Here is a 54,760-nt window from a genome sequence, read left to right on the forward strand (position 1 = left end):
TCGCTCATATTTCTGTCTCAAAAAAGATATCTGATGTTCTTTTACCACAAAATGTTACTATTTTGGAGATGTCTATTTAATATTAAGGGAAATCTATATCGGCTGATTGTTGATTTGGTTTATGTTTCTCAAAGAATCTACATCAAATATGTTCTGAATCACGCTGAGTATGATAAGGATGAGTGGAAAAATGATCCGTACTTTTGATGCAAAATCTTATACAGATTTACTTGTTCGCTATCAACCAAAACCGATCGCAAATGAAGCAGAAAACGAGGCCGCGATCGCGATCGCTTGCGAACTGGAACACCGCCCTATGCGATCGCTGGAGGAAGAGTTATTTCTGGAGCTTCTGATAACGCTGATTGAAAAATTTGAGGCTGAAAATTATCCAATTCCCGCAGGAAATGCTGCTTTAATGTTGCAACATTTAATGGATGCGAGAAATTTGGACAAATCCGATCTGATTCCTGTTTTGGGAACGGAAACAGAGGTTGAGAAAGTTTTTGTTAGCGGGAGGGCGATCGAAATAGATGAAGCCAGGAAGTTAGCCGATTTTTTCCACGTCGATATTAGTTTGTTTCTTTAAGGGCGATCGGCCTTATTTTAGCATTCAAGAGTGGACGATCGCAGATATTGAATCGGATTTATACGGTAATGACTGCACACAATCATACTGACTCAATATCAGAAACTAGGGTGCCGAAGATAGATTTCACAAAAGTTAAAGCTTCTTTGTTATCTATTAATAGTTTCCGTACAGCACCCTCATACTGTTTACAATCTTGGAATCCAAGTTCTTTCGTTATTTTATCTAAAGCAGGTGTTTCACGAACTGGATATCGTGAAAAAATTTCTGTCAAATTACCAAGATTAAGTGCATTTTCTAGCCGCTCCGACTCTTCTTTAACAAACTTATCCACCTCGATATAAACAGCTATTGGTTTGCCAGCAGCAATGTCTTGTTTTTTAGGTAAATTCCGAAAAAATTCTTCACGAATTGCCTTTTCAGCAGTTCGTCTACTTAGACGTTGAATATGTGGCCTGATTTCCTTAATCGCAGCATTCTTTGCTTTATCAACGTATGTATAAGGATCTCCTCCGAGAAGACTGGCTTGGCGTTGTGCAATAAGGCTTTGAATATATGGATGGTAATATATCGACTCAACTGAGAAGACCGAAAGGGCATATATGCCCTTCTCCTTAAGGAGATCAATGTCAGTTTCTGGTCGCCGATCGTTATCAATAATGCCAAAAGCACGAACCCAGTGAAGGTTGGCAGAGTCCCGGATGCTAGAAACGGTATGTTCGACATCTCGACAGCTTGATTTGGCAATAATGGATACGTTGGGAAATACTAGACTGTAAAGTGGCTTATCAAGACTTCTTTCAGTGCCTTCGATAAATAGCATTTTTCTACGCGCACCAAGGATATCTTTCTTGATGTCATCATCAATCTCAGTTTCGGGGGGAACAATATTTGCATCCCAACCACTTACAGAAGATCCCGCGTAGGTGCAGCCCCGAATGAGCAATGTACGCGCACTCGGATTGTCGAGGGGCAGCATCACATCATGTGTAGATACGATGAATGCACAATCATCTCGCTTAGAGAACAAATGTGTCAGGAGTGGTGAAATGATGGAGCGATGAAGGTGGCGCTCCGGCTCATCAATTAGCACTAAAGTACCACTCTTAACGGTTAACACGTTCGCTGCGATTAGCAAGGCATTACGTTCGCCGTCTGAAAGCTCCGCAACGCTGTAAGCAGTACCTCCACATTTGCTTGCAACTACCTGATCGTTTTCACTGACAGATATCTCAATAGGAATATTTGAAAGACGTAGAAGCTCGTTGATAATCTTTATAGGACCATCTTTTTTGGAAAGAGTTTCTGCATACTCCATCTTGTGGCTATCGACTGCGCCAGCAATTGCTCGATTACGTACGTTGTCAGCGTCAATGAGGTCATAAATCGAAATACTTGCACGTTGGCTAGCATAATCGTCTTTCCAGCAGCGTGCATATAGATTGGTGTCTCCACTTCGCATACCGTTTTCATAGTCTCGCTTTTGCTGAGACGATAAATCCATTGTGTTGGAAGAAAACCAAGTTTGGCGATGCGCCGATATCCACCGCGCATTATTATTATTATGAGAATAATGAAACATATATAAATGTTGCATCAGACTGGACTTTCCGGTGCCGTTAGCACCCATAATAAAAACTTTGTCTCCCACGTTGATAGGGAGATTGAGTGGTTGACCTGTAGTTCGAGGGATATCCCAATCGAAGGACATGATGGCGTTACCATTTAGACTCTTGTCATTTTACACAATACTTCTACTATAACAAGCTCGTCAAGCAGAGTTAATTCTTTAAATCTTCGAGAGGTTCATCAAAATCATCTGATCTCCAGATTTTATCTTTCCAAATTCCAAGTCCGCCTCGCTTTGTCGGCTTTTCTTGAGTTGAGTTTTTAGCCTGCTTTTCAATCAAAAACTCAATATAATGAAGCACTTCTGTCTGCCGAGACTCAGGGAGTTCTGCTAATTTTTCTAAAATGACTGGCTGTATCATGGTTTCTACTTGCGATCGCCCTATCTATTCCATTAAAGCACCAACACCCAATGTCAGCAACAGAATACCCCATGATCTAGCCCGATCGCCCTCACTCTACCCAAATCCCGATCGCACTAACACCATCATAATTGTGCAACTTGCCTAAAATCGCCCGATCGACTATTCTTCCTAGTAGATATCATCTTGATATAACAACAAACAAAAACATGACAGCAATATTACCGCCTTGGATAGTTTTAGACTCGCTGTTGCACAACTGGCTACTAGAAGATATCGGTAGGGGCGATCGCACGACATCGGCGTTATTTCCCGCAAACAGCATCCAGGGTAATGCTAAATGGATTGTCAAAGAAGCTGGTGTCATTGCCGGATTGCCAATTGCCGATCGCAGTAGTCCGCTGCACCAAAGTTGTTAGCTTGCACTCAATACTTGTTTGCTAAGACGAGATAGCTACCATACACAGCCATCAGTGGGAAATACCAACCCAAATACCGTGATACTTTGCCTGAGCCATAAATTTTAACTCCTGAGTACCCGTGCGTTTGTAGCCTAAAGCGTAAAACTTTCGGAAAATGCTGGGTCAGATGACTGATACCATAAACCGATGCTCCAGTAATTTTACTTTTGATGTAATTAGGATTCGGAGTTGTAAGCAGTAGTCTTCCACCAATCTTTAAAACTCTTTGAAACTCGCATAATGTTTTGTCTACGTCAGCAGGGTACAGGTGTTCAAGGAACTCACCAGCGACAATAACATCAACAACTTGATCCTCAATAGGTATATCTGTTGATAGACCATATACTTTTTGCGAATAGCATTCGGGAAGAGCATCCAATCTTTCCTGTACACAGTCAAGACCCAATAGCGTAAGGTTTGGGTTTAGCTCCTTGAGGCGTAATCCACCTCTACCAGTGTTGCACCCTACATCAAGGACTTTTATGGCTTCTTTCGGGAATAAATTGAAAAACTGCTCATATCTTTCAATGGTGAAAGGATCGTGTTCAGAAACATCTTGTTGGATATTCTGAACTTCATACTTCTCGTGCCGATTTACCATGTTTTATTTCTCCAAAATGAATAGAAAAACTACCTAGGTTCTCGAAATAGATATATAAGCCTGATTACTTCACCAAAAGCCAAAAACACCGCTCTATAATGACCTCGCACCAACTTAAGCATGAACACTCAAATATCAGTTTCAGGTGCACCCCCACCCACATCTCAGCAGGCTAACTATTCGTTGTGTCGCTGTTGTGGCATCACACCCAATTACAGGCTATAAAACTGCAAACATTGCTAGTTTACCACCGCAAAGCATCCGCCTGCTTTGGAGTCAGATGAACTGCTTTCTCCGGCACAAACTCTTTTTGCGATCAAAGGAAACCTGTCCATCCAATTAAAGCACCGACACCCAACTTTGTCAACTGATGGACTACCAAACTGCGCCGTTTGAGCAAACTGTTAGGGGTGGATATGGTGTTGCATAAAAGAGGTGGCGAGACTCAAACGCGATCGCGGCAAGATTGTTTTGGAAGTTGCATAAAATTACTCTATCGACTATTGTTCCTAGTAGATATCATCCCAAATCTGGCTTATGACTTACGCGAAATACCACAGAAACCGGGTTTTTTACCAGTGTTAAAGGCTAAAATCCAGTATTTTCGTAAAAAACCCGGTTTCTGCGTCCCGCCGATCGCCCTAACACCGATCGCTCTCTTCCTTAAGATAAAAACAAAGAAAACATGACAGCAATATTGCCGCCTTGGATAGTTTTAGACTCCTTATTGCACAACTGGCTGCTAGAAGATATCGGTAGGGGCGATCGCACTACATCGGCTTTATTTCCCGCAAACAGCATCGAGGGTACTGCTAAATGGATTGTCAAAGAAGCTGGTGTCATTGCCGGATTGCCAATTGCCGATCGCACATTTAAACTTTTAGACAGCAACCTCAGTTTCATCCCCCAAGTACCGGAAGGGAAACTGTGCCAAAAAGGAGAAGTAATTGCCGAGATTTCCGGAAATTTCGATGCGCTGCTAACCGGAGAAAGAGTAGCTTTAAACTTGGCAATGCGTTTGAGCGGCATCGCTACTTTAACTAAAAAATATGTTGACAAAATTGCCGATTTGCCCGTGCAATTGGTGGATACGCGCAAGACAACGCCGGGGTTGAGATTGTTGGAAAAATACGCAACTCAAGTCGGCGGTGCTTGCAATCACAGGATGGGATTAGATGACGCGGTGATGGTGAAAGACAATCACATTGCGGCGGCTGGGGGAATTGCCGAGGCGATCGCCCTAATTCGCAATTCTATCCCGTATCCGCTGACGATCGAAGTCGAAACCGAAACTCTTGCTGAAGTAGAAACAGCTTTGCAGCACAAAGCCGATATTATTATGTTAGATAATATGTCCTTGGATTTGATGCGGCAGGCTGTGGCAATAATTCGCCAAAAGAGCGATCGGGTAAAAATTGAAGCTTCCGGCAATGTTACTTTAGAAACAATTAGGAGTGTTGCAGAAACCGGAGTTGACTATATTTCTACCAGTGCTCCGATTACGCGATCGACTTGGCTGGATTTGAGCATGAAAATTAATAGTAATACCCGCAGTCCGGCAGGGGTTTAAACCCCTGCCTCAAAGCTGAAGTCCTCTAAAAGAGGACTAAGAGACATCTCCAAAAAAGAACTTGAAACCCAAGTCAAGCCTAAGCTAAAATCTAATTTCTGGAGAAGTCTAATGAATTATTCAGTCCTCTTTTAGAGGACTTTCGCTATGAGCCAGGGGTTTAAACCCCTGGCGGTATTTGGGGCCCGATCGATATTTCGGCTGAATTTGATATCAATGGGCAATTCCGTGTCCGACCTTGCTGAGAGTCAACTGTCAACTATTGGTTAGTTATTACCAATAACCAATAACCAATAACCACTAACTACTAACAAATTACTACTTCGAGATAAAATGAACCCAAAAATTCCCGTCAGGTATACAGAGACTGCGGATTAAGCGGTAAGTATAGTGCAAGTAAGCACCGCTGACACTTGTATCGTAGCCAGTTCGGAACCACTCGCCATAGGGATCGTGGACGAAGAATCCCTCGCTGTCGTAGCCTGATGCAACTATAATGTGACCGAAAGACGTGAAGTATCCGTGGATGACAGCAGGATTTCCGCTGGCTAGCCAATCTTGAACGTCATCAATAGTTGCATTCTCGGTAAAGAAATCTTGAGCGCCGTAATCTCTAACAATCTTTGCTAAATCGTAGGGGTCCCAGCGACTGTAACCTTTGGCGATCGCATATTCGTAAAGTTCGTCTTCATATTGCCCGGTTTCTTTGCGCCGTGGCACCTTCAAAAAGTCCAGACACATCGCTAATGAAGTTACATTGCAAGAACCTGTAGGATTGTTCAAGTTATCCATTTGCGATAGATAAGGAATGCCAAGCCTGACAGTTGGGGGATTCGGTTTGGGATAAAATAGAACGCCATCTTGAGTAATTTGAGCGTGTGCTCCGAAAACATACCAAATCCCTGAACCTTTGAAAGACTCGTTGCGGAGAGCAACTCTGATGTGACCGCGAGCCGGAGCATAAGCCAGGATCTCAAACTCTTTTCCGGCTGGTATTACTTGTTTTTCCAAGTCCTGAAGTTGAGAAGACGCCAGCGGTTTTGATTTAAAAATCGTGTCTCTGAGCGTTTTCAGGATTAGGGGATGTGTGGGAATCTCCTCTGGTTTGGTTTCGATCAGCTTTTTGGCTGTGACTGCTCCCAAAAAACCCGGTTCGCCGCACTTCATCAGAGTTTGAAATCGGTGGAGAGTGGCGGTAGAGAGAGGGCCAAAAATTCCGTCTACGGGAGGCTTTAGTAAACCGAGGTCAATGAGACGGCTTTGAATTTGGCCACTGAGTTCGTCGTCTGCAGCGATTGCTTTGGCATCGTACCTAATTTTTGAGTTGAGAAAGTTTTGTAATTTCATGCTTGCCTGCCCCTGTCAATCGATTTTAGATTTTAGATTTTAGATTTTAGATTTTAGAATTACGATCGCCGATCGATCTGGTTTCCCTAGACTAAATTGCTTGCTCGTCAATAATTCCCCGTTTATCCTCTCATAAAATTACGGTAATCTTGCCATCGATTTTAGATTTTAGATTTTAGAATTACGATCGCCGATCGATCTGGTTTCCCTAGACTAAATTGCTTGCTCGTCAATAATTCCCCGTTTATCCTCTCATAAAATTACGGTAATTTGCCCGACCGTCCGTACCTTAAAGACTTCATATTAATTATTGGAGACACGCTGAGATCTGGCACCATTCTCAATAAGCTGCTTGCGGGCGGGCTAGAAGATCCCAATCCACAAGACTCTTTGTGGAAAATGCCCGAAAGCCGGTTAAGCGAGAATGGTGCCAGATGTGAGTACAAACCTTTAAGGCGAAGGTCGATCGAATTTCACGCACTATTGACTAAAAATCCCTGATGCTCATTGACATTGTTTCTGCCCAATGCCCAATGCCGTTGGATGCCTCAAAAGCACAGCGATGGTGAATTGCCCTGTTGAGGCGATGTCGGATTTATGCTTCGTTCGGGCGAATTACCACAACACCCATCGCGTCGGGAGACAGATATTTGACGGCGGCTTCTCGGAGATTCTCGGCAGTCTGAGCTTGGATGCAGGCGGCATAGTTGAGGGCGGGAGCGATATCTCCTACCATCGACTGATAGTAACCGTACAAACTTGCTCGATCGCTCGGAGTTTCGTTACCAAAGATAAACCGATTTGCTACTTGCGTGCGGATGCGGGAAATTTCGGCATCTGTCACCAATTCGGTTTGGAGAGTGCGGATGTGTTGGACGATCGCAGCTTCCACTGCTGCCAAGTTTTCTGTCGGTAGTTGAGCGGAAATCGAGAACACGCCGCCTAGTCGCTGAGTCATGTTGCTGACCGAAATTGACGAAACTAGCCCTTTTTCTTCGCGCAAATCATGAACCAAGCGAGTTGTGCGGCCGTGACCCAATATTGTCGCCAAAACGTCGAGGGCATAAGTTTCGGACATTTCCGCGAAACCTGGCACGCGCCACATCACGATCAGTCGCGCTTGCTGAAGGGCAGGGTCTACAAATTCGCGGCGGACTGTTTCTGTAAACGGGGATTCTTGCCCGTAGTTGAGGGTTTGGGATTCTGGGTGAAAGTTGCCGACAGCAGGCACATTTATTTTGTTGTTTCGTGCTGTGCTTTTTGCGGCAAAACTGTCTGCGACAATTTCTATTAGTCGATCGACTGGCAAATTGCCGACAGCTACGGCTGTCATCGCCCCTGGGTGATATCTGCTGCTGTGGAAATCCCGCATTTGTTGCGCTGTCAACTGTTCGATTACCGCAGTCGGGCCGAGTACCGGTCGCTTGTAGGGCAGGACTTCAAAGGCTAATTCCATCGATCGCTGATAGGTGCGGCGGCGGGGATTGTCTTCCGATCGTCTAATTTCTTCTAAGACTACCAGCCGTTCTCGATCGAAGGCGTCGTCGGGAATGCTGGCGTTGAGCAAGACATCGACTTGCAGGGGAGCTAGTTCGGCAAAATCTTTAGGGGCTGTGGTGATGTAATAGTTAGTGTAATCTTGGCTGGTGGCTGCATTGGTGACAGCGCCGCGCTGCTCGATCGCGCGCTCAAATTCTCCGCTTTTGATGCTCGGAGTTCCCTTAAAAATCATGTGTTCTAAAAAGTGAGCCATGCCGTTGATGTCGTCGGGTTCGACGGCTGAGCCTAAATTGAGCCACACGCTGAGGTTAACAGCATCGACCGGCAAGTGTTCGGCTATAACTGTCAGACCGTTGGGGAAATGGCGGACTGTTGGGGCGTTTAGGGGCGATCGGGGGAAGGTTTTGAGCAGGGTTGATGTCATTTGGCTTTTAAATTTATCTTGTTCTCTCTATCTTAAAGGGTCATCCGATTTTAGATTTTAGATTTGAGATTTTAGATTGAGCCCACGGCTGATGGTTGGTGGGGATGTTGTCGGGGGCGATTCCCTACCCTTCGGGAACGCTTCGCGAACGGGATAGCTTCGCTTCACGCGAAATACGAGAGCGGTGAGGGCGTGAGGGTTATGAGAAATCACTGCGATCGACAAAACAAAAGTTGATTTCTTAAAACTTGCAAGTTATAGTCTTGTTTGAATTTAGCCTTTAATCCCTTCTTTTCGCATTCAAGTTTCGGAGTTGCCAATGCAATTTGAGTTTCTGATTCCAAAACGCCCTGTATCTTTGCAAACGAGGCAGAGAAGCAAGCTACAGGATTGGCAAGCATTTGTGCGTACAGAAGCGTCAAAAACTTGGGTAGGAACTCCTTATTCAGGAAACGTTCATTTAACTTTAGTATACCTCTATGATACTGACCCTGTTGACACAGAAAATATAATAAAGCCCATACAGGACGCACTAATTGGGTTAGTTTATGAGGATGATTCACTTGTCACAGATGTGGAGTCGCATCGTCGCTCGCTTAGCGGCACATTTGACGTTGCTCTATGTCCGTTATTGTTGCTGCATGGCATAATATCTGGCCGTGAGTGCGTTTACGTTAGAATATGTCAAGCGAAAGCACTGGAGAGCTATCTATGACCGCTAAATTAATACACGACACATCTGTGTCTAAAATTGCTGAAAAATATCGGCAAGCAGGCTATAGAGTATTTGTTGAGCCTGAACCTGAAGACATCCCTTTCGATTTAGGGACATATCGCCCAAATTTGATTGCAAAAAGGAACGAAGCCGAAGGTTATATCATCGAATTCAATGGTTCTGGTAGGCAAACATCCATAGAAAGGTTGAGAGAAATTGCTGAAATAGTTTCTCAACATACCGGCTGGCGTTTCTTGTTAATTACTGAAGAAGATGCTTTACTGAAAGACAACTCCCCTGAAGTAAATCTATTATCTTGGCAACAGATTTTTAGTATAAAATCGCAGAGTGAACGTCTAATCTCATTAGGAGAAAATGAAGGCGCGTTTTTGTTACTTTGGGTAATAATTGAAGCACTCCTTCGTAGGCGAGCTGAGGATGTTAGTATTCCAATTGAAAGATTTCCAACTGTATCTCTGATCAAACATATGTATTCGCAAGGAGAATTTTCAATAGAAGAGTACGATCGAGCAATGCTACTTAAAAGCCTAAGAAATCGATTTATTCATGGATTTCAGACACCAGAAATCAATGAGTCTGTATCTGAATTGCTCGCCCTTGTCAATGAATTAATAAGTTTATGGGCGCCACAAGCATCTGGGTCCTGAGAGGAGGTTCCGCAAAAGGAGCGTGCTAACTGCGCTTCACAAAGTCCGCGCGATCGCACTTATCCCGAGCAAGAATCGCCCTAGCCAACAAGTGAGATAGAAGCGTGAACCCTTAACTTTGTTGATCTGCTATTTCTCAACAGGCATTTGCCACTTAGAAATATTTGCCCAAGTCCTCTGTTTTTTGGTGACAGCATTCGATGGAAAATCGAAGATTGAATAAAAACTTAGTATTTCCACAACCAGCTTTTCAACGATTTTGGCGATCGACTTCGGGGAAAATCGGCTTAATTTTGACTGTAGCGCTGACGAGCTCGGCACTGTTGGCCCCCCTACTTTCCCCTTACGATTCGGCGGTCGATCGAGATTATTTGTTGCGCTTAGTGGCTCCTAGCGCTAAACATTGGTTTGGCACCGACGGTTTGGGGCGAGATTTGTTGGTGCGGGTGTGGCACGGATTGGGGATATCTTTAGTCGTCAGCTTGGTTTCTGTGGGTGCGGGTTTAATTTTAGGAGCGCTTTTGGGGCTGGTGGCGGGGTATTTTCGCGGGTTGCTGGAAATTGCGATCGGCACTTTGGCGGATATTTTGCTAGCTTTTCCTTCGATTTTACTGGCGATCGCGGTTGTTACCGTCACCGGGCCGAGCCTGCAAAGCGTAATTATCGCCGTCAGCCTCGTGCAAATTCCGATTTACATCCGCTTAACTCGCAGTATGGTGCTGTCTCTGCGGGAACAAGAATTTGTTTTGGCTGTCAAGGCCTTGGGCGCCAGCGATTTACGGATTATTTTTCGCCACATTTTGCCGGGAAGTCTGGCGCCTCTAGTTGTACAAGCAACTCTTTCGACTGGTACGGCAACACTAGAAGCTGCTGGTTTGGGTTTTTTGGGTTTGGGCGCACAGCCGCCCGCCCCGGAGTTGGGAACTATGCTTTCTGATGCTTTTAAGGGCGGATACGCTCTTTCGTCTCCTTGGACGATCGTGTTTCCGGGTTTGCTGATTACCTTGACTGTTCTGGGTTTCAATCTTTTGGGCGACGGGCTGCGAGACGCTTTAGACCCCAGATCCAATGCTGCGGCAAGGAAATAGCAATATTCAGGACTTACGCAGCAAGCACAGTATTTGAGCCATACTCTGCCTCCTCTAAAAAATTGTTCATGTATGCTCAAATTTTTAGTAACATTTGTAAGTCATATCCTTTCCGATTGCATCGGTTAACCTGTTCGTCTGGAACGCCTTCGAGAGCGATACCGGGAATATCTGAACCATGGTGCAGCTTTTTTCAGTTATACTTTTGCATAATAATCAATAGTAACTTTTCAGCAACGCATCAGTTTACGACAAGTGTTAACCAGAGATTGTTAGATTGGATACTATCAACAAATAGGCCAGCTTGAACAGCGACTTACAAAAGTTATCAAAAGCGATCGCACAGCATGAATTTATTAAAAGCGATCGCACAGCATGAATTATGTCCAATCCGGCTATATCTGAAAGCATGAATTATATCAAATCCGGTTATATCTGAATGATATAGAAGTGCGAGCCTCCCGCTCGCTATCGAAAGCAAGGCGCGAGAGTGGGAGGATTTCTCTTCTGCCCTCTTCCCCTTTCCCTCTTCCTTCGATATTCTGGGATTATTTCAAGGAAGAAATCCGCACTCTGACCATCGTGCCACTGCTATTCAAAGCGCACAGAAATCAGCTTCTTTGTAAAACTCCACAGTTCATTTTTAAAACAGCAGTCTATTTCTTTTGCCCGCTTTCGTTTTAATAAAGCCTTGATTTGTTACCTTCCACTGAAAAATTCGGCACGGTTGCGCCACTGTGAATCTTCGGTGTAAGCTAAGGCTACTCGTTTTGGATCGCGGGTATTCCAGGCATCTTCTGCGGCTTGAACTTGAGTTTTAGCAGTTTCCCGCGTAAAAGGCGACATTGGTGGTTTAGTTTCCATCGGGTTGAATGATTTTGCTCCTTTTTAACGAGTCATCGAACTTAGCCTCATAATGAACACAGCACAAGACCACTATAACCAGCAACTTGCTGCTGTTTACAGTTGGATGTCAGGAAATCCTGAAGCAGCGATCGAACGAAATCACGCTCTTTTTTGTCAATTGGCGATCGACTCCGCACCGCGAGGATTAGCCATTGATTTAGGTGCAGGCTCAGGATTTCAATCTATTCCTTTAGCGAAATTAGGCTTTTCGGTAGTAGCTATAGATTTCTGTGATGCCCTACTTTCAGAGTTACGCGATCGCGCTAAACATCTTTCCATCCGTACCATTCACGACGATCTGCTTAATTTCTCGCAACATATTCAGGAACAGGCGCAGATCATTGTTTGCATGGGCGACACACTTACACATCTAGAATCATTGAGTGCTGTCGATTCATTACTTTTGGACATTGAGCGCTGGCTGATTGAGGATGGGATGTTGATTTTAACTTTCCGCGATTATGTTTCAGCAGAGCTTCATGGAACTCAGCGTTTTATTCCTGTGCAAAGTGATGAATTTACCATCCTTACTTGTTTCTTGGAGTATCAGGAAAACAGCGTAGCAGTCCATGACTTACTCTATCAAAAACAGGGCGATCGGTGGTCATTCAGTGCCAGTTCTTACCAAAAACTGCGGCTGAATAAAAATTGGTTGTGCGATCGGCTATCTGAAATAGGTTTACAGGTACTTCAGAACGAGATGATTAATGGAATGGTTTGTATCGCTGCCAAGAAATTTTAACCTGAAGTTCCCTCCTGCGGGGAACTTCAGGTTAAAAAGTCAACAGAGGATGCTTCACCGTGACCAGAAGTTACTGAAGGCGCTTCTGATAAACTTCAGATGTTAGGGCGATCGCAACCCTTCTGTCAAAGACTTGATTTGAGTCGCATTTGCCTCTCGCTTTTGGGCGATCCCCACAATCTAGCAGACAAATGTCAATCACCTTAGCTTATGTAAGTTAAGTAGGTCTGTTCCCATCGCACTTAACTTAGATACCGACTCTCCCCGATCCCTCTTCCCTTCCGATCCCTCCCAAATAGCCCTTGCGAATATTCACCACTCATGTATGACTTGACTGATGTCACGATGTACGCGAAACTTTACATACAACTGATGTATTGCTTCTAAATATTAATAAGTTCTGTTAAGTTGTGACTCAAAACCTATCAATTCGTCAAAATTGATATAGCACTTTGTCAGTCAGCCAACTCTCAAGAAGCGACTTCAGGAGGCATCGTCCCTGGCTTGCTGGTGTCGGTGTCTGATCTCACTATTCCTATTCAGTCAGCCCGAACTATGGAAACACTAGAGTTTGTGATCTATCCAGATGGCCGCGTACAGGAAACAGTCACCGGCATTGTCGGTGCTTCCTGTGCTGAGGTAACGGCTGCAATTGAAGCTCAGCTCGGCGTGGTGCTTCATCAAGAGTCAACATCTGAGTATTTCACGCAAGCGCTGCATCAGTCAGCCGAAGCGACGGCCCAAGTGGCTTTTAGCGATTGGTAATTTTTTTTGTTGAGTTCACTTAAATTTTTTTGGAATCACCATGTCACACTTTAGCCAAATTAAGACCCAGATCCGCAATTTGAATTCTTTGGAAGCTGCTTTAACTGACTTGGGTATCGACTGGAAGTCGGGCCCGACTGAGGTGCGCGGCTATCGCGGCCTAACCAGCACCGCTGAGGTGGTGATTGAGCAAGAAAACGGCTACGACGTAGGTTTTAGCTGGAACGGGACTGAGTATGAATTGGTGGCTGACTTGCAGTTTTGGCAGCAAGCTTGGTCTGTAGACCGTTTTCTGAATAAGGTGACTCAGCGCTACGCTTACCATACTGTGGTGAATGAAAGCGCTAAGCAGGGTTTCCAAATTTCTGAGCAAAAGCAAAATCAAGACGGTTCGCTCCGCTTGGTGGTGCAGCGCTGGTGCGCTTAATAGTTTTGCAAGATTTTTGCAATCTTGTCTCATCAAAGTCCGCCTCTGCGGACTTATTTACTCTTGTGGGGGTCTAAATGTCTGAGCTTTCTGAACTCGGAATAGATACAGCAAGCGATCGCTCTGGTTTAGAGCCGGAGTTGGGAGGTTTTTTGCGGGATGCGCCCGATCGCTCTGGTTTGGAACCGGAGTTGGGCGGCGTGTTGCGCCAAAAAGGTGTCTATGTTGATGAGATTACCTGCATTGGCTGCAAGCACTGCGCTCACGTTGCTCGCAATACTTTTTATATTGAACCGGATTACGGTCGATCGCGCGTAGTTCGACAAGACGGGGATTCTGAAGAGTTGATTGCTGAGGCGATCGATACTTGTCCGGTGAATTGCATTCACTGGGTTGATTACACCGAACTCAAGAATCTGGAAGAAGAACGCAAGGATCAGGTGATTCCTGTCGTTGGCTTTCCCCTTGAGTATGCGACGATTCGGTCTCGTGGTCGCCAGCGGAAAAAAGCTAAATTGGGCGATCGCAAGTTCAAAGGTAGCCCTTGAAATCCCCAATTTCCATCTGCTGCTTGAAACCTGCGGCTCAAACAACAAAAACAGCCCGCCGGGGCTGTTTTTTGTATACATTGTATAGTCAAATTTATTTGAGAGGATGGTGCTCAGCGAGAATCTTCTCAACTCTAGCTTCGTCGATTCTGGCAGTTAAGGTTGATGCCTCGTTGTTATCCCGAATGGTTTTTGCTAAAGTAAAAGACGAGCCGATTGAAAAAGTTAAACCCATACCCATAAAAGCTTTCTGCCAGGGGTCTACCTGTAAATAAATGATACCTACAGTAGTTGCGGAAATGGCAAGAATAAAAGAAACCCAGCACTGAAGTATCCAAGCATTAGTATCTTTTTGGCGTATGATTTGTTTCTGCATAGTGCCTCTAAGTCAAATATATCTTTTGGTTCCTTAACTTAAAGAATAGATAGCGTGAGTGAAGCGGTCAGGAGAGGAAGGGACAGTTTTGATAAGTGAACAGTGCGATCGAACTTTTTACTAAAAATTAGAACGCTGTAGATAGGGTTTAAGGCTCAAGGAAGACTCGGAGCGAGTAGACAGTTGAAAAACTGGACTAAGGGAGATTGATTTGGGATGATTTACTCACTGGTTTTAGGGAGCATTTTCAAAAGTTCTTTTCGCTTCTTGCAGGACTTTACCATACCCGACTGGTGCACCTTAGCGATGAAAGGAGCTGGATTCCCCCGCATACATCCTCGCATATTTTCTAAGGCATTTACAAAAGCTTGTGCCACTACAACTCCAGAAACATCGCCGTCCACAAATGCAAAAAGCCGTACATTGCCTTCAGCCACGGCTTCTAACTCCAAAGTACGGCTAGCGATTTTCTGGTCCTTTGTTAATACCACCCAATTGCCCTCTCCAACTATCCTCAGCCAATCCTTATCCTCGATATCTTGCTTAAAATGATCGTCGTGAATTTCTACTGTAGCCCCCTTCTTTCGTAGTGAATCTGCCAGTTTCTTTCCTAAACATCTGTCTATGAAAAATATCTCATTCATGCTGCTACTAGCGGAAGTTCGCAGCGAATACCTTCCTCTATTTGGAGCCGATTGCAATTGTAGTCTTCGGCAAGTTCATCGATGGAATCTCCAGCTTTGTAACGTTCCGCCAGTATAGCTGTGGGAATGCCAGTTTCAGCTAAAACTGGTCGGCCAAAGGAGATTCTGGGGTCAATCATCACTGTTTTAGGTTCGTCGGCACCTGGTAGCTTCGTGAAAGGGTAGAGTTTGATAGGTAATCCAGCTTCATCTCGTACAATGCGATCGAAATAAGTTTTTAGAATCTGCCTTGCTTCCTGTTCCCTATCGGATGCTGCAAGCTGCTGTCCGAGTCTCTCAAACAAAAGAGCTATTCCCTCGATTTGAAATTCAATTCCACCGTATAATTGAGGAGTCGAAAGATGACGGTTGATGTAGTCGAGTTCAGTGCTAAGTTGTTTTCGGGAGAAGCCAGTAGCCTTAAAAATGGCAATCAAGACATGAGCCTCTACCAAATTTGTGAAAGAAAGTAGTGTAGTTTTGGACTGGGGAAGCAGTTCAAAATTGTTGGGGTTAGGTAACTTAATCAGTGGCTCAAAGAAGCGCTTGTCCGCTTTTGTTTTCGAGGACCAGCCACCAACCCAATCTCGCAACCTATCCTTCCGCACCCTGAGATATTGCGCTGCTTGAGGGATAGAATATATAGGAATCTCGCGCGGATCGAAGTTGTTAGTATCAAGCATAGCAGTTGTCCTAATCCTAAATACTTATATGTTTGCACAGTTCGCGGGCGATCGCAAAAATCTCTCCCTTCCATACCCAGATATCCGACTTCTTACGGATTATATCAAATCTGTTAGCATCGGAATTATTCCTATATCTCTTCTCTTAATCTGCGTGAATCTGCGTCAATCCATTTTCATCTGCGTTTAAGCAATTCTCTTTTTTTTACCGCAGATACAGGCAGATTAACACAGATTAACGCAGATGAATTAGATCGAGTCCGGTTGCACCATCCATCGGAAATTGTTGACTGTTGACTGGATTTAACTATTGCGATGCAACCGGAATTGATATTACTTATTTTTTTGCTGAGTCTTCGCTTGTTCGATCGCAATTTCCCTCACTGCTTGCAAAGAACTCAAATTCGATGCACCTTCAATTGCCTTCACCGCCAAATCTTGAACCTGTTTCAAAGCAGAATCCAGTTGTTTCGACAAGCTAGCAAGGCGCGCATCTTGATTTTGAATTGTCTGCAACATCCCTTGAATTTGCAGTTCATAATTTTGCTTTTGCCCTTCGATATCTTTAGCAGACAAATCAGCCTTAACTTTAGCTTGATAATTGCCAATATTGCGGCCGTTATCTTTCCCGTTCTTGATATTAGCTTCCAGTTCTTTCGGAAAAGCTTCTACCTTAGCTTTCACCTCAGCATAAAGTTTTTCCCGTTCCGCAATAGATTTTTCGCGTTCCGCCCACTGTTTCTCCTGTTCTTGCTGAAACTCTTCGATTTCTTGATACAGCCTTTTCTGGCGCTGTTGGTATTCTTCGATGTCCAGATTTCGCTGAAGATTCAAATCGTAATTATACAATTCTTCATCCCGCTGGCGAGCTTTTTGTTGATTCTCATTGCGTTCTTTAACGGTCAACTTTTGCAGTTCCTGCTCTTTTTCCCAAGCTTGCCGGCGTTCCAACAATTCCTGTTCAACGGTTTCGCGCTGTTCGCTGAGTTCGCCAGCAAAACTTTTCGCGCTTTCTTCGTACTGTTGAATTAAATTGTCCAGCGTATCTTCTGCAACATCTTCTAAACTGTGCAACTCTTGCAGTTGTTGAATTTCCTCGCCCACGGTGCGCCGCAATTCTTCGACTTTAGCAGCTTCCGAAGTTAATTTCTCAGACAACTCGCTGACAGCGCCGCCAAAGCCAAATTGCAGCAAAATCAAATTATCGATTGTGGACTGCATTTTTTGTGGATTTTGAGTTAAAGCCATTGGTTTTGATGCCTCCACAATAGGTTTTTCTGGGACTGCTGTTTGCTTTTGGGAAGCTTTTAGCTGTTGGATTTGCGATTCTAACTGCGCTTTTTCTTGCGCTGCTTCCTTGTACGCTTCTAAGATTTCAGCCTTGGTGCTTTTGTCGCTAACTTTTTTGTTCATGACTTTTCATTTCTTAATAGCGTGGAAAATTTCTGTCATTTTTTCGTAAGGTGTGTGTTGCACACCCTACTAAGTTTTAAGCTTTGCTGGCAAAAGCTTTCATTGCCAAATCTTGCGCTTGCTTCATCGTGGCTTGCAGTTGCGCGGAAATTTCGGCAATTTGTTCGGTTTGTCGCTCAATAGTCTGCTGTAAAGATTGCACTTTCAATTCATATCCTTGCTTAGTGCTTTCCCATTCTTTATCCACTAAATCTGCCTTGACTTTAGCTTCGCGGGAAACTTCTTGAATTGCTTCTTCTTTGGCTTTGACATAAGCCTGTTTGAGTTCTTCTTCAAAGCCGGCGGCTTTTCTTTGATTCTCTTCAAACTCGGCTTGATTGTCGCTGAGGATTTTTTCCCGTTCTACCCAATTTTTTTCTTTTTCGCGGGTAGATTCTTGCAAATGCCGTTCTAGTTTGCGCTTCGTTTCTTCGTATTCGTCGGTTTCGATTTTGCGGGTGCGCTGTAATTCGTATTGATAATCGGCTGTTTCTTCCTGACGCTTTTTAGTTGTGAGTGCAGTCTCTTCTTGAACTGCTGCATCAAATTCTTGCTGTTCTTTTTCCCACAGCTTGCGTTTTTGGGTCGTGTCTTTTTCGATTATTTCGCGCTGGTTTGCTGCGTTTTGTTCGAGCAGGGTCAATTTTTCTCGGTGCTCTTGAGTTAAAATGTGGAGGGCGTCTGCTACAACTCTGATTTGCTGCAACTCTTGCAATTGTGCCGCTTCAATTTCGATCGCGCGTTTTAATTCGTCTAATTTTGAAGATTCCGCCTTCAGTTTTTCCGAAAGTCCGCTGATGATGCTGCCGAAATCTAATTGCAAGTCAGCCAAGCCTTTGACGATGCTGTCAATTGTGTAGGTGGAAGCGACTTCGAGGAGTTGTTTGTTTTTGGCTTTTTCGGCTGACTGTTCTTTGGTTTCGACTTTAGATTCGATCTTTTTTTTGTCTGCTAAAATCTGCTGAAAGTTTTGCAAAATTTGGGCTTTGCTATCCTTGGCAGTTGCTATTGTCATAATGTTTGCTTCTCCTGATTCTATTTTTTCGATGCTTGTGAGTGACAAATTTTCAGTTATTCTAAGTTGCGGAGTTGGCTGAGAATGGCTCGGTATTTTCTGGCTGCGTCGGGTTTTTCTTCGGGATTGGCGCTGGCTAGAGTTCTGAGAATTTTCCAGCAGCGATCGCACCGATTTCCTTCCAAGCAACCGCACTCATCAATTATACTCAAAAGTGTACCTTTTAGCAATTGATTTTCGGCTAACAAAGCTCGGTAATTCCGCTGGACGGATTCGGCAACTAAAGTCATGTGTTGGAAGTCTTCGCTGAGACTTTCGATGTCGTTAACTGCGTCTGCCCGAATTTGGTCTAGCAGCTCAAGATTCTCATTCAAACGGCTTTCTTGCAGGTTTGGTTTGGTTTTCAGCTTGGTTAATTTCTTCATTTCAGTCTGTGGTAACAGTTATGGTAAAGGCGCAATTAAATCGCGCCTTTACAACAAAATTAGAACAAGTCAGCAGTTAATTGTTCTTCGGCTGGCGGTAGCGACATACCGCCGTTGGAATTCAAAGCCATAGCATCGCTTTCACCGCTAGCGTGAGCAGCCATCAAGCAGGCAACTTGCTGCGCTGGCAGGTTATCTAAACACACCATAGCTTTTGTTCCTTCTAAGTCAATCATCCGCGATTGATTGCTAGAATCAGACAAAACTGCTGCCGCTTGGTCGATAACCGCCCAATCTTTCCGCTCGTTCCAAGACCATTTTAAGCTGTAGTAGTTGATCGGTTTTACTACTCCGCTGTCGTCAGGTTTCTGACCGGAATGTTTGACAAATTCGGGAATAAAAATTCCAGTTGCAGGCTCTACGCCGCGAGATTGAACTGATGCTACCAATCGGTTAAAATCGTTCAAGCTGCGGTTTTTGATGTATGTTACCATGACAACTCCTTGCGGCAGTTCGCCGGTTTCTGCGACAAACCACAGTTGACCCCACAGTGTGTGGGAAGTTTGACCGAGGGAACCGAAAAATTTGGAGAATTTGAGGATTGTCATGGAACACTTGGAACCGTAGTCTGTATCGCCGATCGCCCACTGGCCGCTTTGGCAATTGTTACGTACTGCGATCGGGATTTCTGGTACTAACAAAGCATTGCTCGGTTTGGCACCAAATACTGAAAATGTAGGTCTTTCTTGTGTTTTAGTCATTGTTCGTTTTTCCTTATTTCTTTATTGCTGCTTTACGGGGAATTGGTAATTGGTAATCCGTTAAATCTCGTACATTGCTCGTGGCCGAACTTCGATTACCTAATCAGATGTGTTGTCGCTTTTGGTTCTGGATAGGTGTACTCAAGCATCGCCTCTTGTTGAGCTTTGATAATCCGCAGCGCGGCGAGCAAATGCTCTAATGTTTCTAGGTGCGCTGGGGTGAAGTGGATGCTGAAGCCTTCGCCATCCCGCGCGTAGCCGGGACAAACCAGTGAGGCTGAGCTTTGTTCTTCGTGGGTGGCGATGTATAGCCAGTCATCGTCTTCGAGCTTGTAATGCGTGTCTGTCCAGGTTCTCAGCATTTGCGATCTGCTCCTCCTTATTTGCTGCGTACAAGCGTTTTGACGCCCAGCGCTTCTCACTCCTCTGAAGTTGACGACGCTATATGTAGCGTGTGAGCTAGGCTAATTTGCACCCTTAACCCTACCAGTCGGGGTTAAAAGGTTGATTAAACCGTCAACTAATCTCATGGTAGCCTGGGTTGATTTTCCCGTCAAGTATTTTGTTGAACTTTTCATCAAAACAGGCTAGAATGCTTGTCAGGAGGCAAAAAACCGTGGAACAAACATTTGGAAGACTGATCCGTCAAGCTCGCAAGGACAAAGCTTACTCACAACGTGAGCTAGCTGCTATGCTAAGTGTGGACTTTACTTATTTGTCGAAGTTGGAGAACGATCGAGCGGATTATGCGCCAAAAGAGGACGTAATCCGAGCATTAGCGCGGAATCTAGACATAAACGAAGAGGAATTGATTTTCTTGGCGGGGAGGCTGCCGCAGCAGTACGAAGCGCTGCTGAAGCAGAATCCGAAGGAAATGCAGGCTCTTTTCCGCCGGATGCAAGAAAATCCAGATTGGCTCAAACAGTCTTTTGAAGCGTAAGAGAGGCCCCTCATAGTGAGTATTTTTAAGCCGTATTGCTTCTATCCCAAAGAAACGATCGAGCGTTTTGCAAATGACATCTTGATGCAGATGCAGAAAACGCAAAATTTTGCTCCGAGATGGCCTTTTGATGCGACAACGGTTGCTGATTTTCTGGATTTGGGCGTAGTTTGGGAGTGCATTGAACCGGATGAAGAAGGTGCGATCGCCGCGAGGATTTTGCCGCAGCAGCGGTTAATCGAAATCAACGAACAGATTCTCGAAAAACCGCCGGGGTTCATCGAATCGACGATCGCCCACGAAATCGGCCACTGGGTGCTGCACGTCAATCAAGACGAAGCAGACGGCACTGTGGAACAGTTGGAATTAAACTTGGGCGATCGAGGAAAAACCGCCCAGGATGTCGGGGAACCGTTTGTTTGTCGGGGTGCGAGTGCTGATAATAAGGTTTTGTCGATCGAATGGCAAGCGCAATATTTTGCAAGCTGTTTGTTGATGCCTCGGTGTATTTTGGAGGAAAAAAGACAGGGACGCGATTTAACAAAGTGGTCGCATTTATACAAAATTAGAGATGAATTGGGAGTGAGCATTTCCAATTTGACAAACCGCTTGCAAGAATTCGATTGGATTTACATTCCCAAGGGAACGCGCGAGATTTATGCCGGGAAAGATGCGGCCAACGGGCAGCAGCGGTTGTTTGGATAGAATTTGATGAAATTTGAGATGAGAGAATTGCGATCGGTTCTCCAATCTCAGATATTTAAAATTAGATTGAAATAATGAGGCTGCCAAATGGAAACCAAACGAGTAGCAGACTTGACAGTTGAAGAACTGCAAGCGATAATTCTCCCAACCAAACGAGTATCGGACTTAACCGTTGAAGAACTGAAAGCGATAATTACGGAAGTAGTAGATCGGCGGTTAACTTGTTGGCTAAATTTAGTCAATAAAAATCCCTCACCTGTGCTTCCTTCCCGAACCAAAGAAGAACAAATGGAGATAAATCTAGCTGCAATTGAGTGGTTAGATAAATGGGCAGAAGAAGGAGACGCTGAGGAACAGACAGAGACATTTGAATACTTGCAAAAAGTATTAGATGAAGACCGCCTGTCATCCCAGCGACTTTTATTTCAAAAACAATGATTGTATTATTAGATGCTGGTCCTTTAGGAACATTAACAAATCCCAAAGGGTCGGCTGTGACAGTGGAATGTCGGATGTGGATGCGCTCTTTGCTGCTCAAAGGTTACAGGGTGATTTTACCTGAAATAGCAGATTACGAAGTGCGACGAGAGTTGCTGCGTGCAAATAAACTGGCAGGACTTAGACGGCTTGATGACTGGAAAGAAAGGCTTGAATACTTGCCAATCACAACGCCAGTAATGCTCAAGGCGGCTCAGTTGTGGGCCCAATCCCGTCAAGCAGGAATCCCGACAGCAGACCCCAAAGAACTTGATGGAGATGTGATTTTAGCGGCTGAATGTTTGCTGATTGTTGAAGGTGGAGAAGAGGTTGTTATTGCTACAACAAACGTGGGGCATTTGTCGAGATTTGTGGATGCTCGCGAGTGGCGGGATATTGAGTAATGGTGGATACTAAAGTTAAAAGTTACACTTGAAATTACATTTTATGCTAACCAATATTGAAATCCTGCTGGCAGCTTGTCAAGAGTTAAATATCCCTTACGAAATCCTGCATCCTTCCCAAAACTTGATTAGACTCAAACAGGGTGGCGAAGAATATTATTTTGTCAATTACATGACGCCATTTAACAGCGCCTCAGTAGCAGATATTTTTAAAGACAAAGAATATACCTATCAACTATTAAACGGCAAAATAAATACTCCCAGAACTCTCGGTTTTGTCTCGCCTCACTGCGAGGAGAAGTATAAAAAGTATTTGAGTTTCCCAGATATTGAATCAATAGTTTTAGAAGTAAACAAAAAATTCGCTTTCCCGGTGATTCTCAAAAGAAATCGCGGTGCTGGTGGCAACAATGTTTTTTTGTGTGAAACTAGAGAGCAAATTAAAGCAGCCCTAGAAATTATATTTAACGTCAACAGCAAAGATTATGACTATGTGGCGCTAGCTCAAGAATACATCGAAATTGCACACGAATATCGGGCTGTTTTCTGCAAAGAAAAGCTAGTTTTGCTGTACGAGAAAGACAAATCTCAGGCTGAATTTGCGGGCAATTTAAGCCCGCTGCACTGGGAAGGTGCAAAAGCCAAACATATAATTAACCCAAATCTCATGTCTGAGATTGAAGATTTTGTGAAACCTGTTTTTGCAGAAATTGCGATTAATTATGCTGGGCTTGACATCGCGCTAGATAAAAACGGAGCATATTGGTTGATTGAAATTAACTCAAGTCCCAATTACGATATTTTTGTCAGAGATAACGATCGCCAAATTGTGGTAACAATGTTTAAAGGCATCCTAGAGAGCTTGATTGTTTACAAAAAGCCGTGAATGATCGATTTGAGAAATGCGTTTTACTTTACTAAATCTAACTCTTAAAAAAAGTAAAAGCAATGACAGCACAAGTGTTAGAACTAGAGGGAACGTGGGAAGAAATTGTAGCGCAATCAGCCAAATTTGCCGATCGCAGAGTTCGCGTTATTGTTCTTGCGGATGAGGAACCGCTGAAGTCAGCCGAAGACTGTTTTCGTCAAGGATGGCACGAAGCAATGACAGGAGAGACTGTACCGCTTTCTGAACTTTGGGAAGGTATTGATGCAGCGATCGAGATGATGCAGTCTCTGCCAGAAACTTTACAGCAGCAAGTAGCAGAATACTTGAAAGACTATATCGCAGACTTAAAAGATGAGCTTCAATGGGACGAATCTTTCCAGAAAACGCAACCGCAACTTGTGGCTGCTGCCCAACGCGCAAAACAAGAAATTGCTGAAGGAAAGGCACAGGAAATGAGACTCAATGAGTTATGAAATCTGCCACCCTTCCTTCCTTCCTTTTGGGAAAAATACAATTCTCTTGACAGTAGAGTAAAAGAGCAAGCTAGAAAAGCTTATCGTTTCTGGCTGGAAAATCCCTTTCATCGATCTTTGCACTTCAAGTGCATCAACCAGGAAGAAAATATCTGGTCTGCGAGAATCACGCGCGGCTATCGACCAGTGGGGATTTTACAAGGAGATACCGTGACATGGTTTTGGATTGGAAACCACGATGATTATGAACGTTTTTTCTAGTAATCAGGCCGGGGCGGGTTTTCGAGATGGTTGGTTTCAGGCAATTATTGTTAGCGAACCCGCCCCTACATCGCCTGGAATCTTGCCTGTTTCACAAGAGTTAAAAACTTACATCCTTTCCAATACCTTAATCCCCAACAACTCCAAACCCAATTTCAAAGTCCTCGCCGTCAAATCGCACAAAATCAACCGCGAAGTCCGCAACGGTTCCTCAGCTTTCAAAACCGGACATTGCTCAAAAAATTGATTGAACTTTTGACTCAATTCAAACAAATACTGACAAATCCTATTCGGCAACAAATCGCCGCCAACAGCATTCACAACTTCACTCAACTGCAATAAATGTTTGGCTAAAACCAATTCGGCATCTGATTGCAAAATCACTTTCGCACCAGCATCTAAATTATCGAAATCAATCTCACCTTTGCGGCGAATTCCCTGCACGCGCACGTAAGCATACAGCATATATGGAGCAGTATTTCCTTGCAATGCGAGCATTTTGTCGTAACTGAAAATATAGTTGCTGGCGCGATTTTGACTTAAATCGGCATACTTAACCGCACTCAAACCAACTGTTCGAGATACGTTAGCAATGAATTCCTCGGTTTCTTGTCTTTCTTCTGCTTTTAATCTGTCTTCTAAATCTTGGCGCGTGCGGACGATCGCCTCATCGAGCAAATCTTGCAACCGCACTGTTTCCCCAGAACGAGTTTTGAGTTTTTTGCCGTCTTCTCCCAGTACCAAACCGAAGGGAACGTGGACAATCTCGACATCTTCCGGAATCCAACCGGCTTTTCTGGCTACTGCAAATACTTGGGCAAAGTGGTTTGCTTGTCCCGAATCTGTGACGTAAATTAAGCGCTTTGCATTGTCTTTTTGGATGCGGTAGCGCACGGCGGCTAAGTCGGTGGTGGCGTAATTGTAGCCGCCGTCGGTTTTTTGGACGATTAGCGGCAGGGGTTCGCCTTCTTTGTTGGTGAAACCGTCTACAAAAACGCATTTCGCGCCGTCACTTTCTACTAGCAAACCTAGATTGGTTAAATCTTCGACTACAGCGGGCAATAATGGATTGTAAAAAGATTCGCCGCGTTCGGTTAATTTGATATCTAGCAAGTCGTAGATTACTTGGAATTCGCGGCGCGATTGATCGCACAGCAATTTCCAAGCGCGGCGGGTGTCTTCGGCGCCTGCTTGCAGTTTTACTACTTCTTGGCGGGCGGTTTCTTTGAAGGTTTCGTCTGTGTCAAAGCGCTGTTTTGCTTGGCGGTAAAATGCGACTAAATCTCCTAAGTCTAGGGCGTCAGCGGTTGTGAGGGCTTCGGGGTGAACTTCGCGCAAATATGCGATCAGCATTCCGAATTGGGTGCCCCAGTCGCCGATGTGGTTGATTCTGAGTACGTCGTGGCCTTGAAATTCGAGGATGCGGGCGATCGCATCTCCGATGATTGTCGATCGCAAGTGTCCGACGTGCATTTCTTTGGCTATATTCGGACTCGAAAAGTCGATCGCAATTGTCTGAGGCGTTTTCGCGGGTTCAATCCCCAAACGCGAGTCGCCGGCGATCTCACTAATTTGCGCTTCCAAATAAGCCGGTTTCAGCTTCAAATTGATAAAACCGGGCCCGGCGATTTCTGGGGTTTCGCAGATGTCGGCGATGTCGAGATTTTCGATGATTGTCGAGGCGATCGCCCGCGGCGGCTTTCCTAACTTTTTCCCCAAACTCATCGCCGCGTTGCACTGAAAGTCCCCAAAGTTGGGATTGCTGGCGGCGGCTAGCATCGGATCTGCGCCTGCATAACTTTCGCCGAATGCTGCGGTGAATGCTTTTTCAAATTTTGCTTTTAACTGTTGAGCGATCGAGTCCATGTTTAATATTTTGATTGGATGTTTATTTTAAACTCTAGATTCAGCACTTTTTGCCAATAATACTCTTACTACTTAGGTAATTTCCCTCTGGTTCTCTCCCTCTGGCCCTCTGGCCCTCTCCCCAGCTACTAGGAAATTTTGTACTTAGCTTTGAGCTGCTGATGCGATCGAAAGCACTGGCAGTGCTAACACACAGTACATTTTATCACAGTTGCGATCGCTACACAAATTTAAAAATGTCACATCAAGTCCATGATCTCGATCGCTAGATCATTTTGTTAAATCGCTTACATTAAGGTATGTTAAAATTTTTTTTAGGCTCCCAAAAATCTTACGAAAGGAAGTAGTTATGTTACCTCAACCTATTTTTGGCGATCGTTCTCTGACTCAAGCCTTTTATCAAGCAGTAATCGATCGCTTCTACGACGGTTTCAGTCTCTCGACCCAAGCACTATTAGGAGAGTGCACCCTCGGCTTCGCCCCTTGTCCCGATGGAGTCAAAACCTTTTTCATCATCGCGCCAAGTCTGGATGCAGCAGAGCAACTAATTGAAAAAATCGACAGTATTTTGGAGCGAGTTGGCGAACTCATGGCTGGAGTCGGACAAGTTGCCCTGTGCATAGTTCCCGCCGGCAGCGAAGCAGAGAAATCGGTCGATCTGCAAGACTTAGAAAAAGTTCCCCCGGATTGTCTGGCTTGCAAATTCTTTACAATTATATGGGCCGATGCTGCGGCCGATCGATAAAATTGACAGTTAGCAACCAGCAACTGTTTACGGCTGGGCTGAACCTGTCCCTGTGTCGGCGCGGGGTAGATTGTCTATTAGTTACATTCCCTAGAATTCTCGGGCAAAGGGTGCAGGTAATTCGCTCGTTTGCAAGGCAGCACTCGCTATCGAAGGTAAGTGTTAAACGGGAGCATCTCAATGAAAGCAGCAAAGCTAGAAATCTCAGTTTTGAGGCCCGAGGCTGCAAGGAAAGAGAAAGAAGGAAGGAGCCCGAAGAAGTGTTTTGACAAGTATGAGATGTTCCCGTGTTAAACAAGCAGGCAATATATATATCAAATACCTGCTTGTCAGTCGATGCGATCGGTCGCTCTGATTTTTACCTGCCGGCTCAAACAGCGGTGCATCTACATTTGTACCCCCAAAGTCGGTAGCCAAAAAGTCGCAGCAACCCTTCTGGGCATCTCGCTTCAAAAGACAGCAGCAGGAATTGGGCGTTATCGCTGGAAAATAGAGTTTTGCGAAATATCTGCTCGTGTTCGTAATAAGCAGAAATATTCTCCAAAATAGATAAGACTTGCACACCTTTACCTCAGAAACCCGGTTTATTGGTATATTTCTCGTTGCTAACGCAAAGTTTTTGTATAAACCGGGTTTCTAGCGCCGTACTTCATATTCACGGTTCGCTGGGTACCTGACAGAAAATAAGTTGTTTGTGGGCGACTCACAAGCCATACACCGAGCAATTAACTAAAAAAAGAGGATGACTTTTGCAGTGGCACGCTGGAACAGCAGTGCGATCGCATCCAGCAGCAAACAGAGTTTGTGAAAAATTTAACTTGAAAATTTTAATAATGAAAATTTATAGATAAAATGAGCGATTCAATCTAAAATCTAAATTCAGAAATCTTCAATCTCAAATCAAGGCATCATGGTAAAACTGACACCGAATCCCAGCTTTAGTTTAACAATTCGCGTTGCTCTGCCCAACAAGCCTGGAATGCTAGCCAGAGTCACCAGCGCGATCGCATCTGTCGGCGGCAACTTCGGTCAAATCGACTTGATCGAGCAAACCCGCGCCACTACCGTTCGCGATATCACCGTCGATGCCTCCAGCACCGAACACAGCGAAGAAATAGTCCAAGCAGTGAAAGGATTGTCAGATATCAAAGTGATGGACGTGTACGATCGCACTTTCAACTTGCACCGCGGCGGAAAAATCAGCGTAGTTAGCAAAATTTCCCTCAAACGCCAGTCAGATTTGGCAATGGCATACACCCCTGGAGTAGGCCGCATCTGCACGGCGATCGCCAACGACCCCGAACAAGTTTACAACCTCACAATCAAAAACAATACTGTTGCCATTGTTACCGACGGTAGTGCCGTTTTGGGACTGGGAAACCTCGGCGCTGCCGCCGCACTGCCAGTCATGGAAGGCAAAGCCATGCTATTTAAAGAATTTGCAGGTATTGACGCCTTTCCTATCTGTTTGAACACCCAAGATACTGAGGAAATTATTCGCACAGTGCAGAATATCGCCCCGGTTTTTGGCGGCGTTAACCTCGAAGATATTTCTTCTCCTCGCTGCTTTGAAATCGAAGCAAGATTGCGGGAAACCTTAGATATTCCGATTTTTCACGACGACCAGCACGGCACTGCGATTGTTAGTTTAGCAGCATTAATTAATGCCTTGAAACTCGTCAAAAAAACCATCGCAGAAGTGTGTATCGTGATTAACGGAGCCGGTGCGGCCGGAGTCGCGATCGCCCGCTTGCTGCGTAAAGCAGGTTCCGAAAACATCATCATGTGCGACTCCAAAGGAGTCCTGTCCCAAGACCGCACGGACATGAACCCAGAAAAACTAGAATTTGCTGTGCCTTCGAGTGGTACTTTGGAAGATGCGATCGCCGGTGCCGATGTATTTTTAGGCGTCAGCGCCCCCGGCGTGCTCACCCGCTCGATGGTGCGTTCGATGGCCGAGAATCCCATTGTTTTTGCAATGGCAAATCCCATTCCCGAAATTCAGCCAGAATTAATTGTGGAAGATGCGGCGATCGTAGCAACCGGACGCAGCGATTACCCAAATCAAATTAACAATGTTTTGGCATTTCCGGGAATATTTCGAGGTGCTTTGGACTGCAAAGCTGCCACGATTACGACCACTATGTATTTGGAAGCAGCTTATGCGATCGCCTCTTTAGTCAGCCCTTCCCAGCTTGACAAAGAGCACATTATACCATCTGTTTTTGACGAAAGAGTTGCCATTGCTGTCGCCGGTGCAGTGCAGTTGGCAGCCCGATCCGAAGGTATCGCCCGCGATTAATTGAAGGAAGAAGGAAGAAGGAAGAAGGAAGAAGGAAGAAGGAAGATACCATGTATAAATTAATGGTCTTTGTACCAGTTTTGTACTTTTTATTTTGTGATTTTTCTGGTTTCTTCTCATTCCCTCTTTCCTCCTCCCCGTTGATTATTACTCATTTTTGTTTCCCCATCTTGTTTTTTTACTCAACATCCATCCGTTAAATCCCGTACAGGGATCGTTGCCAAACTTCCCTCGAACCTCCAACCTCCAACCTCTTCCTTCTTTCCTCCAACATCAGCATCCATTCGTTACATCAGCATCCATCCGTTACATCCGTTGCCGAACTTCCTTCTTACCTCTTCCTTCATCAAGGATAAAACTCACAGCAATAAACAAGATATAAAGATATAATTAAATAAACCAAGTCCAGCTAGGTCAGATGCAAAGCCAGTTAGGAAAAGCCAAGCGCAATCGCTCCCGCCGCCAATTGTTAGAACTCAGCCCCATCGGGCTAGCATTGTGCCGGACAGACGGGACTTTTCTCGATGTAAATCCAGCTTTTGCAAGTATGATCGGCCTCACAGTGGCAGAAACTCTCCACCTCAACTATTGGGAAATTCAGCAAACACAGTGCGCTGGCAGAGAAAAATATCTAGAAAGTCAAGTAAAAAATAGCTGTACGGACTCGTGTGAAGCAGCATACAAACATAAAAACAACCATCTCGTACCGGTGCTAGTTTCGGAACGGGCAATTGAAACAGAGGGAGAATGGGCGATTTGGGTGAGTGCTGAACAAATTTTTAATCCTCAGCATGAAAATAGCGAGCCGCTCGAATCAGCACCGCGCTGCAATTCTTCACGTCTAGAAAAATTGCTCGCAAAGCAGACAGCAGAACTGGCAAAAACAAAGAAACTACTCCAAGAAAAAATCGCCGAACTGGAACAGACCAAAGAAAAATTGCGTCTCCAAAGTCAAATTATCGACCAAATTCACGAGTCGGTGATTTCTACAGATATGGCCGGCTCGATCGGCATTGGGAATCAAGCCTCCCAAAAGTTATACGGCTATCAAAAAACTGAGGCTATCGGACAGCACATTCCTCTAATTTATTCGCCAGAACAGCACGAATTTTTGTTAGAACAAGTCATCAAGCCGGTACAAAAAAAAGGCGAGCCTGAAAGAGAAGTTATCACACACCGTAAATCTGGAGAAAATTTTTACTGGCACCTGATGCTTTCGCTATTGCAAGACAACACGGGAGAAGTTGTCGGGATGATTTGCTATTTAACAGCTCTCAGCGTTCGCAAAGCTTTAGAACAAGAATTAGCACAGAGACAAGCACTATTTGATGCCTTTTTTAAGGAGGCACCGACAGGACTTTGCATTTGGGACTCCCAACTGCGGTACGTGCAAATCAATCAATTTCTAGCAGAAATAAATTGCCTGAGTCCAGCAGAACACATCGGCAAAACTGTACGCGAAATATTGCCAAATATCGCTCCAATAATAGAGCCTTTGTACGAAGAAATTTTGAGAACGAAACAACCCTTAATTAACATCGAGATGAGCGGTGACAATCCCAGAAAGCCAGGGTTTGTCCGACACCTGACAGGCTCTTATTTTCCCCTGCTCGACAAAGACGGCGAGGTTCTCGGCATCGGTGCAGTTGTAGTTGATATTAGCGATCGCAAACAAGCAGAAGCTGCGCTGCAAAAAAGCGAACAGCTTTACCGCACTATGGCAAGCAACTTTCCTAACGGTGCGGTGATTTTGTTCGATCCAGAAATGCGCTACACGCTGGTAGAAGGTACAGAATTAGCAGCAGTGGGGCTTTCTAAAGAATTGATGGAAGGCAAAACAATGTGGGAAGTATTCAACCCAGAGGTTTGCGCTGATATCGAGCCAACTTATCGGGCAGCACTGGCAGGAGAAACAGTTGTTACAGAATTTTTTTACAGCGATCGCGTTTACCTCGGTTATGCTTTGCCAGTGAGAAACGAACGGCAAGAAATTATCGGCGGATTGCTAATGACTCAAAACATTACCGCTCGCCAATTAGCAGAAGAAGCGCTGCAAAAAAGCGAGGAAAAATACAGGTGCATTGTCGAGACAGCAGATGAAGGAATTTGGATAATAGATACGGAGGGTAAAACTACTTTTGTCAACCAAAAAATGGCCGATCTGCTCGGCTGCACTCCAGAGGAAATGATCGGGACATCGCTATTTAATTTCATGGATGCAGAAGGCATCGCGCTCGCACAAGTCAGTCTCGAACGCCGCCGTGAAGGAATTCGCGAACAGCTCGATTTTAAGTTCCGTCGCCGAGACGGCAGCGACTTGTGGGCGATGGTTTCTACTAATTCCTTGGCAGACAAACAGGGACGCTATGTGGGCACTTTGGCAATGGTTGCTGACATTACCGATCGCAAGCAAACAGAAGCGGCATTGCAGCAGTCGGAAGCCAAATTTCGATCGCTCTACGAATTAACCAGTTTGCCTGTTTTGATGTTATGTGACAATGCCATCACCGATGCCAACACAGCCACCCTCAAACTATTCGGCTGCACCGCCCCGCAACAGTTGTACGGACAAAACCCTGGCAAACTCTCACCTCCTTTCCAACCCAACGGCAGAGATTCTTTGAGCTTGGTTAACGAAATGATGGATCTCGCCTTTGAACGGGGAAACCACCGCTTTGATTGGGTTCACCGGCGTTTAGACGGTACTGATTTTCCCGCAGAAGTCGTGCTGACAATCATCGAAGTTGGAAATCAAAAAATTATCCAAGCAGTGATCCAAGATTTAACGGATCGCAAACTTGCAGAAGAAACTTTAGTGCGATCGGAACAAGCGCTCAGACAGCAAGCTCAGCGAGAACTGCTGCTGAATCAAATTGCCAATCAAATCCGCACTTCTTTAGATTTAGACACAATTGTAGAAACCGCAGTTCAAGAAATTCGCAATCTGATGTACCTAGATTGGTGCATCTTCAGTTGGTATCGCCCCAACAGCAATCCTCCGGTTTGGGAAATAGTTTGCGAAGCGAAGAATGCAGCTTTGCCAAGTTTACTCGGTACTTATTCTGTAGACGACCAATCTAGTCTCCCCAGGCGGCAGATTTTGCGGCGACAAATTATGCGAATTGATGATGTCAGCACTTTTGAAGATGCAGAAGTGCGCGAAAATTTCCAAGCATTAAAAATTAACTCAGTACTGTCGCTGCCAGTTCAAACTGCTTCAGGCGATCTTGGGGCGATCGCCTGCTATCAGGCTATGTCCGTGCGAAATTGGAGCGACTCTGAAGTCGAACTGATGCAAGCGGTGGTCGCTCAAATTGCGATCGCGATCGACCACGCCGAACTCTACACCCAAACTCGCACAGCGGCCCGATTAGCTCAAGCTCAAACTCAACAGCTAGAACAAACTTTACACGAGCTCCAACGCACCCAAACTCAATTAATTCAAAGTGAAAAAATGTCGAGTTTGGGACAGTTAGTAGCAGGTGTCGCCCATGAAATTAATAACCCGGTTAATTTTATTTACGGCAATCTCAGCTACACTAGCGAATACACTGAAAACTTGCTAAAAATGCTGCAAATTTACCAGCAGGAATACCCCCATCCTAGCGCCAGAATTGTAGATGCAAGAGACGACTTTGAAATTGATTATCTTGTTGAAGATTTACCGAAAATTTTAGCATCTATGAAAGTCGGAGCAGATCGCATCCGCGATATAGTTTTGAGCCTGCGGACTTTCTCAAGACTTGACGAAGCTGACATGAAACAAGTTGACATTCACGCAGGCATTGAAAGCACGTTGCTGCTTTTGCAAAACCGCCTGAAAAATCAACCCGATCGCTCCACAATTAATCTTATTAAAGAATACGGGAATTTGCCTTTAGTTGAATGTTATCCCGGTCAGTTAAATCAAGTATTTATGAATTTGTTGAGCAATGCGATTGACGCCTTAGAAATGGAGATGAACATATCCAATCCCACGGCCAAAAATCTGGCAATTAAGATTCGCACCGAAGTCACCGAAAATAACTGTGTTTCGATTCGGATAGCTGACAACGGTTGTGGGATGAGCGAAGATGTACAAAAGCGATTGTTTGACCCGTTTTTTACTACTAAACCTATTGGCAAAGGAACTGGTTTAGGATTGGCAATTTCGCACTCTATTATAGTAGAAAAGCACGGCGGCAAGCTTTCCTGCCATTCTGTATTGGGAGAAGGTTCCGAATTTGCGATCGAGATTCCTCGGCGGCAAAAAAGAAATTAAACTTAGCGTGTAAATTTTAGTAGTTATAGCTTTTTTATACCTAGATATTTTACGTAAACCCGATCGCATCTTGGCGTCTCCACACCAGTTGTCTGTAGATATCCGCTATTTTCGTACATCTGAACAGCTTCCTTGAGAATGCTCGCAGTTTCTATCCAGATTTCATTAAATCCACGATCGATAATTTTACTTTCCAATTCTTTCAGTAAAAATTTACCCAAACCCTGTCCCCTTGCTGCTGGCAAAATATACATTTTGCGAATTTCCACAGCATTATTCCCGCGCTCAATCGGATAGTAAGCGGCTGTACCAACTATTTTATCCTGCCGTTCAACTACCCAAAATTCGCCACCTTGATTATGATAATGTAGTTCTACATCATAAACATCTCGATCTGCCCCGTGAGGTTCGCATTTTAAACCGTACTCTGCTAAAACATCCCGAATTAAATAGAAAGCCTCAGCGCGATCGCGCGTTTCCCAGGAACGAATTAAAAAATCCAGATGTTGGGTTTTCATGGGTGGTTGCAACCTATATTTATTTTTTGACTTTAGTAACTGTAAAATTAGCGATCTTTTGTATTTTACAGTCTTTAAATGCACCTAGATTTTAACTGTGAATTCTCGGTTCTGGATGAAGAATTGCCAGCAACTCGCTCTCAACTAAGGATAATTCCTCCAACCTCTGCATCACAATATCCCGAGCGAAATAAGTTGTTGCCAAAATCCAATATACACCGTAATGGCGCGCTTCCGAAGCCATCAAACTGCGGTAAAATTTAGCTAATTCCGCGTCGGGACAGCGATCGCCCAGCAACCCCAACCGTTCGTGACTGCGCGCTTCTATCAAACCAGAAACCAGCAAAGAATCCAAAAGTCTCTCCGGTTCCTGCTTGCGAATTTGGCAGGACAAACCAGCACCGTAGGGAGGTGCAGCCAAAGGGCCCAAAGCGATACTGCGCTGTTCTAAGCGCTGGTTGACTTGCTCGAAATGCTCTAATTCTTCGCGGGCGATCGCCGTTAGCATCCTCACCAATTTTTCCCTTGCTGGGTAGCGAAACATTAAATTTAACGCTACTCCCGCCGCTTTCCGCTCGCAGTGAGAATGGTCTAATAAGATTGTATCTAAATTGGCGATCGCCTGTTGCACCCAAGCTTCCGAAGTCGGCTGTTTCAAAAACTTAATAGTTGGCAGTGTTGAAGTCATACCATTTTAGATTTTAGATTTTAGATTTTAGATTAGGAATGACTGCTTCGATATGGGTTGAGAGTCTTTATATTGCAGGTTTGCAAAGCGCACCTTACCGCTTAATTATTTTGATCTAAACTCTTTTGGGGTGGGTACGCGAGCCCGCACTCAAAGTTAAAACTCAATGCACAACAGCTTAACAACCTAATTAGGTAAGGCTCCATGCACACCGTACCTTACCCCTATAAGTAGCGCATCAAACCATTCTACACAATTTTTCAAAGACCGCATACATATCACCAGCAAACTTTTTCGGATTCCACAGCGGCGACAAATTGGCTGCATCTTTAGATTTCACCAACTGTACTTTAATTGCGTTTCTCAATTCAGGCTCTTTACCGAATTTTATACCCAAATCCACATATTCCGACCAAGACCAAGCCACACCAGCTTCAATTCCCAAAGCCTGCAAAAATGAATAACCCATTCTCGACAAAAACTGCTCTCCTGTGCGAGTCACCACCGGCAAATTAAACCACAAAGCCTCTAAAGTGTGAGTCCCTCCGTTGTAAGGATAAGAATCTAACAAAACATCGGCCAACAAATAGATAATTCTGTGTTCTTCCTCAGTAGCAAACCTCGGCAAAAACTTAATTCGGTGCTTGCCGACTCCTTCAGCTTCGCAAGCTTGGTGATAGGCACCCTCAAACACAGCAGCATCGCCTAAAGCTTTGTGAATTAAAATACTGTTCGGCACTTGTTTGAGAATTGCAACTTGTGCTTTTACCAACTCGCGATTGAATTTTCTGCCGGGAGCGACGCACAGGTAAACTATCTGATCCAAACCGATCCGATTCGACTTTCTCAATGCAACCGGATCGACTCCATATCTATGAAACCCTGACACGGCTACAAAGGAATCAGGCATCCTAATTAGCTGCTCGTCATAATATTTTTCCCGCCCGGCTGGGTGCGAGTGCCAGTCTGTAAGAAAGTAATTTTCTGGTGATATGTAAGGGGCGTCAAATCCGAGCCAAGAAACACAAACTGGTGCGGGTTTTTGGTACAGAATCTCAGCGTGAACTGGTACGCTGAGAGAATCTAAATCGACTAAAACGTCCAATTCATCTTGCTGAATTTGGTCGATAATTTCTGCCGAATTGGCAAGTCCGTTCGGGTAATTTTTCGGAAAAGTCAGTTTGCCCAAACTTTCAAATTGCTCAGTGCGATCGTCAGGAACAATTCTTTCGGAAGCGTACAAATACAAATTGGGTGTGATGTCTGACAATTCGCGAATGATGTCAGCGCTGCACCAACCTACAGAATGGCGGCTGAAGTGATTGGACAAAAAGCCGATTTTTAACTTGCTGGATGGGGCATTTGGTTTGAAAGTGTAATTTGCGGGTTGAGAGAAATTAGGTTTGATACATTGGTCGATATACTTTTGGGCAATTAATCTGTAAAGTTTTGAGTTCGCCGCCAAGTCATCTCGCAAATAGGGCGTGCTGAATAAGAAGTTTGCATAAAGCGATTTAATTTCTACCGAACTAGCGGTTTCTAAGTTTTGCTGCAAGTACGACTCTAGCTCTAAAAATCGATCGCCCGCAATTTGATTCAATCCCGACACTTGATAGGTGCTGACGAAGTAAATAGCGGTCATAATTGGATCTGTTTCGGCACACATTTGGCTGTATTTGTGAACGGCTTGCCGCGCTGCCGCTAAATCGCTAGTATCTCTGAGGATGCCGCATAAATGTTGGTGAGCAGAAATAAAATCGGGTTTAATTTCTAGGGCTTTTTGAAGGTTGGGTATTGCGTCTTTAAATTTGCCTTGGTGGCGCAAAACTATGCCAATTTGACAGTATGCTTCGGCTAAATCGGGTTTGAATGCGATCGCCTGCTGCCATGCAGCCACCGCCTCATCTAACTTCCCTTGCCGCGCTAATTTATCTCCTAAATTTAAGTGAAAATCTACTTGAGCTAGATGGGGATTGAGTTCGAGAGCTTTTTGCTCGTATGCTACCGCTGCATCCGGCTGCCCCTGCTGTTTCAGTGCCCCGGCCAAATTCCAGTAAGCAGCAGCCAAATTCGGTTTAAGTTCGATCGCCTTTTGGTAATTGACAATCGCCTCCACCAAACGCCCTTGTTTGTACAGCATACTGCCCAAATTAGCATAAGCCTCAGCAAAATCGGGATTCAGGGCGATCGCCTCTGAATAAAACCGCATCGCTTCCTCAATTTGCCCGCTTGCTTGCTGCACATTGCCCATTGTCACGTAAGCCGCCGCCCAATCCGGTTGCAATTCCAGAGCTCGGCGACAAGCAGCGACGGCTGCTGCTAAATTGCCTTGAGAGTAATAGGTTTCTGCAACGACTGTCAGCGATGCAGCATCTTCTAATTCGGGTGTTTCGGATTGGTTGCGAAAATCGGAATTCATTTGGCGGCCTATCTGTGCTATCAAGTTAAAGGTTGAATCTATATTATTTTGCAGAGTAGCAGTTTTAGCGGAACTACGGGCGATCGTCACAGAGAATTTATGAGCGACAAGCAAGCGACACAGCGCCAACATAACATCAAGTGGAAACCAAACCTCCTGCTGGGGATACTCTTGTTAACCTTAGCAATTCCCTTACCCTTTGCCCAAAAGACGTTCGCACAGCAGCAGCAGACAGCCAGCTTTCGGCAGAAATTATTTCAAACGGCTCTTTATTTCACCCTATATTTTGAGGGCGGATTCAGCAATCACCCAGCCGATAAGGGGGGCAGAACTTATCGGGGTGTCTTGCAAACGGAATACAACGCTTACCGCTACAGTCGCGGGCTTCCGCCTCTCGACGTGACGCAGATGTCGGAAGCAGAGCTCCTAGAAATTTATAAACATTACTGGGATTCGAGCCTCTCGGGCACGATGCAGCCGGCTTTGGCGATCGTCATGTTTGACACCGCCGTTAATTTCGGTATTAATAACTCTATTACCTTTCTCCAGCAAGCGTTAGGATTGCCGCAAACCGGCGTTTTTGACTCGCGCACCAAGGAAGCATTGAAAGCCGCTAACAACAAAAATACGGCGCTGCAAATGATTAACGAACGGATTATTTACCGCTACAAACGGGTGCAAGAAGATCCGACTCAGATGGCTTTTTTCCGGGGTTGGCTGAGCCGAGATTACAGTTTGTGGGGCTACGTGAACAAGCTTAAAAATTAAGCCGATTCATTTGTAAATAGGCCTTTGAGTGCGGGCTAGCAGGGCCCATCCCACAAGAAAATTTAATATTTGTGGAACAGGCATCTTGCCTGTTGCTGATATTGGTGCGACAGACCGGAAAGCCTATTTTTTAGAAATTATCGGTTGCGAAACTCTACTTCGTTGCGATCGCACATGGCGATCGCATTAGAGTAATCTTTAAAAGCATTGTCCAAATTTCCCACCAAACAGAGCCGCGGCCTCGGTGCAAAAACAGGCTAGTGGGATGGATCTAGCTGTAGGGGCGGGTTCACCAAGAATATATAACTATGACCAACAATCTACATAAACCCGCCCTCGCCCATCAAGTGAATTTGAATCTAAAGCAACACAAAATCCGATTCAGTAATCGAACTATTCAATCCCGTAAATGTTGCCAAAACTCGATTAGTTGATATAACTTTCAGCAGCGTTCCTCCAGCAGTTTGACTAATTTCTAACTGCTGGAAAGTCAAACCGTTATCGATCGCAAATTTATCCATACCTAACTCAAAATCAACGATTGTATCTGAACCGCTACCTGAATTTAACAAAAAGCGATCGCTCCCGCTACCTCCAATCAGAAAATCGTTGCCATTTTCGCCGCTGAGGAAATCATCTCCCAAACCACCAACCAAAGTATCGTCTCCCTTCCCACCGTACAAACTGTCATTGCCGATATCGCCGTCCAAAATGTCAGCACCGCGGCCTCCAAATAAGATGTCATCGCCATCGCCACCTGTCAGCGTATCGAGTCCCCGCCCACCGTAAATGCTGTCATTGCCAGCGCCACCATCGAGGGAATCGCTAGCTTTTCTAGAACTGATAAAATCGTTACCGCTGCCGCCGATTAAAGTATCGCTATCATCAGTACCGACAAGATTTTTGCCCTCATCACCGAGAATTTCAATATCGGTATTGCCAACTTCAATAACATCGACTTCGACAACCGGAGTAGGGGCTGGAGTAGGGGTTGGAGTCGGTAGTGGATTTCCTTGAATTTTGGCAGTTAAAAATTCGCCAGTATTTTCGGAAACTACCTCGGCGATGGGTTTTGTGCCGGCGGCGGCTGCTTCGAGGGCGATCGAACTTTCACCTAATGCTACTTTTTGGACTTTGGCAATTTCCGAGGGAATAAACTCAGGCAAAAAGTTAGATTTAACTTGATCCGTGCTTTGATTTGCCTCAGCCGTTACCTTCGCTGCTTCTGGCGCAAGTTCGGAAAGTTTTTGAGTGTCGAGATTAGTGTCAGCTTGTTTGATATTGATAACAGATTGCTGGATAATGCTTTCTACTTGTGCCGCATCATTCAAATCCAGGGAACCGCCGGATTTGATTTTATTGTTAATTGCCCCGACAACAGCTTTGGTAATTGCATCATTATCCGCCGCAGATGCACCGTCGATTAAACTGCTGGTTTGGATAATGACATTTTGAACTTTGGTCATGCCGACTAAAGTTTCAGCGCTGCCTGGTTCATTTTTGGCTGTAGATGCGATCGGATCTAAGTCTAGTAAATCGACTTCCCCAGGAATAAACAAAGCAGATTTAACTTGTGACTCCGCTTCAGTTTGCGACATTCCCCCAGCCATCAAATCAGTTATTAAACTGGTTAATGGATTAACAACTGCGGCATCAGCAGGTGCAGAAAGAGAATTTTCTAGAGGCAAACCAGTAGCAGTATCCGTCCCACCGAAAGCAACTAAATTGCCTTCTTCTGGATCTATTTTTCCATTTTTATTCTTGTCGAAATTATCCAAGGAAACCTCAAGCTTATATCCACCATTAGAGTCAGTAGTAGTTGAGGGTTCATTTGTATCTTTAATGCCATTTTTGTTGGCATCTAAAAATACAGTCGCGCCGGAAATGTAACCGTCAAAAACTGAACCCACGAGAGCTGGACCTACGGCACCTAAGGTAAAATCATCGCCACTCAAGGTTAAATTGGTAAATAATATATTTTGGAGAAACGATTGGGACGCTATATATGATACGATGGCCTCGTTTACGATCTCTTCCTCCGTTTTGACCGAAGAGTTCGTAGCAGATCCGCTATTAGAGTTAGTAGTAGTTGATGGATCGTTATCGCTATTGGTAGCAGTGACATCGGCTGCGTTTAATCCGGAGTAATCGCGATCGGCGCTAACAGCAGGTTCGGTAATAATGGTGTAAGTTTTATTTCCATCATCTACGCTATCGTCAACACCTGTTACCGTCACCGTCTGCGCTAGATCCCAATTAGTAGAAGTGAAAGTAACAGTTTCCGAGGAAATTACTCCCTCTGTCGCATTATTGCTACTCAAATCAATTCTGACATCGGCAGTCGGTTGGCTGTCGAGTTTGATGGTGAATTTGTCTGTGCCGCCTGTTTCTGTAGTTACTAATCCTGATGTTGGATTAATAATAATCCCTGGACTTTCAGATATCGGTGTTGGCGTCGGTGTCGGTGTCGGTGTTGGTGTTGGTGTTGGTGTTGGTGTTGGTGTTGGTGTTGGTGCAGTATCATTATCTTCGATCGCCGGTTTCAGTGTTGGCGTCGGTGTCGGTGTCGGTGTCGGTGTCGGTGTCGGCGTCGGTGTTGGCGTTGGCGTCGGTGTCGGCGTCGGTGTTGGCGTTGGCGTCGGTGTCGGTGTCGGTGTCGGTATAGTATCGTTATCCTCGATCGCCACTGTCACTCCTGGCACCACAATCTGGTTATACTTAGCATCAGTGCCGGTTGCGGTGTGAGTAATATTAGCGCTGTGCGTACCTTCCGCAATTGTATCGTCAACAGCTTTTACCGTAACGGTTTGAGCGATATTCCAATTATTGGGAGTGAAAGTGAGAGGGGCGGTCGGCTGAATTTGATTATCTGTTGTGAGATTGATGGTAACGGGGGCTGTTGGCTGCGACGTTAATTCGATCTCGTAACTGCCCTTCGCCCCACCTTCTGTAACTTCCATTTTGGCAAGACTAATAGAAACACCAGCCGTATCATTGTCTTCATTGCCAATATCACCATCCGCTACATCATCGTTTTTGTTGAGCAAAACCGAGACACTGTTAGATCCGTAGTTTGTCGTAACTAAGTCTGTCTTACCGTCAGCATTAAAATCACCAACAGCAACGAGATAGGGATCTGTCTGCGTGTTGGCGGCCACCCCAAAGCTGGTGGCAGCACCAAAACTGCCCGTACCATTTCCCAACAAAATGGAGACATGATTACGACCATTGTTCGTCACAGCTAAGTCTGACTTGTTATCGTTGTTAAAGTCTCCAACAGCAACTGTACCGGCACGTGTCCCCGCATTAAAGTTAGTAGCAGCCCCAAAGCTGCCTGTGCCTGTCCCCAACAGGATCGATACGTTGTCAGATCCGAGGTTTGCTACAGCTATATCTGACTTGTTATCCCCATTGAAGTCCCCTGTTGCGAGCCCGTACGGATAACTCCCCGCATTAAATTTAGTAGGAGTCCCAAAGTTGCCTGTACCAGTCCCCAACAAGACCCATACATTGTCAGTGTCAGAATAATAGTCTGTGACAGCTAAGTCGAGCTTGCCGTCAGCATTAAAGTCTTCCAGGACGACAGACCTTGGAAAAAGGTCTCCCCCATTAACTTTAATAGGAGCCCCAAAGCTTCCTGTACCAGTCCCCAACAGACTCGATATATTGCCAGAATCGTGTATCGTAACTAAATCTAGCTTGCCGTCGCTGTTAAGGTAGCCCACACCAATAGCATAAACACGATCGGAGCTACCATCATCTGCCCCCGTATCAAAGCTCGTGGGAGTGCCAAAGCCACCTGTGCCATTTCCCAACAGGATGGCTACCCGGCTTTCTTTTCCACTAATCCACATTGAAGCTATGTCCAGGTTGCCGTCGCTGTTAAAGTCTCCTAATGCCAAAGATATGGGAGAAAGTCCGATGTTAAAGTTGGTGGCAGTGCCAAAGCTGCCTGTGCCTGTTCCCAAAAGAATGGAGATGTTGTTAGATCCGTTATTAGATGTGGCGATATCTGGATTACCGTCTTTGTTAAAGTCTCCTACAACAACGGAATTAGGATTTTTACCGACAGGGAAGTTGGTTGCGGTACTGAATAGAGACATGATTATACCTCTTAATTGACAGGAGTAATTTCTTATTTTTGGAGCTTTGAAGTCGAATCTGCTATGCCTAATTCGGCAACGTATTCTCTAGTTAAAAATTGTAAGGGATATAATTAAACAAATCGCCGATCAAGACAAGTCATAAAGTTCATAACTTAAAGTCATAAAAGTCATATTTGTAAAAATATATTGCAATTTACAGACAAATTTGACAGTTTATAGATTTGCCCGTCTGCTGCCAAATCTCTTTTAGCTGGTCGCAATCTCAGTCCTCTTTGAGAGGACTTGCGCTATGAGACAGGGTTTCTAACCCCTGGCGGACTTGCGGATTCACCAACAATTTTCGCCTGCAATAGTTTGTGCCATCACCCATAAACCCGCCGGGGAATCAATTCCCCGTCTCATAGGGAAAGTCGGTTAAAAACCGACTGCCAAACCTAATATTAGATCGTTGCAATCCCAGTCCTCTTTGAGAGGAATTGCGCTATGAGACAGGGGTTTCTAACCCCTGGCGGACTTGCGGATTCACCAACAATTTTCGCCTGCAATAGTTTGTGCCATCACCCATAAACCCGCCGGGGAATCAATTCCCCGTCTCATAGGGAAAGTCGGTTAAAAACCGACTGCCAAATCTCTTTTAGCTGGTCGCAATCTCAGTCCTCTTGAGCGAGGACTTAAGCTACTCGCTGTGGGAATTAATTCCCACAGCGAGCTTTCGGTTGAAGCGATCGCGCCTCGATCGCCCATTCGATCGCCCTTTACTCTCTAAATCAAAGTGAGATTAGCATTCACAAAACTTCCAAAAAGTTGGTCTGGTTTCACCGAATTAACCACAGCCAAAACTTGACCGGAATCCGCAACTCGAATGACAGTGCTGCAATCAACCTCGTCCAGTCGCAAGTTATTAAAGGTCAAATTTCCTGTAAGTCCGATCGCATCAATTCCCACCTGAAAATCGGCAATTAAATCAGCAAAATTTGCATCCGCTGGCGCTCCATTTTGGCGCACCACAAACAAATCACTTCCCGGCCCGCCAACTAAGGTATCTTGAGCCAAATCGCCGCTCAGCGTATCATTTCCTTCCCCGCCAAACTGCACATCCAACCCTTTGCCGCCGAACAGAAGATCGTCGCCATTGTCACCGATAACAGTATCATTACCTCGATCGCCCCTGAGTCGATCGTTCCCATCGCGCCCGACAATTAAATCGTTATCCTTGCCACCAAAAATAACATCATCGCCAGCAGCACCATCGATCGTATCGCTGCCGGGATTGCCAAAAATGCGATCGTCCCCATCACTTCCAAACAAACTATCGGCAGCATCCAAACCCAACATCGTGTCATTGCCCCTGCCGCCATTGATACTATCTTCACCGCTAGTACCAAACAGCAAATCATCTCCTGAATTTTCCAAAATCACGATCGGGCCGGGCTCCAATACAGGCATCGGTATCGATATCGGTGCCGGACATGATTCCGTTGGAGTTGGAGTCGGAGTCGGCTCGGGCGTTGGCGTCGGCGCAGGCGTTGGTGTTGGAGTCGGCGTCGGCTCGGGCCCTGGAGTCGGAGTCGGCTCGGGCGTTGGCGTCGGGGCAGGCGTTGGTGTTGGAGTCGGAGTCGGCTCGGGCGTTGGTGTTGGAGTCGGCGTCGGCTCGGGCGTTGGTGTTGGAGTCGGAGTCGGCTCGGGCGTTGGTGTTGGCGCAGGCGTTGGTGTTGGAGTCGGAGTCGGCTCGGGCGTCGGCGTTGGAGTCGGAGTCGGCTCGGGCGTCGGCGTCGGCGCAGGCGTTGGTGTTGGAGTCGGCTCGGGCGTTGGAGTCGGCGTCGGCTCGGGCGTTGGGGCGGGCGTTGGAGTTGGTGCAGGTGTTGGTACTGTCAGTACAGGTGTAGGAGTAGGTGGAGGTGGAGTTGGAGGCGTTGGCGGAGGCGTTGGCGTCGGTGGAGTTGGAGGTGTCGGTGTGGGAGGTAGCGGTTGCGGCGGTGGCGGTGGAGGCGAGACAGCAAAACTACTGAAAATTTGCGTGCTGCTAAAATTTCCCACTGTTTGGATGACGCCAGCACCAGGAGTAGTCCCTGTTTCCGTCGCAAAGAAGTCAACAATCTCTATATCTCGACCGTCGATCGTACCATCTTGATTTAAGTCAATTACTAAACTCGTGCCATCTCGTCCCAATCCCGTCGCGCCAGGAGCTAAAGTAAGCGATAGCGTGACTCCCGGAATACTGAGGGAATTTGTGCCGCCAATGTCTGAAATGATGCTACCTTGAGCCGTCGTGCCATCCAACTGATAAAAATCATTGCCCGCCCCTCCTAGCAAGAAGTCAGCACCACCACCACCAACCAGAGTATTGTTACCCTCATCCCCAAACAAAAAATCATTGCCCAACCCCCCATTTAAAGAATCATCGCCAGCATCCCCGCCCATAAAATCATTGCCCGCCCCGCCATTGAGCAAGTCTTTACCATCACCGCCAAACAGCAAGTCATTCCCATCGCCACCAGACAGGAAGTCATCGCCAGCCAAACCATCTAAATAATTAACGCTTGTATTTCCCGTCAGAGAATCATTACCGCTGCCGCCGAAAAGATCTTCAATGTTAATCAGACTGTCCGTTCCCTGTCCCGTTGCCGTCCCGGTTGCCAGATTAGCAACTATCAGTCCAGTTGCTGTTGCGTAAGAAACAAGGTCAACACCTTCTCCACCATCAACCGTGTCATCGCCAGCCCCTCCACTCAGAACATCATTGCCAGCCCCCGCATTCAGGATGTCGTTACCCTCATCACCTAACAAGAAGTCAATACCTTCTCCACCATCAACCGTGTCATTGCCAGCTTCTCCAAGCAGGAAATCGTCTCCCAATCCACCGCCGAGAAAGTCATTGCCATCACCGCCAAAGAGGAAGTCAGCACCATCCAATCCCAACAGAGAGTCATCCCCAGCGAAACCATCTATAACATTGGTGCTAGTATTTCCCGTCAGAGAATCTTTGCCGCTGCCACCTTGAATGTATTCAATACCGATGAGAGTATCGGTTCCCTCTCCTGTTGCTATCCCTGTTGCGAGATTTACCAGCACGGCAGTTGTTGTTCCCGCATAGGAAACAAAGTCAAAACCATCTCCGCCGTCAATCACATCGCTGCCAGAACCTCCAGTCAGAAAATCGCTGCCATCTCCTCCAGAAATTGAATCATCGGCATCGAAACCCGCGAGAAAGTCAGTACCATCCCCGCCATCTAGGGAATCTTTGCCAGCACCGCCAAGTATTACATCGTCGCCCAATCCGCCTAGAAGCGTAGCAGATTTGTTCGCACCGGCGAGAGTTTCAAGGCTGATGAGACTGTCATCTCCCGCGTCACCAAAAATTAGGTCATTACCGCCAGTGCTGCCGAGAAAATCATTGCCTTCACCGCCGCCGAGAGTCGAATTACCGAGTCCGTCAATTAGGGAATCATCGCCCAGTCCGCCAACGATCGAGTTATTGCCTTCATCGCCGAACAGAAAGTCTCTACCTCCTAGCCCGACGAGGCTATCGTTTCCTGCTGCTCCGAATATGTCGTCATTGTTCGCAGTTCCTGTTAGTAGAGTGTCACTGTCATTGGGTGCAAAAATAAATGCCATGACTGAATTTCCTGATGTGATGTTGTTAGTTTTGAATTGTTTGCTACTTAAATACGAGTTCGAGCTGATATCTTGCACCTGTTGCAGAAACCGGGTTTCTGGTCAAAACTCTGCCACAAACTCAATATTTTTATTCAGAAACCAGGTTTCTATATCGGTTATTGAAAATGGCACAATATCTCAGTTCGATCGCACCTATAAACTCGTGCACAGACATAATTAAATAAACTATTTCCTAAGTCAATTCATAAAGTTCATAACTTAAAGTCATAAAAGTCATATTTGTAAAAATATATTGCGATAGTTAGACAAGTTAGCAATATTCAGCTAAATCCTATATAACAGTAATTACACCACAGCCCATTAAAAATCTGTTTGTAGTTGCGCTTAATCGCCGGCCCAATATCGCAACTAGAAAAATCGGAATTAGGAGCAAAAAAATGGTCAGCTTGAGTACAATTAGCTTAAAGCATGAAATTATGACAGTAGAAGAAGCAATAATTATTTTGGACAATCTGGTATACGAACACACGGAAAAACACCTGAGTCGGTTGCAACAGTCGATAATTCGAGGCGTTGTAGGGGGTTTGACGTACCAAGAAATTCAGGAAAACGATCCGATCGCCCGCGGGTACACAGTCGGCTATCTGGGGCGTTATGTCGGCTACAACTTGTGGAAAGACCTCACCAAGGTACTGAAGCAAGCAGAAATTATTGGGCAAGAAGAAAGAGTCGTCGGAGCAAATCTTTGGGACTGCATCATGAGATCTGTACAAAAAGGCACACAACCAGCTAATTCTCTCGATCCGATATTGCAAAAGCTGCTGCGGATGCGCTACCGAATCAGAGAACATTTGGTGAACACGGAGTACAGCGACACCTATCTCGCTGAAGATGAAAATTTGCCCGATCGACCTTTGTGCCTTGTCAAGCGCCTGAAAAGCCAGTCGGAAAGAACCAGCCAGTTATTCGATCGAGAAACGCGGGTTTTATATCGATTGGGCCAACACGATCGGATACCAGAATTGTTAGCTCGCTTTGAAGAAGATGGATATTTTTATTTAGTCTATCAATTCATCGAAGGGCAACCCTTGTATCAAGAACTAATCGAAGGTCAACCGTGGGAAGAACATCAGGTTATCGGTTTGTTGAAAGATATCTTGGAAGTGCTTGTTTTTGTTCACAAACAAGATGTAATTCACCGCGACGTTCACCCTCAAAACTTAATTAGGCGGACATCAGATGGCAAGATTGTATTAATTGACTTTGGGGCCGTTAAAGAAATCAACACTTCACAAAACAGCATCGGTCAAACGAAATCGCGCGGCGGTACTCAGCAAGACTACATTCCCCCCGAACAAGCCATCGGTTCACCGAAATTTTGCAGCGACATCTATGCTGTCGGGATTATCGGGATTCAAGCCTTGACAGGAATGCGCCCGAAACAACTCAGAGTTGATAATTTAGGCAATCTCATTTGGCAAAAAAATGCAACTGTCACTCCGGAGTTGGCTCGCGTTTTAGACCAGATGGTGCTGTACGCTTTCCCCCAGCGTTACCCGTCAGCAGCCGAAGCTTTGGAAGCACTTCAAAACTTGGAAGTTAGCAGTTAGTAGTTAGTAGTTAGTAGTCAGTTGACTGTTGACTGTTGTCATTAGTTGAAGAACTAAACCCAACACCATTGTAAGCGAGCATCTTTAGGGACACGGCATTGCCGTGTCCTTAACAAGTTCTGGTTAATAATTGGTATAAGATTCAGGAATACAGCAAAATTTTTTAACAAATAATCATAAGTTATTTAGTGCATATTGTCAAGTTTTCAAAAGAACAGTTGAGCGTAACTTTTTTGCCGATCGCATTTCCCACAGCCGCATCAGCCGATTTACAATGCGATCGATCTTAGACCTCTTGCAAAAATAGCTGGGACAGGCCGGAGAGCCCGTCCCACAAAAAGTTTTTTCTCTTGTGGGATGGACTCTGGAGCCGGTCCGAAAATTTGATCGAAAGGACTTTTGCAAGAAGTCTCTTGTTGCCGATAGATTCATCCGCCACCTTTATCCATCAATGGGCTGAGTAAAAACACTCGGTCTCGCCAATGAATCGGGCGCTAATTTCCGAGCTCGAAGGGACACGGAACAAGGAACAAGGAATTTTTTGTTTTAACTTACAAGAAAGAAAAATTGTTGCACCCTGCCGAATGCTTTCTACGTAAGAGCCTTAAACCTTCTGTTGACTATATCTCTTAAGTTAGATAAAATAATTCATATTTTATGCTTAACAGTTTTAAGAAAATCTTAAGCAGCTTTGTATAGCCGAAAACAATCTACCTACAGTGTTGATTGTTACCGTGGATACGTAAGAACCCAAATAATTTGAGGGATCGAGAAATTGGAACTTTTTGAACGAGAAAAACAAGTGCAAAGGTCTTCAACTGCCATTACGAAAGTCCAGTCTTTTTCCAAAAAAGCTAGTGTTGCAGTAATCGCGATCGGCTGTGCAGTCATTTTGGGTTGGATCTTCGATGTGCAACTATTAAAGAGCATTCTTCCCGGACTCGTGACAATGAAAGCCAATACTGCGATCTGCTTTATTTTGGGGGGGTGTTCTCTGTTCATCCAACAGATCCGGCGCGCAGAATTAATAGCAAGAAAGCATCAAAAAATTATTAATTTTTTAATTTACATCTGCTCATTTTTAATTATATTAATTAGCTTTTTAACCCTACTTCAATATAGCTTTAATTTAGACTTGGGCATCGACCAACTGCTATTTAAAGAAAGTTACACATTGACAAGCCACGGAACACCAGGGCGGATGGCACCAAATACTGCTACTGCTTTTTTATTGCTGGGAATATCCCTGCTGCTGCTGTCAGAAAGTCGCCCTAAATATCTGCGGATTCAAATCTTAAGCTGTTGTGCATTTTTAATTGCATTTATGGGTTTGATAGGCTACCTCTACGACAAAGCTTTATTCTACAGGATTGGCGATAATACAGGCATGGCTTTGCACACGTCCGCAGCATTTATGTTGCTGAGCTTTGGCATTTTATTTACTAATCCAGAGCGAGGATTGATAGCAGTAATTGCGAGCGATCGCGCTGGCGGCATCATGGCGAGGCGCTTGTTGCCGCAGGCAATCATTATCCCGCCTTCAGTCGGTTATTTCATCCTATCGGGAGAGCGGTTACAAGCATACACCCCGGAGGTAGGAATATCGCTGTTGAGCGTATTGAACGTGATGATTTTTACAGTTCTGATTTGGCAGAATGCCAAAACTCTCTGTACCGCAGACCGGAAGCGCTATCGAGCGGAACTGGAACTGAGGAAAGCTAAATCAGACTTAGAAACTCAAGTTGAGAAACGGACTCTCCAACTGCAACTCGCCAACGAGCAATTGCAGCAGCAAATTCTCGACAGTCAAACAACTAAGCAGGCGCTGCAAAACAACTACAACCTATTGCTGACAGTCATAAACAGTACGCCAACAGCGCTATTTGTCAAGGATCTTCGGGGCCGTTACATGATGCTAAATGCTGCGGGAGCCAGTATTATTGGCAAGTCGGTAGACGAAATTATCGGCAAAGACGACAGCCAGTTATTTCCGGCGGAAATTGCGGACAATATTAGGAAAACCGATCGCCCAATCATGATAGCGGGAAAAACCCAAGCGATCGAAGAAGAACTGCCAGTTAAAGGCCATTTGCGGACATTTCTTTCAACAAAAAGCGCTTACCGGGACGGGCAAGGAAATATCAGCGGTATAGTTAGCATCGCTCGGGATATTACTGAGCGCAAACAAGCTGAACTCACCAACAGAAGTCTGGCAGCAATTCTGGAAGCAACGCCGGATTTTGTAGGTATCTGCGACCTCGAAGGACGCGCCATTTACATCAACAAAGCAGGCAGAAAAATGGTGGGTATAGAAGAAAACGAAGATATATCCAACCGACAAGTTGCAGAATTCAGCGCAGTGTCAGCCCGCAGCACTTTGAAGCAAGCGATCGCCACCGCTGTTTCCGGAGGCTTTTGGAGCGGAGAAACCGCCTTCGTGTCAGCATCGGGACTCGAAATTCCCGTCAGCCAAGTCATCATCTCCCACTCCGCACCGGGCGGCAAACTCCCATACATTTCGACGATCGCCCGCGACATCAGCGATCGCTTCCAAGCTGAAAAAGCGCTGCAACTGTCTCAAGCTCGTTTCGCCGGCATTGTAGAAATTGCCGACGACGCGATTATTTCCGTGGATGCGGAGCAAAAAATTATCCTGTTCAACCAAGGTGCAGAACGGATTTTTGGGTGGACGGCTGCAGAGGCGATCGGGCAATCCCTGAACCTGCTGTTGCCCGAAGCTTTTGCCGCCTCTCACTGCCACCTGGTCAGCAATTTCGGCGGCTGCGCTAAACAAGCCCGAAAAATGGGCAACCGCAAAGAAATTTTCGGCCGCCGCCGAGACGGTACTGAATTTCCAGCCGAAGCTTCTATTTCCCAACTCGAAGTTGCAGGCGAAATCATATTCACAGCCATTTTGCGCGACGTGACAGCCAGTCGGCAAGCCGAAGAATTTGTGCGTTTGAGCGAGGAAAGATACCGATCGCTGGCAATGGCCACGGCACAGATGGTTTGGACGACAAACGCTAGCGGAATCTTCGACAAGCCTCAGCCTGATTGGATAGCTTATACGGGCATGAGCTTGGAAGAGAAGGACAACTGGATAGAAGCAGTGCACCCAGAAGACCGCGATCGCACCATACAAGCTTGGAAGCGCGCCATAGAAACACAAAGTCTCTACGAAGTCGAGCACCGCTTGCGGGCTGCAGACGGCAGCTACAGACACTTCTGGGTGCGGGGCGTCCCACTTTTGGACGCGGACGGCAGCGTTCGCGAGTGGGTGGGCACTCACACCGATATCAGCGATCGAGTCCAAGTTTTGGAAGCACTCAAGCAGTCCGAGGGACAGTATCGAGCGCAAGCAGCCGAGCTCGAAAAAGCTGTCCGCGAGTTGCACCAAGCTCAAACTCAACTAATCCAAACCGAAAAAATCTCTTCTCTCGGGCAGCTAGTCGCCGGCGTCGCCCACGAAATTAACAATCCGATTAACTTTATCTACGGCAACATCACCCACGCCAGCCAATACGCCGCAGACTTGCTCGGTTTGCTCCACCTTTACCAGGAAAAATACCCAAATCCCGTCCCAGAAATTGTAGAAGCAGCCGAAGATATTGAAGTTGATTACTTAATGGAAGACTTTACGAAGATTTTGGAATCAATGAAAGTAGGAGCCGATCGCATCCGCGACTTAGTTGTATCCTTACGCAACTTTTCCAGACTCGACGAATCGCAGATGAAGCTAGTAGACATTCATGAAGGAATCGAAAGCACTTTGCTAATTTTGCAGCACCGGATCAAAGCTAATGTAGTTCGTCCGGCTATTGAAATTATCAAAGAATACGGCAATTTTCCACCAGTCGAGTGCTATGTAGGTCAGCTCAACCAAGTATTTATGAATCTTTTAGTAAATGCGATCGACGCCATCGAAGAGTACAACAATCATGATTCAAACGAAATAGAAATCTCTTTTCGACCCAAGATAATTCGGATTAGCACGAGTGCGAATTCAGACACAGTAACAATTCGGATTGCCGACAACGGCAAGGGAATCAATCAAGAAGTTATTCACAAGTTATTCGACCCATTTTTTACTACTAAACCAGTCGGCAAAGGCACAGGCTTGGGACTGTCAATCAGCTATCAGATTATAGTTGAAAAACACCGAGGCAAATTGCAGTGTATTTCCGTGCCCGGGGAAGGTGCAGAGTTTGTTATAGAAATTCCCATTTCCCAGAAAGTATCAGCGCTGGCTGCCGAAAACACAAAGGAAACGGTCAATCTATTTTAGATTTTAGATTTTAGATTTTAGATTTTAGAATTGACTTGCGCGAGATAAATTCGGGGGCTCCTTTATCGGATACAGGTTTTTTATTTCTGGGTCCTGAGTGTGCGAAGGAATGAATCCGGGGGCTTGTATCCTGGATGCTTTCGGTCATTAATCATTAATTTCAAGGCTGACCCATCGGGGGGGCTAAAAGCCTGGTTTCTACGAGTTTTGCGTTGAGTGACGAGAAATATAGCAAGAAACCGGGTTTCTGAGGTAGCGAGTGCATCCAGGACTTGCATTTGGATCTCGCAGTCTAAAAACCTTGACTTTCAGGGATGCCGATAGTCTCCTCTTGTCGATCGCCCTAAATCGAAATAATTCTTTACAATAAAAAAGTAACATTCCAATTAACTTTGACAAATTCCCTTGAAAATGCCTGTAAACCAACTTTCTCCCACAACAGCCTCCACCGAGACACAGACACTCGACTTTGACATAGCCATCGTCGGAGGCGGCATAGTTGGGGCAACCTTAGCCAGCGCCTTAAAAGATTCCGGCTTAAAAATCGCCATAATTGAAACCCAACTCCCCGCAGTCGCAGCAGCCAAAAAACAAGCCTATGCAATCACCCTGCTATCAGGAATGATTTTAGAAGGCATCGGCGTATGGCAACAAATCTTGCCGCAAATCACCACCTTCGAGCAAATTAGCCTCTGCGACGGCGACTATCCCGGTGTTGTCGAATTCCACCGCCCAGACTTGGGAAATACTGGCAAATTGCCCGTACCAAAAACAGCTTTAGGTTACGTTGGCGAGCACCGAGTCATGCTGTCAGCTTTGCACGAATGTTTGGCAGAAAACCCGAATTTCAGTTGGGTTTGTCCGGCGGAAGTAGTCGAAGTAAAATATTTAACTAATTGCGCCGAAATAGTAGTCAAACAACACGGCGAAACTCGCACAATTCGCACTAAATTATTAGTCGCCGCCGACGGTTCGCGATCGCGCATCCGCACCGAAGCCAACATCAGCACTCGCGGCTGGAAATACTGGCAATCCTGCGTTGCTATCACTATTAAAGCAGAAAAACCGCACAATGATATCGCTTTTGAGCGCTTTTGGCCGAGCGGCCCGATGGGAGTATTACCATTACCGGGGAACCGCTGTCAAGTAGTTTGGACAGCACCCCACGCGGAAGCGAAAGCTTTGCAACAAATGGATGAAAAAGAGTTTTTAGGTTTGTTAGAACATCGCACGGGCGGGCTTTTAGGGCGTTTGGAATTGGAGAGCGATCGCTTTTTGTTTCCGGTGCAGTTAATGCAGAGCGATCGCTACGTTTTGCCCAGATTAGCGCTAATTGGGGATGCGGCCCACTGCTGCCATCCCGTGGGCGGCCAGGGATTAAATATGGGCATTCGAGACGCTGGGGCGATCGCCCAAATCTTGCAGCAAGCGCACCAAAAAGGCGAAGACATCGGCGACTTGCGAGTATTGAAACGGTATCACAACTGGCGCAAAAAAGAGAATTTAATCGTGTTAGGATTTACCGATTTTCTAGACAGATTATTTTCCAATACTTGGCTGCCAATTGTAGCATTTCGCCGCTTCGGATTGTGGTGTTTGCGGACAATTCCGCCTGTGAGGTTTTTAGCCTTGCGCTTGATGACTGGTTTGATGGGGCGGCCGCCAGAATTAGCGCAAAATTAGAAGAAACCTGGTTTTTTCCTATGTTGCTTGCACTCTAGCGGTGTTGCCACATCCGCCAGGGGTTGAAACCCCTGGCTAATAGCGAAAGTCGGTTGAAACCGACTGAAAAGCTGAGATAAAAATCAAAAAATCTTTAGTCCTCTTTAAGAGGACTTTTGCTATGAGACAGGGGTTTCAACCCCTGGCGGACTATCGGGCTAACCGAGGTTTCTCGCCACTCGCACGATCGAAGAAACCGGGTTTTTTCCCATCTCTTCGCCTGTAACCAAATATTCTCGAAAAAATCCGGTTTCTGGCCACCCATCGATGAATCATGGTAAATAAACATCCGTGTTACTGACAACTCCCCACAATGGAAGAAACCCGCGCCCAAGCTTATGTGCAATTGATTGTGACACTCCTGAATTGCCCCAACGGTGAGAAACTGCAGATTTTACAGGCTAACTTAGAATTGGTAGATTCGGGGTTTCTGCAAGTTTGCGAGGTAGTAGCAGAAAACTTGGCAGAGGAAGGATAGAAAAATGGGAGTAATTAATTTTTTACGAAATCTTGCCAGTCAGATAGGGCAATTCTTGGGGATGAACGATGACGGAGATCTGGAAGAAACCCGCGCCCAAGCTTATCTGCAATTGATTCAGACACTGCTGACTTGTCCCAACGGTGAGGAACCGCAGATTTTACAGGCTAACTTAGAATTGGTAGATTCGGGGTTTCTGCAAGTTTGCGAGGTAGTAGCAGAAAACCTGGCAGAGGAAGGACAGGAAAATCAGGCTAATTTTTTACGAAATCTTGCCAGTCAGATAGGGCAGTTCTTGGGGAGGAACGATGACGGAGATAGCGATCGCTCTGAAGGTGAAAATCCTCAAGAATATGCAAACTTTATCCTAGAATTATTGCAAGCAGAAGAAAGCTATAGCGGTATTCAAGTAATTTACCCGATACTAAAACAACGGCAACATCTCCTCAATTCGCATTTTGCCGAGACATTACAGCAAGGAACCCAGAATTTAATAGCTGGCGAAAATCCCGAAACAATTGAGTTCATTGTCGCCCTCATTGAAAATTTGAGTAGTCATATTTATCAATTTCCCCTTGGCAGTAGATTGGATAATCTTGAAATTGCCATTACTGGTTATCAAATAGTTTTAAATAATCGGGAACCGGGCAGCGAAAAATATGCTCAAACTCAAAATAACCTAGCCGTTGCCTACAGTGACAGAATCAACGGTTCGCGGGCTGATAATATCGAAAGGGCGATCGAGTTTTATCAAGCTGCTTTAAAAGTTCGTACCCTTGAGGATTTCCCCCAAGATTGGGCAATGACTCAAAATAACCTAGCCCTTGCATACAGTAACAGAATCAACGGTTCGCGGGCGGATAATCTCGAAAGGGCGATCGAGTTTTATCGGGCTGCTTTAACTGTTTATACCCTTGAGGATTTCCCCGAAAAATGGGCAGGGACTCAAAATAACCTAGCTGCTGCCTACAGTGACAGAATCAACGGTTCGCGGGCTGATAATCTCGAAAGGGCGATCGAGTTTTATCAGGCTGCTTTAACTGTTTATAAGCTTGAGGATTTCCCCGAAGATTGGGCAATGACTCAAAATAACCTAGCTAATGCCTACTTATACAGAATCAACGGTTCGCGGGCGGATAATCTCGAAAGGGCGATCGAGTTTTATCAGGCTGCTTTAACTGTTCGTACCCTTGAGGATTTCCCCGAAAAATGGGCAATGACTCAAAATAACCTAGGGGAAGCGTACAGAAACAGGATAAACGGTTCGCGGGCTGATAATCTGGAAAGGGCGATCGAGTTTTTTCAAGCTGCTTTAACAGTTCGTACCCTTGAGGATTTCCCCCAAGAATGGGCAGGGACTCAAAATAACCTAGCCGTTGCCTACAGTCACAGAATCAACGGTTCGCGGGCTGATAATCTCGAAAGGGCGATCGAGTTTTATCGGGCTGCTTTAACTGTTTATACCCTTGAGGATTTCCCCGAAAAATG

Annotated in this window: 45 protein-coding genes and 3 pseudogenes; 27 read left to right on the plus strand and 21 right to left on the minus strand. The window is 45.4% G+C overall.

Annotated elements, in window-relative coordinates; all coding sequences use genetic code 11:
• The first annotated feature begins 51 nt into the window (after window positions 1–51).
• Together QUA80_RS06340 and QUA80_RS06345 are read left to right on the plus strand one after the other, a co-directional pair.
• The gene (locus QUA80_RS06340) at window positions 52–207 is read left to right on the plus strand and encodes a type II toxin-antitoxin system HigB family toxin (RefSeq protein WP_333422676.1); all 156 of its coding nucleotides are present in this window, start codon (window positions 52–54) and stop codon (window positions 205–207) included.
• Window positions 191–589, plus strand: coding sequence for a transcriptional regulator (locus tag QUA80_RS06345; RefSeq protein WP_333422459.1), 399 nt, complete (start codon window positions 191–193; stop codon window positions 587–589). Before QUA80_RS06340 ends, QUA80_RS06345 begins: the two co-directional genes overlap by 17 nt.
• An 82-nt stretch (window positions 590–671) precedes the next feature.
• On the opposite strand, the gene QUA80_RS06350 is transcribed toward QUA80_RS06345, so the two are convergent.
• Window positions 672–2,300 (minus strand): AAA family ATPase, encoded by a 1,629-nt coding sequence (locus tag QUA80_RS06350; protein ID WP_333422461.1) that lies wholly within the window; start codon window positions 2,298–2,300, stop codon window positions 672–674.
• Between the two features lie 70 nt (window positions 2,301–2,370).
• The gene (gene vapB, locus QUA80_RS06355; RefSeq protein WP_333422463.1) at window positions 2,371–2,580 is read right to left on the minus strand and encodes a type II toxin-antitoxin system VapB family antitoxin; all 210 of its coding nucleotides are present in this window, start codon (window positions 2,578–2,580) and stop codon (window positions 2,371–2,373) included.
• A 209-nt stretch (window positions 2,581–2,789) separates the two neighbouring features.
• Between vapB and QUA80_RS06360 the strand changes: the two are divergent.
• A pseudogene (locus QUA80_RS06360) lies at window positions 2,790–2,972 on the plus strand (carboxylating nicotinate-nucleotide diphosphorylase); the annotation flags it as partial.
• 34 nt (window positions 2,973–3,006) lie between these two features.
• Here QUA80_RS06360 and QUA80_RS06365 read toward each other — a convergent pair.
• Window positions 3,007–3,642, minus strand: a complete 636-nt coding sequence (locus QUA80_RS06365; protein WP_333422465.1) for a class I SAM-dependent methyltransferase — start codon at window positions 3,640–3,642, stop codon at window positions 3,007–3,009.
• A 685-nt stretch (window positions 3,643–4,327) separates the two neighbouring features.
• Between QUA80_RS06365 and nadC the strand changes: the two genes are divergently transcribed.
• Entirely contained in the window at window positions 4,328–5,212 is an 885-nt protein-coding gene (gene nadC / locus QUA80_RS06370) for a carboxylating nicotinate-nucleotide diphosphorylase (RefSeq protein ID WP_333422467.1), read from the plus strand.
• Between the two features lie 318 nt (window positions 5,213–5,530).
• Here nadC and QUA80_RS06375 read toward each other — a convergent pair whose 3' ends face one another.
• Window positions 5,531–6,559: a C39 family peptidase gene (locus QUA80_RS06375; RefSeq protein WP_333422469.1), complete on the minus strand. Its 1,029-nt coding sequence runs from the start codon at window positions 6,557–6,559 to the stop codon at window positions 5,531–5,533.
• Window positions 6,560–7,154: 595 nt separating this feature from the next.
• Window positions 7,155–8,483 (minus strand): pitrilysin family protein, encoded by a 1,329-nt coding sequence (locus tag QUA80_RS06380; protein WP_333422471.1) that lies wholly within the window; start codon window positions 8,481–8,483, stop codon window positions 7,155–7,157.
• Between the two features lie 319 nt (window positions 8,484–8,802).
• Between QUA80_RS06380 and QUA80_RS06385 the strand changes: the two genes are divergently transcribed.
• From QUA80_RS06385 to QUA80_RS06395, 3 genes are all read left to right on the plus strand, one after another.
• Complete coding sequence (locus QUA80_RS06385; protein ID WP_333422473.1) at window positions 8,803–9,198, plus strand: RusA family crossover junction endodeoxyribonuclease; 396 nt, start codon at window positions 8,803–8,805, stop codon at window positions 9,196–9,198.
• Window positions 9,195–9,866: a hypothetical protein gene (locus tag QUA80_RS06390; RefSeq protein ID WP_015176936.1), complete on the plus strand. Its 672-nt coding sequence runs from the start codon at window positions 9,195–9,197 to the stop codon at window positions 9,864–9,866. The genes QUA80_RS06385 and QUA80_RS06390 overlap by 4 nt, the downstream gene beginning before the upstream one ends.
• Window positions 9,867–10,081: 215 nt before the next feature.
• Window positions 10,082–10,954 carry an ABC transporter permease gene (locus tag QUA80_RS06395; RefSeq protein WP_333422476.1) on the plus strand — a complete coding sequence of 291 codons (873 nt, stop codon included), beginning with the start codon at window positions 10,082–10,084 and terminating at the stop codon, window positions 10,952–10,954.
• 591 nt (window positions 10,955–11,545) lie between these two features.
• Here the strand turns inward: QUA80_RS06395 and QUA80_RS06400 are convergent.
• Window positions 11,546–11,818: pseudogene (locus QUA80_RS06400) on the minus strand (DUF1348 family protein).
• A 52-nt stretch (window positions 11,819–11,870) separates the two neighbouring features.
• On the opposite strand from QUA80_RS06400, the gene QUA80_RS06405 reads away from it, so the two are divergent.
• The 4 genes from QUA80_RS06405 to QUA80_RS06420 all read left to right on the plus strand — a co-directional run bounded on the left by QUA80_RS06405 (window position 11,871) and on the right by QUA80_RS06420 (window position 14,342).
• On the plus strand, window positions 11,871–12,602 hold the full coding sequence (locus QUA80_RS06405) for a class I SAM-dependent methyltransferase (RefSeq protein ID WP_333422478.1): 732 nt from the start codon (window positions 11,871–11,873) through the stop codon (window positions 12,600–12,602).
• A gap of 555 nt (window positions 12,603–13,157) precedes the next feature.
• On the plus strand, window positions 13,158–13,367 hold the full coding sequence (locus QUA80_RS06410) for a DUF2997 domain-containing protein (RefSeq protein ID WP_015176940.1): 210 nt from the start codon (window positions 13,158–13,160) through the stop codon (window positions 13,365–13,367).
• 40 nt (window positions 13,368–13,407) lie between these two features.
• The gene (locus tag QUA80_RS06415; protein WP_333267231.1) at window positions 13,408–13,794 is read left to right on the plus strand and encodes a DUF1257 domain-containing protein; all 387 of its coding nucleotides are present in this window, start codon (window positions 13,408–13,410) and stop codon (window positions 13,792–13,794) included.
• Window positions 13,795–13,871: 77 nt separating this feature from the next.
• Window positions 13,872–14,342, plus strand: coding sequence for a ferredoxin (locus tag QUA80_RS06420; RefSeq protein ID WP_333422480.1), 471 nt, complete (start codon window positions 13,872–13,874; stop codon window positions 14,340–14,342).
• Window positions 14,343–14,436: 94 nt separating this feature from the next.
• Here the strand turns inward: QUA80_RS06420 and QUA80_RS06425 are convergent, their stop codons facing one another.
• The 8 genes from QUA80_RS06425 to QUA80_RS06460 form a co-directional block, all read right to left on the minus strand.
• Complete coding sequence (locus QUA80_RS06425; protein ID WP_333422481.1) at window positions 14,437–14,718, minus strand: YiaA/YiaB family inner membrane protein; 282 nt, start codon at window positions 14,716–14,718, stop codon at window positions 14,437–14,439.
• Between the two features lie 221 nt (window positions 14,719–14,939).
• Window positions 14,940–15,362, minus strand: coding sequence for a PIN-like domain-containing protein (locus QUA80_RS06430; protein WP_333422482.1), 423 nt, complete (start codon window positions 15,360–15,362; stop codon window positions 14,940–14,942).
• Complete coding sequence (locus QUA80_RS06435) at window positions 15,359–16,084, minus strand: DUF433 domain-containing protein (protein WP_333422484.1); 726 nt, start codon at window positions 16,082–16,084, stop codon at window positions 15,359–15,361. The genes QUA80_RS06430 and QUA80_RS06435 overlap by 4 nt, the downstream gene beginning before the upstream one ends.
• 333 nt (window positions 16,085–16,417) lie before the next feature.
• Complete coding sequence (locus tag QUA80_RS06440) at window positions 16,418–17,497, minus strand: hypothetical protein (RefSeq protein WP_333422486.1); 1,080 nt, start codon at window positions 17,495–17,497, stop codon at window positions 16,418–16,420.
• 76 nt (window positions 17,498–17,573) lie between these two features.
• Window positions 17,574–18,551 (minus strand): hypothetical protein, encoded by a 978-nt coding sequence (locus QUA80_RS06445; protein WP_333422488.1) that lies wholly within the window; start codon window positions 18,549–18,551, stop codon window positions 17,574–17,576.
• Between the two features lie 56 nt (window positions 18,552–18,607).
• Complete coding sequence (locus QUA80_RS06450) at window positions 18,608–18,976, minus strand: hypothetical protein (RefSeq protein WP_333422490.1); 369 nt, start codon at window positions 18,974–18,976, stop codon at window positions 18,608–18,610.
• Window positions 18,977–19,035: 59 nt separating this feature from the next.
• Complete coding sequence (locus QUA80_RS06455; RefSeq protein ID WP_333422491.1) at window positions 19,036–19,737, minus strand: hypothetical protein; 702 nt, start codon at window positions 19,735–19,737, stop codon at window positions 19,036–19,038.
• A gap of 95 nt (window positions 19,738–19,832) precedes the next feature.
• On the minus strand, window positions 19,833–20,099 hold the full coding sequence (locus tag QUA80_RS06460; RefSeq protein ID WP_006634886.1) for a hypothetical protein: 267 nt from the start codon (window positions 20,097–20,099) through the stop codon (window positions 19,833–19,835).
• A gap of 254 nt (window positions 20,100–20,353) precedes the next feature.
• On the opposite strand from QUA80_RS06460, the gene QUA80_RS06465 reads away from it, so the two are divergent.
• From QUA80_RS06465 to QUA80_RS33705, 7 genes are all read left to right on the plus strand, one after another.
• Window positions 20,354–20,677: a helix-turn-helix domain-containing protein gene (locus QUA80_RS06465; RefSeq protein ID WP_172189318.1), complete on the plus strand. Its 324-nt coding sequence runs from the start codon at window positions 20,354–20,356 to the stop codon at window positions 20,675–20,677.
• 15 nt (window positions 20,678–20,692) lie between these two features.
• Entirely contained in the window at window positions 20,693–21,382 is a 690-nt protein-coding gene (locus tag QUA80_RS06470; RefSeq protein ID WP_333422493.1) for an ImmA/IrrE family metallo-endopeptidase, read from the plus strand.
• An 87-nt stretch (window positions 21,383–21,469) separates the two neighbouring features.
• Window positions 21,470–21,820 (plus strand): hypothetical protein, encoded by a 351-nt coding sequence (locus QUA80_RS06475; protein WP_333422494.1) that lies wholly within the window; start codon window positions 21,470–21,472, stop codon window positions 21,818–21,820.
• Window positions 21,817–22,263 carry a nucleic acid-binding protein gene (locus QUA80_RS06480; RefSeq protein ID WP_333422495.1) on the plus strand — a complete coding sequence of 149 codons (447 nt, stop codon included), beginning with the start codon at window positions 21,817–21,819 and terminating at the stop codon, window positions 22,261–22,263. Before QUA80_RS06475 ends, QUA80_RS06480 begins: the two co-directional genes overlap by 4 nt.
• A 43-nt stretch (window positions 22,264–22,306) precedes the next feature.
• Window positions 22,307–23,149, plus strand: coding sequence for a YheC/YheD family protein (locus QUA80_RS06485; protein ID WP_333422497.1), 843 nt, complete (start codon window positions 22,307–22,309; stop codon window positions 23,147–23,149).
• 62 nt (window positions 23,150–23,211) lie between these two features.
• Window positions 23,212–23,625 carry a hypothetical protein gene (locus tag QUA80_RS06490; RefSeq protein ID WP_333422499.1) on the plus strand — a complete coding sequence of 138 codons (414 nt, stop codon included), beginning with the start codon at window positions 23,212–23,214 and terminating at the stop codon, window positions 23,623–23,625.
• 93 nt (window positions 23,626–23,718) lie between these two features.
• Complete coding sequence (locus tag QUA80_RS33705; protein WP_445302210.1) at window positions 23,719–23,886, plus strand: ParE family toxin-like protein; 168 nt, start codon at window positions 23,719–23,721, stop codon at window positions 23,884–23,886.
• A gap of 108 nt (window positions 23,887–23,994) precedes the next feature.
• On the opposite strand, the gene argS is transcribed toward QUA80_RS33705, so the two are convergent.
• Window positions 23,995–25,752, minus strand: coding sequence for an arginine--tRNA ligase (gene argS, locus QUA80_RS06495; protein ID WP_333422501.1), 1,758 nt, complete (start codon window positions 25,750–25,752; stop codon window positions 23,995–23,997).
• Window positions 25,753–26,101: 349 nt separating this feature from the next.
• Between argS and QUA80_RS06500 the strand changes: the two genes are divergently transcribed.
• On the plus strand, window positions 26,102–26,497 hold the full coding sequence (locus QUA80_RS06500) for a hypothetical protein (protein ID WP_333240220.1): 396 nt from the start codon (window positions 26,102–26,104) through the stop codon (window positions 26,495–26,497).
• 370 nt (window positions 26,498–26,867) lie between these two features.
• Here QUA80_RS06500 and QUA80_RS06505 read toward each other — a convergent pair whose 3' ends face one another.
• Window positions 26,868–27,059, minus strand: a complete 192-nt coding sequence (locus tag QUA80_RS06505; RefSeq protein ID WP_333422503.1) for a hypothetical protein — start codon at window positions 27,057–27,059, stop codon at window positions 26,868–26,870.
• Between the two features lie 348 nt (window positions 27,060–27,407).
• On the opposite strand from QUA80_RS06505, the gene QUA80_RS06510 reads away from it, so the two are divergent.
• Window positions 27,408–28,799: a malic enzyme-like NAD(P)-binding protein gene (locus QUA80_RS06510; protein WP_333422505.1), complete on the plus strand. Its 1,392-nt coding sequence runs from the start codon at window positions 27,408–27,410 to the stop codon at window positions 28,797–28,799.
• 418 nt (window positions 28,800–29,217) lie between these two features.
• The gene (locus QUA80_RS06515) at window positions 29,218–33,060 is read left to right on the plus strand and encodes a PAS domain S-box protein (RefSeq protein ID WP_333422507.1); all 3,843 of its coding nucleotides are present in this window, start codon (window positions 29,218–29,220) and stop codon (window positions 33,058–33,060) included.
• A 23-nt stretch (window positions 33,061–33,083) separates the two neighbouring features.
• Here the strand turns inward: QUA80_RS06515 and QUA80_RS06520 are convergent, their stop codons facing one another.
• The 3 genes from QUA80_RS06520 to QUA80_RS06530 all read right to left on the minus strand — a co-directional run bounded on the left by QUA80_RS06520 (window position 33,084) and on the right by QUA80_RS06530 (window position 36,685).
• Entirely contained in the window at window positions 33,084–33,578 is a 495-nt protein-coding gene (locus QUA80_RS06520) for a GNAT family N-acetyltransferase (RefSeq protein ID WP_333422509.1), read from the minus strand.
• Window positions 33,579–33,669: 91 nt separating this feature from the next.
• Complete coding sequence (locus tag QUA80_RS06525) at window positions 33,670–34,266, minus strand: tRNA isopentenyl-2-thiomethyl-A-37 hydroxylase MiaE (protein ID WP_333422511.1); 597 nt, start codon at window positions 34,264–34,266, stop codon at window positions 33,670–33,672.
• A 238-nt stretch (window positions 34,267–34,504) separates the two neighbouring features.
• Window positions 34,505–36,685, minus strand: coding sequence for a tetratricopeptide repeat protein (locus tag QUA80_RS06530; RefSeq protein WP_333422513.1), 2,181 nt, complete (start codon window positions 36,683–36,685; stop codon window positions 34,505–34,507).
• Window positions 36,686–36,784: 99 nt separating this feature from the next.
• Here QUA80_RS06530 and QUA80_RS06535 point away from each other — a divergent pair, with 99 nt between their 5' ends.
• A complete protein-coding gene (locus QUA80_RS06535; protein ID WP_333422515.1) occupies window positions 36,785–37,453 on the plus strand; it encodes a glycosyl hydrolase 108 family protein in 669 nt (222 codons plus the stop codon).
• 359 nt (window positions 37,454–37,812) lie between these two features.
• On the opposite strand, the gene QUA80_RS06540 is transcribed toward QUA80_RS06535, so the two are convergent.
• Both QUA80_RS06540 and QUA80_RS06545 read right to left on the minus strand, forming a co-directional pair.
• On the minus strand, window positions 37,813–41,556 hold the full coding sequence (locus tag QUA80_RS06540; RefSeq protein ID WP_333422517.1) for an FG-GAP-like repeat-containing protein: 3,744 nt from the start codon (window positions 41,554–41,556) through the stop codon (window positions 37,813–37,815).
• Window positions 41,557–42,321: 765 nt separating this feature from the next.
• A pseudogene (locus tag QUA80_RS06545) lies at window positions 42,322–45,147 on the minus strand (calcium-binding protein); the annotation flags it as partial.
• Window positions 45,148–45,614: 467 nt separating this feature from the next.
• On the opposite strand from QUA80_RS06545, the gene QUA80_RS06550 reads away from it, so the two are divergent.
• The 5 genes from QUA80_RS06550 to QUA80_RS06570 all read left to right on the plus strand — a co-directional run.
• Window positions 45,615–46,787: a serine/threonine-protein kinase gene (locus QUA80_RS06550; protein ID WP_333422521.1), complete on the plus strand. Its 1,173-nt coding sequence runs from the start codon at window positions 45,615–45,617 to the stop codon at window positions 46,785–46,787.
• 775 nt (window positions 46,788–47,562) lie between these two features.
• On the plus strand, window positions 47,563–51,072 hold the full coding sequence (locus tag QUA80_RS06555) for a PAS domain S-box protein (protein WP_333422522.1): 3,510 nt from the start codon (window positions 47,563–47,565) through the stop codon (window positions 51,070–51,072).
• A gap of 411 nt (window positions 51,073–51,483) precedes the next feature.
• Window positions 51,484–52,755 (plus strand): FAD-dependent hydroxylase, encoded by a 1,272-nt coding sequence (locus QUA80_RS06560; protein WP_333422524.1) that lies wholly within the window; start codon window positions 51,484–51,486, stop codon window positions 52,753–52,755.
• Window positions 52,756–53,107: 352 nt separating this feature from the next.
• Window positions 53,108–53,272 carry a hypothetical protein gene (locus QUA80_RS06565; protein WP_333422526.1) on the plus strand — a complete coding sequence of 55 codons (165 nt, stop codon included), beginning with the start codon at window positions 53,108–53,110 and terminating at the stop codon, window positions 53,270–53,272.
• Between the two features lie 4 nt (window positions 53,273–53,276).
• On the plus strand, window positions 53,277–54,760 hold a 1,484-nt coding region (locus QUA80_RS06570; protein WP_333422527.1), incomplete at its 3' end, for a tetratricopeptide repeat protein.

Origin of the sequence: Microcoleus sp. F4-D5 (assembly GCF_036704885.1) — a bacterium.
GTDB lineage: Bacteria > Cyanobacteriota > Cyanobacteriia > Cyanobacteriales > Microcoleaceae > Microcoleus.

What these genes read in the sequence shown, in the direction of transcription:
- QUA80_RS06340 (WP_333422676.1), top strand. Translation starts at nt 52, where the DNA reads ATGTTACTATTTTGGAGATGTCTATTTAATATTAAGGGAAATCTATAT.
- QUA80_RS06345 (WP_333422459.1), top strand. Translation starts at nt 191, where the DNA reads ATGATCCGTACTTTTGATGCAAAATCTTATACAGATTTACTTGTTCGC.
- QUA80_RS06350 (WP_333422461.1), bottom strand. Translation starts at nt 2,300, where the DNA reads ATGTCCTTCGATTGGGATATCCCTCGAACTACAGGTCAACCACTCAAT.
- vapB (WP_333422463.1), bottom strand. Translation starts at nt 2,580, where the DNA reads ATGATACAGCCAGTCATTTTAGAAAAATTAGCAGAACTCCCTGAGTCT.
- QUA80_RS06365 (WP_333422465.1), bottom strand. Translation starts at nt 3,642, where the DNA reads ATGGTAAATCGGCACGAGAAGTATGAAGTTCAGAATATCCAACAAGAT.
- nadC (WP_333422467.1), top strand. Translation starts at nt 4,328, where the DNA reads ATGACAGCAATATTGCCGCCTTGGATAGTTTTAGACTCCTTATTGCAC.
- QUA80_RS06375 (WP_333422469.1), bottom strand. Translation starts at nt 6,559, where the DNA reads ATGAAATTACAAAACTTTCTCAACTCAAAAATTAGGTACGATGCCAAA.
- QUA80_RS06380 (WP_333422471.1), bottom strand. Translation starts at nt 8,483, where the DNA reads ATGACATCAACCCTGCTCAAAACCTTCCCCCGATCGCCCCTAAACGCC.
- QUA80_RS06385 (WP_333422473.1), top strand. Translation starts at nt 8,803, where the DNA reads ATGCAATTTGAGTTTCTGATTCCAAAACGCCCTGTATCTTTGCAAACG.
- QUA80_RS06390 (WP_015176936.1), top strand. Translation starts at nt 9,195, where the DNA reads ATGACCGCTAAATTAATACACGACACATCTGTGTCTAAAATTGCTGAA.
- QUA80_RS06405 (WP_333422478.1), top strand. Translation starts at nt 11,871, where the DNA reads ATGAACACAGCACAAGACCACTATAACCAGCAACTTGCTGCTGTTTAC.
- QUA80_RS06410 (WP_015176940.1), top strand. Translation starts at nt 13,158, where the DNA reads ATGGAAACACTAGAGTTTGTGATCTATCCAGATGGCCGCGTACAGGAA.
- QUA80_RS06415 (WP_333267231.1), top strand. Translation starts at nt 13,408, where the DNA reads ATGTCACACTTTAGCCAAATTAAGACCCAGATCCGCAATTTGAATTCT.
- QUA80_RS06420 (WP_333422480.1), top strand. Translation starts at nt 13,872, where the DNA reads ATGTCTGAGCTTTCTGAACTCGGAATAGATACAGCAAGCGATCGCTCT.
- QUA80_RS06425 (WP_333422481.1), bottom strand. Translation starts at nt 14,718, where the DNA reads ATGCAGAAACAAATCATACGCCAAAAAGATACTAATGCTTGGATACTT.
- QUA80_RS06430 (WP_333422482.1), bottom strand. Translation starts at nt 15,362, where the DNA reads ATGAATGAGATATTTTTCATAGACAGATGTTTAGGAAAGAAACTGGCA.
- QUA80_RS06435 (WP_333422484.1), bottom strand. Translation starts at nt 16,084, where the DNA reads ATGCTTGATACTAACAACTTCGATCCGCGCGAGATTCCTATATATTCT.
- QUA80_RS06440 (WP_333422486.1), bottom strand. Translation starts at nt 17,497, where the DNA reads ATGAACAAAAAAGTTAGCGACAAAAGCACCAAGGCTGAAATCTTAGAA.
- QUA80_RS06445 (WP_333422488.1), bottom strand. Translation starts at nt 18,551, where the DNA reads ATGACAATAGCAACTGCCAAGGATAGCAAAGCCCAAATTTTGCAAAAC.
- QUA80_RS06450 (WP_333422490.1), bottom strand. Translation starts at nt 18,976, where the DNA reads ATGAAGAAATTAACCAAGCTGAAAACCAAACCAAACCTGCAAGAAAGC.
- QUA80_RS06455 (WP_333422491.1), bottom strand. Translation starts at nt 19,737, where the DNA reads ATGACTAAAACACAAGAAAGACCTACATTTTCAGTATTTGGTGCCAAA.
- QUA80_RS06460 (WP_006634886.1), bottom strand. Translation starts at nt 20,099, where the DNA reads ATGCTGAGAACCTGGACAGACACGCATTACAAGCTCGAAGACGATGAC.
- QUA80_RS06475 (WP_333422494.1), top strand. Translation starts at nt 21,470, where the DNA reads ATGGAAACCAAACGAGTAGCAGACTTGACAGTTGAAGAACTGCAAGCG.
- QUA80_RS06480 (WP_333422495.1), top strand. Translation starts at nt 21,817, where the DNA reads ATGATTGTATTATTAGATGCTGGTCCTTTAGGAACATTAACAAATCCC.
- QUA80_RS06485 (WP_333422497.1), top strand. Translation starts at nt 22,307, where the DNA reads ATGCTAACCAATATTGAAATCCTGCTGGCAGCTTGTCAAGAGTTAAAT.
- QUA80_RS06490 (WP_333422499.1), top strand. Translation starts at nt 23,212, where the DNA reads ATGACAGCACAAGTGTTAGAACTAGAGGGAACGTGGGAAGAAATTGTA.
- argS (WP_333422501.1), bottom strand. Translation starts at nt 25,752, where the DNA reads ATGGACTCGATCGCTCAACAGTTAAAAGCAAAATTTGAAAAAGCATTC.
- QUA80_RS06500 (WP_333240220.1), top strand. Translation starts at nt 26,102, where the DNA reads ATGTTACCTCAACCTATTTTTGGCGATCGTTCTCTGACTCAAGCCTTT.
- QUA80_RS06510 (WP_333422505.1), top strand. Translation starts at nt 27,408, where the DNA reads ATGGTAAAACTGACACCGAATCCCAGCTTTAGTTTAACAATTCGCGTT.
- QUA80_RS06515 (WP_333422507.1), top strand. Translation starts at nt 29,218, where the DNA reads ATGCAAAGCCAGTTAGGAAAAGCCAAGCGCAATCGCTCCCGCCGCCAA.
- QUA80_RS06520 (WP_333422509.1), bottom strand. Translation starts at nt 33,578, where the DNA reads ATGAAAACCCAACATCTGGATTTTTTAATTCGTTCCTGGGAAACGCGC.
- QUA80_RS06525 (WP_333422511.1), bottom strand. Translation starts at nt 34,266, where the DNA reads ATGACTTCAACACTGCCAACTATTAAGTTTTTGAAACAGCCGACTTCG.
- QUA80_RS06530 (WP_333422513.1), bottom strand. Translation starts at nt 36,685, where the DNA reads ATGAATTCCGATTTTCGCAACCAATCCGAAACACCCGAATTAGAAGAT.
- QUA80_RS06535 (WP_333422515.1), top strand. Translation starts at nt 36,785, where the DNA reads ATGAGCGACAAGCAAGCGACACAGCGCCAACATAACATCAAGTGGAAA.
- QUA80_RS06540 (WP_333422517.1), bottom strand. Translation starts at nt 41,556, where the DNA reads ATGTCTCTATTCAGTACCGCAACCAACTTCCCTGTCGGTAAAAATCCT.
- QUA80_RS06550 (WP_333422521.1), top strand. Translation starts at nt 45,615, where the DNA reads ATGGTCAGCTTGAGTACAATTAGCTTAAAGCATGAAATTATGACAGTA.
- QUA80_RS06560 (WP_333422524.1), top strand. Translation starts at nt 51,484, where the DNA reads ATGCCTGTAAACCAACTTTCTCCCACAACAGCCTCCACCGAGACACAG.
- QUA80_RS06565 (WP_333422526.1), top strand. Translation starts at nt 53,108, where the DNA reads ATGGAAGAAACCCGCGCCCAAGCTTATGTGCAATTGATTGTGACACTC.